Origin of the sequence: Nocardioides sp. BE266 (genome assembly GCF_031457855.1) — a bacterium.
In the GTDB taxonomy this organism is placed as follows: Bacteria; Actinomycetota; Actinomycetes; order Propionibacteriales; family Nocardioidaceae; genus Nocardioides.
Genome location: NZ_JAURTI010000002.1, coordinates 842,599 through 883,831 on the forward strand (window position 1 = coordinate 842,599; position 41,233 = coordinate 883,831).

Below are 41,233 nucleotides of genomic sequence, written 5' to 3' on the forward strand. Positions count from 1 at the left end.
CCGAACGACCGGCCTGCCGATCGTCGCGCGCTTCGCCACCGGCATCACCGTCGCGATGGAGCGCGGCACCCCGCTCGCCGACGTGCTGCACGCCCAGGCTGCCGACGTACGGGAAGCAGGGCGGCGGCTGCTCATCGAGACGGCCGCGCGCAAGGAGATCGCGATGATGGCGCCCGTCGTGTTCTTCGTGCTCCCCGTGACGATCCTCTTCGCCTTCTACCCCGGCGTGCTCGGCCTGCGGCTGACCACGCCCTGACGCGCTTCCACACGAAAGGACACACCCATGCAGCACTTCCTCCTCACCCACCTCCCGGCGGCCGGCCGCGAACGCGACGAGCGCGGCGACGTGCCCGGCTGGGTCATGGTCACGCTGATGACCGCGATCGTGGTCGCGGCGCTCACCCCGTTCGTCGGCGACGAGCTGCGCGGCCTGCTCGAGCGGGCCTTCGCGATGGTCAGCGGCTGAGGCAGCCGCGTGTCGCGTCGCTCGCGCGGTGAGCGCGGAGCCGCAGTCGTGGACTTCGTCATGGTCCTGCTGGTCCTGCTCCCACTCGTGGTCGGCATCCTCCAGCTCGCCCTCGTGCTCCACGTCCGCAACACCCTCGCCTCGGCTGCCGCGGAAGGTGCCCGCCACGCGGCCGTCGCCGGTTCCTCGGCGGGTGCCGGGCAGGCGAAGGTGCAGGAGCTCGTCGACGGCGCGCTCTCCGAGGAGTTCGTCCGGTCGGTGACGGTGCGCCCGGCGCTGGTCGGAGGCGCGCCCGGCTACGAGGCCGTCGTCGAGGCCGACGTCGGCGTGCTGGGGCTGGGCGGACCGGGCGTGCACGTGCGCGTGGCTGGACACGCCGTGGCCGAGACCAGCGAGGCGCAGCCGTGAGGCGGCGTGACGAGTCGGGCTCGGCGCTCGTGGAGTTCAGCTGGCTGGCGATCATCCTGCTCGTCCCGCTGATCTGGGTCGTGATGTCGGTGTTCGAGGTGCAGCGCGGCGCGTTCGCGACGACCGCCGCTGCACGTGCCGCCGGCCGGGCGTACGCACTCGCCCCCGACGACGCGACGGGCGAGCGGCGGGCGCGGGCCGTCGTCGAGCAGGTGCTGGCCGACCAGGGCACGCCGGGGCAGCAGGCGCGGGTCGACATCTCGTGCGAGTCGCCGGAGGGCAGCTGCCACGTCGGCACCGCCGTCATCACCGTGCGCGTCGACTCCGGCGTCGACCTGCCGTTCTTCCCGGCCATCGTGGGCAAGGGAGCCGCGACCTTCTCCCTCGACGCGACCCACACGGTGCCCATCGGGCAGTACGTCGAGAGCACATCCGATGACGACGACCAGGACACCGACCCGGAGCCGGAGCGATGAGGCGCCGCGACGAGGGCGGACAGGTCACGCTGCTGATCATCGGGTTCGCCGGCATCCTGCTGATGGCGATCGTCGCCGTCATCGACGCGTCCGCGGCGTACCTCCAGCGGCAGGGGCTCGACAACCTCGCCGACGGGGCCGCCCTCTACGGCGCCGACCTCGGCTCGTCCGGGATCTACGAGGAGGGGCTGGGGGAGGGCCGCCTCTCCCAGCGCGACGAGGCGGTGCGGGCCGCGGTGCAGGACTACCTCGCCCGGGCGGGCGCCGCGCGGAGGTTCCCCGGCGTCGACGTCGGCGTGCGCGTGGACCCGGCCGGCCGGTCGGTGACGGTCCGCCTCGAGGCGCCGCTCGACCTCCCGCTCACCGTTCCCGGGTCACCGAGCAGCCCGCGGGTGGCGGCCAGCAGCACGGCCGCGGTCACCGTGGAGCCGGGTGAGTAGACCGACTTTCGAGTGATTCTGCCAAGGTTGCCTTTACAGCGTCTCGCGTGGCCTAGCATCCGCCCATGACCACGGGGAAGCCCTTCACCAGCCATGTCCGAACGAGCCTGCGGCGCGGCCGCGGACCTGCACTTGCGGCCGGAGCCGCCCTCGCGCTCAGCATCCTCGCGCCGGTCCCGGCGGCCTCCGCGGCCGACCCGGGAAGCATCACCGGCGTCGTCACCGACGACACGGACGCACCTCTGGCGGGCATCGAGGTCACGGTCTACGACCTGAACCCCTCCACCGGCGACGTCGTCGTGGACACTGACACGACCGGCGCTGACGGCACCTACCTGCTGGAGGGCATCGACGCCGACCCCTACTACAAGGTCGGGTTCCGCGATCCCGACGGCGTCTGGGCGACGGAGTACTACGACGACAGCATCACCCCGGTGGCCGGCGCGCCGGGCGCGCAGTGGGTCCCGGTCACCGACGGCGGCGTGACCGAGGACATCGACGCATCCCTCGAGCCCGGCGCAGAGGTCAGCGGCGGCGTCACGGTCGGCGCCATCACCCCCGTGCAAGACGGTCGCGTCGACTTGTGGTGGCGCTACGCCCAGGCCTCCTGGATGAGGGTCGGCAGCTACGACATCGTGGACGGCGCCTACTCGATCCCCGGTGTTCGAGAGGCGTCCTACCGCCTCGACTTCACCGACTACGGCACCGGCGCCACGCGATCCGTGCCCATCGCGGTGTTCTCGGGAACCGATGCGCACATCGACGCGCACCTCGGCGGCGTGGTGGCGAATGCCAGCGTGCCGACGATCTCAGGCACGCCGCAGGTCGGCCAGACGCTGACCGCCGCCTCCGGCTGGACGCCGGCGGACACGACCGTGACCTACCGGTGGGTCGTCGGCGACGACACCTCGCCTGCGGACGACCCCACCGGCCCGACGTACGTCCCGACGGCTGCCGACCTCGGCAAGGCCATCCGGGTGCAGGCCACCGGCACCCACGGTGCCGGCTGGATCTCCGCGACTGCGTGGTCTGCTGCGACCCCGGCCATCACGCTGGCGCCGCTGCCGGTCATCGCCAACACCACCCTGCCCACCGTCAAGGGCAAGCTGCGGGTCGGCAAGGTCGTCCGGGTCACCAAGGGCGCCTTCACGCCGTACCCGCAGGATCTCGACTACGTCTGGTACGCCAACGGCAAGGTCATCAAGAACGCCCACCGCCAGTGGTTCAAGCTGACGAAGAAGCAGAAGGGCAAGCGCCTGACCGTGGAGGTCACGGCCTCCGCGCCGTCCTACCAGCCGGTCACGGTGCGCACCCCGCGCACGGAGAAGGTCCGCCGCTGACCTGGTCCGGCGGGGTGAAGGTCGTCACTCACTCCACCCCGCCGGATGGACGCGATCGGGGGCTACCCGCGAGTCGCCAGTAGCGTCGAAGCATGACGGAGACCTGGCCCGGATCGGCCTATCCCCTCGGTGCCACCTATGACGGCAGCGGGACGAACTTCGCGATCTTCAGCGAGGTCGCCGAACGCGTCGAGCTGTGCCTGGTCGACGACCACCCGCGCAACAAGAAGAAGCGCAAGGAGACCCGGGTCGAGCTGACCGAGGTCGACGCGTTCGTGTGGCACGCCTACCTGCCCGGCGTACAACCCGGGCAGCGCTACGGCTACCGCGTGCACGGGCCGTGGGACCCCGACAACGGCCTGCGCTGCAACCCGAACAAGCTGCTGCTCGATCCCTACGCCAAGGCGACGGTCGGGGAGTACGACTGGGACCCCTCGGTCTTCTCCTACCAGTTCGACGAGCCCGAGACGACCAACGACGACGACTCGCTCGACCACGTGATGCTCGGCGTGGTGATCAACCCGTTCTTCGACTGGGAGGGCGAGCGCCGCCCGCGCACGCCCTACCACGAGACGCTGATCTACGAGGCGCACGTCAAGGGCCTCACCCAGCTCCACCCCGACGTGCCGGACGAGCTGCGCGGGACGTACGCCGGCATCGCCCACCCCGCCGTGGTCGAGCACCTGACCCGGCTGGGCGTCACCGCGATCGAGCTGATGCCGGTGCACCAGTTCGTCCAGGACGACGCGCTCGTGCAGAAGGAGCTGCGCAACTACTGGGGCTACAACACGATCGGCTTCTTCGCCCCGCAGGAGTCCTACGCCGCGACGAAGGGCCTGGGCCAGCAGGTCCAGGAGTTCAAGGCGATGGTCAAGGCGATGCATGCGGCCGGCATCGAGGTCATCCTGGACGTGGTCTACAACCACACCGCCGAGGGCAACCACCTCGGGCCGACGCTGAGCATGAAGGGCATCGACAACGCGGCCTACTACCGCCTCGTCGAGGACGACCTGCAGTACTACATGGACTACACCGGCACCGGGAACTCCCTCAACGTCCGGCACCCGCACTCGCTCCAGCTGATCATGGACTCGCTGCGCTACTGGGTGACCGAGATGCACGTCGACGGCTTCCGCTTCGACCTCGCCGCGACGCTGGCCCGCGAGTTCTACGACGTCGACAAGCTCTCGACCTTCTTCGAGCTCGTGCAGCAGGACCCGGTCGTGAGTCAGGTCAAGCTGATCGCGGAGCCGTGGGACATCGGGCCCGGCGGCTACCAGGTCGGCGGCTTCCCGCCGCAGTGGACGGAGTGGAACGGCGCCTACCGCGACACGGTCCGCGACTTCTGGCGCGGCGAGCCGGCGCTGGGCGAGTTCGCCTCGCGCGTCGCCGGGTCCTCGGACCTCTACGAGAACTCCGGCCGACGCCCCTTCGCGAGCATCAACTTCGTCACGGCCCACGACGGCTTCACGCTGCGCGACCTGGTGTCCTACGACGAGAAGCACAACGAGGCCAACGGCGAGGACAACAACGACGGCGAGAGCCACAACCGCTCGTGGAACCACGGCGTCGAGGGCCCGACCGACGACCCGCACGTCAACGCGCTCCGCTCCCGCGAGCAGCGCAACTTCATCACCACCCTGCTGCTCAGCCAGGGCGTGCCGATGCTCCTGCACGGCGACGAGCTCGGCCGCACCCAGCAGGGCAACAACAACGGCTACGCCCAGGACAACGAGCTGACGTGGGTGCACTGGGACCAGGCCGACGCCGGCCTCGTCGAGTTCACCGCCGCTGTCTCCCGGCTGCGCCGCGAGCACCGCACCTTCCGGCGCCGCCAGTTCTTCACCGGTCAGGCCGACGAGTCGGGCCTCGACGACATCGTCTGGCTGCACCCCGACGGCCGCGCGATGGCCGACGGCGATTGGGAGTCGGGCCAGAAGTCGCTCGGGATGTACCTCAACGGCGACGCCATCAACACCCGCGACTCCCGCGGCAAGCCGGTCACCGACGACCACTTCCTGCTCTTCTTCAACGCCGACGGGCCGTGCGAGGTGACCCTGCCCCCGGCTGAGTACGCCGACGCGTGGGACGTGCTGATCGACACCGGCGGGGTCGCCGACGACCGGGGCACGTGCGCCGCCGGGACGACCCTCCCGATGGGGGAGCGGTCCACGCTGGTCCTGCGCCAGCACGTCGAGGCCGAGCCCGAGGAGACCGACCGCTCGGTGGCCGCATCACTGAGCACCCCGGCGGGAACAGAGGCGCCGTGAAGCGCGGCCCGCACAGCACCTACCGCCTCCAGGTCAGCCCCGACTTCACCCTCCACGACGCCGCGGCGGTGCTGCCGTACCTCCACGACCTCGGCGTCGACTGGGTCTACCTCTCGCCGCTGCTGGCCTCGGAGCCCGGCAGCACGCACGGCTACGACGTGGTCGCCTTCGACCACGTCGACCCCGAGCGGGGAGGCGAGGAGGGGCTGGCCGCGCTGTCCGCGGAGGCGCGGCGTCTCGGCATGGGCGTGCTCGTCGACATCGTGCCCAACCACGTCGGCGTCGCGACGCCGGAGGAGGACCCGTGGTGGTGGGACGTCCTCAAGCTCGGCCGCGAGTCCGAGCACGCGAACGCCTTCGACGTCGACTGGGCCGCGGGTGACGGGAAGATCGTGATCCCGGTGGTCGGCGACGACGACGAGGGCTCGATCCGGGTCACGAAGAACGAGGTGCGCTACCACGACCAGCGCTTCCCGCTCGCGCCCGGCACGACCACCCTCGAGGAGCAGCACTACGAGCTCGTCCACTGGAAGGCGGCCGACGAGGAGCTCAACTACCGCCGCTTCTTCGCGGTCAACACGCTCGCCGCGGTGCGCGTCGAGGACCCCGAGGTCTTCGCCGAGACCCACGTGGAGATCAAGCGGTGGTTCGACGAGGGCCTCGTCGACGGCCTGCGGGTCGACCACCCCGACGGCCTGCGCGACCCGCGGCGCTACCTCGACGACCTCGCCGCCCTCACCGGTGGCGCCTACGTCCTGGTCGAGAAGATCCTCGAGCCGGGCGAGGACCTTCCGACCGACTGGGCGACGTCGGGGACGACCGGCTACGACGCCCTCGCGCTGGTCGACCGGGTGCTCACCGATCCCGCGGGCGAGGCGCCCCTCACTGCGCTCGAGGACCGGCTGCGCGGCACCACGGTCGACTGGGAGCGGATGGTCCACGACAACAAGCGCGCCGTCGCCGACGGCATCCTGCACTCCGAGGTCCTGCGCATCACCCGCGAGGTGGCAGCTCACCTGGCTGGTCGAGTAGCCGCCGAGGAACGAGGCGGCGTATCGAGACCCACCGACGACCAGGTCGCCGACGCCCTCGGCGAGCTGCTGGCCGCCTTCCCGGTCTACCGCTCCTACCTCCCCGAGGGCCGCGACCACCTCGACCAGGCCTTCGCCCGCGCGCGTGCGGAGCGCCCCGATCTCGCAGCGACGTACGACGTCCTCGAGCCGGTGCTGCACGACGAGTGGGGCCAGCCGGCCCGGCGCTTCCAGCAGACCTCCGGCATGGTGATGGCCAAGGGCGTCGAGGACTGCTCCTTCTACCGCTGGTCGCGGCTGACGTCGCTCAACGAGGTCGGCGGCGACCCGTCGATCTTCGCCATCGGCGTCGAGGCCTTCCACGAGGCGATGGCCGCGCGGCAGCGCGACTGGCCGGACGCGATGGTCACCCTCTCCACCCACGACACCAAGCGCGGCGAGGACGTCCGCGCCCGCATCACCGTGCTCGCGGAGGAGCCCGGCCACTGGGAGCGGGCGCTCGACGAGCTGCTCCGCCTCGCACCGGTCCCCGACCCGGGCTTCGGCTCGCTGCTCTGGCAGGCAGTCCTCGGCGCGTGGACGCCCGAGCACCTGCCCGACCTGCGCGAGCGGCTGCACGGCTACGCCGAGAAGGCGATGCGCGAGGCCGGCGACCGTACGACGTGGACCGAGCCCGACGAGACGTACGAGGCGGCGGTGCACGCCGCGGTCGACGCACTCTTCGACTCCGACGAGGTGCGCGCCGTGCTGGCCGACCTCGCCGCCCGGGTCGAGGAGCCCGGCCGCTCCAACGCGATCGCCGCGAAGCTCGTCGCGCTCACCATGCCGGGAGTGCCGGACGTCTACCAGGGCAGCGAGCTCTGGGAGACCTCGCTCGTCGACCCCGACAACCGCCGGCCGGTCGACTTCGATCACCGCACCGCGGTGCTGGCGGGTGAGGCGACGGACGACGCGGTCGACAAGCTCCACGTCACCTGCTCCGCGCTCACCCTGCGCCGCGAGCGGCCGGACCTGTTCAGCGGCTACGCGCCGGTCAGCGCAACGGGCGCGGCCGCCGGCCACGTCATCGCCTTCGACCGCGGTGGCTCGATCACCGTCGCGACCCGGCTCCCGGTCGGGCTCGCAGCCGCGGGCGGCTGGCGCGACACCCGGCTCGACCTGCCGCCGGGTCGCTGGCACGACGTGCTCACCGGGGTCGACACCGACGGCCACCTCGCCGACCTGCTCGCCACGCACCCCGTCGCCCTCCTGGTGAGGAAGGACTGATGCGCGGCCCGTACGACGTCTGGGCGCCGCGGCCCGAGCGGGTACGGCTCACCCTGGCCGGCGAGGTCGTCGAGATGACCCGCGCCGCGGATGGATGGTGGGCGCCGGCCGAGCCCGTGCCCACCACCGACGCGGCGGTCGACTACGGCTACCTCCTCGACGACGACCCCGACCCGCGCCCCGACCCGCGGTCGCGGCGGCAGCCCGACGGCGTGCACGGGCTCTCGCGCCACGAGCCGGTGACGTACGAGTGGGGCGACGCCTCCTGGACAGGCCGCCAGCTCGCGGGGTCCGTGCTCTACGAGCTGCACGTCGGCACGTTCACCCCGGGCGGCACGCTCGACTCCGCGATCGAGCGACTCGACCACCTCGTCGACCTCGGCGTCGACCTCGTCGAGCTGATGCCGGTCAACGCCTTCAACGGCACCCACAACTGGGGCTACGACGGCGTCGGCTGGTACGCCGTCCACGAGGGCTACGGCGGCCCGGACGCCTACCGGCGGTTCGTCGACGCGTGCCACTCTGCCGGGCTGGGTGTCGTCCAGGACGTGGTGCACAACCACCTCGGCCCGTCGGGCAACTACCTCCCGCTGTTCGGGCCCTACCTCAAGGAGGGCCGCAACACTTGGGGCGACCTGGTCAACCTCGACGGCGAGGGCTCGGCCGAGGTGCGGCGCTACGTCCTCGACAACGTGCGGATGTGGTTCGAGGACTTCCACGTCGACGCGCTGCGGCTCGACGCCGTGCACGCGCTCAGCGACACCTCCGAGGTCCACCTCCTCGAGCAGATGGCGATCGAGACGGCGACCCTGTCGGCCCAGCTGCGCCGGCCGCTGACCCTGATCGCGGAGTCCGACCTCAACGACACGCTGCTCGTGAAGCCTCGGGAGGCCGGCGGCTACGGGCTCGACGCCCAGTGGAGCGACGACTTCCACCACGCGGTCCACGTCGCGCTGAGCGGCGAGACGACCGGCTACTACGCCGACTTCGAGCCGCTGGACGCGCTGGCCAAGGTCTGCGAGCGCGGCTTCTTCCACGACGGCACGTTCTCGTCGTTCCGCGATCGCGACCACGGCCAGCCGGTCGACACCGCGCGGATGCCGGCCTGGCGGCTGGTCGTGACGGACCAGAACCACGACCAGATCGGCAACCGGGCGAGGGGCGACCGGCTCGCCGAGCACCTCGACGACGACCAGCTGGCCTGCGCCGCGCTCCTGCTGCTCACGGCGCCGTTCACCCCGATGCTGTTCATGGGCGAGGAGTGGGCGGCCTCGACGCCGTTCCAGTTCTTCACCTCCCACCCCGAGCCCGACCTGGGCCGGGCGACCGCCGAGGGGCGGATCGCTGAGTTCGAGAAGATGGGCTGGGACCCCGACGTCGTCCCCGACCCGCAGGACCCCGGGACGTTCGAGCGGTCGAAGCTGGACTGGGACGAGCGCACGACCGGTCGCCATGCGGTGGTGCTCGACTGCTACCGCCGGCTACTGCGGCTGCGGCGCGACCTCGAGCAGCTCACCGACCCCGACTTCGCCGCCACGTCCTGCACCGTCGAGGGCCGGCTGTTCACGATGCGCCGCGGCGACCTGCTCGTCGTGGTCAACGCGGGCGAGGAGCCCGCGGCCACGGAGGTGGGGGACCGGACGGTCCTGTTCGAGACGCCCTCGGGAGTGACGACGGAGGGCGGCACGCTGCGCGTGCCGCCCGACGGTGGTGCCCTGCTGGGCTGAGGCGCGTCAGACGCCTTCCTGCACCTGGAAGATGCGGTCGGCGACCAGGCCGTGCGCCTCGCGGTGCACGGTGTTGGCGGCCTCGGCGTTCGGGGCCTCGACGAGGCAGAAGATCTGGCCCTTCTCCTCGTCGACCCAGTAACGCTGGTAGCTGACGTCGTGCGGGCCCTGGGTGGCCAGGTCGGCCTGGTGGGCCTTGGCGACGTCGTCCATCGTCACACCGTCGCCGAGCGAGTGGACGTCCATGAAGAGAGGCATTGCAGTTCCTTTTCGTTGGGTGTCGTGCTGACTCCCCCAGTGGACCGCGCAGACCCCCTCCGGCTCATCGGTAGTCGCTACCCAGAAGAGCCGTCGGCACTACCTGTCTCCAGCTCACGCCGGCTACGTACGCCGACCTTGCCGAGGATCGCGGCCACGTGGTGCTCGGCGGTGCGCCGCGAGATGACGAGGGTCTCGGCGATCGCGGCGTCGCCCAGTCCGCGCGCCACCAGCGCGAGCACCTCCTGCTCGCGCGGGGTCAGGCCGTGCGGGTGGCTGCTCGCTTGGGTCGCGCGCGGGACCGGCGCGCCCAGCGCCTGCAACGTCGTACGGGCACGGGTGGCTGCGGCGCTCGCGCCCATCCGGTCGAAGATCCGCACCGCCTCGGTGACCAGCTCCGCGTCGCCGCTGCGGGCCAGCGCGAGCGCCTGCTCGAAGGGCGACTCCAGCGACTCCCACAGGTCCGCGGCCTCGGCCCAGCGACCCTCCCGCTCCAGGACGTAGGGCGGTGCGATCGGCAGGCCGGCGTCCACCTCGGCGGGCAACCACGTCGCCACCTCACCACGGTGCCACGGGCAGTCGACGTCCTCGACGTAGGACCAGGCGTGGGTGGCGACGTCGGCGATGGTCGCCTCGTCGCCCGCGATCCACGCCGCCTCGCACCGGGCTGCCGCGGTGGGCCCGATGCGTTGCGCCTCGGCCATCGCCTCCGACATCTCGACCGCCTGCGCGAAGGCCTCGTCCGGAGAACCGGTGCCGGCACGTACGTCGAGCTGGGCCAGCACCAGCAGCGGCTCGAGCGACCCGACCGCGCTGGAGCCGCCGCGCATCACCGCGGTGGCGTCGGCGCGGGCCTCGGCCTCCTCGCCGCGGTCGAGGTGCAGCCGCGAGCGCCAGCCGCGCAGGTAGCCCGTCCACGAGTCGAGGTCGCGGTCGATGCAGTAGGTGAGTCCCTCGTCGAGCCAGCGGAACGCGTCGGCGTGGCGCCGCTGCGCGACCGCGGTGGAGGAGAGGTTGCAGTAGGCGCGCGCCGCGTGCTCCTGGAGGTTGGCGGCGCGGGCACCCTCGAGCGACTGCTCCAGCATCCGCTTGCCCTCCGTGAGGTCGCCTGCGGTGATCTCGATGGTGCCGAGGTTGTTGAGCGCGTGCACCCGGACCTCCTGGCCGGTGCCGTCCGGCAGCACGTCGAGGACGGCCAGGGTGCGCTCGCCCCAGTCGCGGGTGGGCGCGAGCTGGGTCTTCAGCATGGACAGCCCGGCGCGGTTGCTGAGCGCCATCGCCTGCTCGACCGAGTCGGTGCCCTCGAGCAGCTCGACGGCACGGTCGGCGCACTCGCGGGCCTCCTCGTTGTGGCCGGCGAACCACTGGAGCCGCGACTGGCAGCGCCACGCGTCACCGACGCGAAGGTCGTCACCGAGGGAGTCCCACAGGTCGCGCGCGCGACCGACCGTCTCGATCGACTCCTGGATCCGGTTGGTCAGGTAGTACTCGTAGCCGAGGTCCCACAGCAGCTGGGCGCGGTCGCCCGTCGGCAGGTCGTCGCCGTGGCGCAGCGCGCGCTCGTACTGTCGCGACGCCTCGCGGTGCGCCCCCAGCTCGGCCGCCCCGGCCGCCGCGTCGCGGGCGTGCACGAGGACCGCGGCGCCGTCACCGGCGGCCTCGGCGTGGTGGGCCAGCCGGGCGGGATCGGCGCCGCGCCCGGCGAGGGCGGCGTACAGCCGGCGGTGCAGGTGGACCGCCCGCCCGGCCGGCACCTCCTCGAGCACCGCGAGCCGGGCCAGCTCGTGGCGGAAGAGCACGTCGTCGCCCGAGCGCCGCAGCAGCCCGCGCGTGAGCGGCTCGTCGAGGGTGGCGAGGCCGTCGTGGAGCAGCGGACCGAGCACGTCGGCCTCGGCGCGCGAGCCGGCGAGCGCCACCAGCTCGAGGGCCCGCTGGCTGCCCTCGTCGAGGCGGGCGACCCTCGCGAGGACCGCGTCGCGCACGGTCTGCGGCAGCTCGCCCCGCGAGGCGAGCGCCTCGGTGACGAAGAACGGGTTGCCGCCGGTCACCGCGTGCAGCTCGGCTGTCGCACCCGCCGCGAAGGCGCCGTGCTCGGCGGCCAGCTTGGCGACGCCGTCGACGGTGAGCGGGGAGAGGTCGATGCGCCGCGTGCCGGTGGCCGACGCCGTGTCGCCCAGCAGGACCCGCAGCCCGTCGCCGACGGTCGTGTCCTCGGGGCGGTAGCTCACCATCACCAGCGCGCGGCACGCGTGGATGCGTCGCGCGAGGTGGCGCACCAGGTCGAGCGTCGCCTCGTCCGCCCAGTGCGCGTCCTCCACCACCAACAGGTACGGCGTACCGCCGGGCGGGTCGCGCAGCGCGGCCAGCACGTTGGCGAACAGCTGCGAGCGCGAGGCGCCGTCGGGCCACACGCCGTCCGGGAGGTCGGGCAGCATGTCGACGAGCGGGCCCAGCGGCGGCGGCGTCGCCGAGCCGTCGCACCAGCCCACCGCAACCTGCGCCTCGGCCATGCTGGCGACCCCCTCCAGGAAGGACGTCTTGCCGACTCCGGCCTCGCCGCCGACGTACACCAGACGCCCGTGCCCAGCGGCCGCGTCGGCCAGGTAGCCGGCGGCGGCCTGCAGGTGCTCGTCGCGCTCGAGGAGCGTCATGGAGCCGATGCTAGATCGGTGGCAACTTTTCCGGGAGTGCGAGAGTCTCCACCGTGCAAGGGCCTTCAGGGCCGCAACCCACACCCACGGGGACCACTCATGAACCGCTTCACCGCCTTCACCGCGGCCGCCGCCCTGGCCATCGCACCGCTCGCCCTCGCGACGCCGTCGACGGCCGCGCCCGCCAAGGCCGGCTCGTACACCGTGACCGCCAAGGTCAACAAGACGATGGCGATCGGCAAGGAGACCACCATCAAGGTCAAGGGCCGGGTCACCCCGAAGGCCGCCGGCCAGAAGGTGATCCTGCAGCAGCGCGTCGGCAACAAGAAGTCGTGGAAGGCCACCGGCGACGCCAAGATCAAGTCCAACGGCACCTACAAGCTCACCGACGTGCCCTCGACGGCCGGCAAGCGCCAGTACCGCGTGGTCAAGCCGGCCTCCAACGGCATCCGCAAGGGCGTGAGCAAGGCGCTCGACGTGGAGGTCTACAGCTGGAGCCCCCTGACCGCTCGCCCGGTCGGCCCGCTCCAGAACGTCGAGTTCAACGGCGCCACCATCGCCACCGACTACTACAGCGCCAGCATCGTGACTGTGACGCCCAACGTGAACGGGTCCATCGAGTACACGCTCGGCCGCAAGTGCCTGCAGCTGCGCGCGACGTACGCCCTGACCGACCAGTCCGCGAGCACCGCCAGCGGTGCCGTGGCGGTCTCCGCCGACGGCGTCGTCCTCGCCAACCCCTCGCTGAACGTGGGCACGGTCGTCCAGCAGACGCTCGACATCGAGGACGCCTTCCGGATCCGGTTCGACCTGGCCACCGCGGTCACCTCTCCGTCGGTCGCCTACACGGCCATCGGCTCGCCCGAGGTGCTCTGCACCGCCTGACGCAGGTCCGCACACCAGTCCGCAGCGGCGGGCACGCCCGGGGTCACAGGCCCGGGGGTGCCCGCCGCTGCTCGTCCGGGCAGATGGCCCGGGGACGCAGGGACCTGCGCCTCTGGTGAGCCGCTGCGTGCGGAGCGAACCTGAGAGCACGATCTGTCGACAGGAGGAGCGTGCGCCATGTCAGCTCGGGTGTGGGTCGCCGTTGCGGCCCTGGTCACGGGAGCGATGCCCGTCCTGGCCCCTTCGGCATCGACCGAGGGGTCACCGCCGTCGACGTACGCCGTCTTCGCCCACCCCTCCGCCTCCTACGTCGAGGTCGGGGACACCTTCAGGGTCGCCGGCCACGTCAGGCCGCGTGCGCCCGGCGCCACGGTGTGGCTGCTGCAGCGGCTCGACGGCAGCCGACGGTGGACCCGCACGGACAGCGACCGGCTCGACCGCAGGGGTCATTTCGACCTGACGGACCGGCCGTCCGTGCCGGGGGTGCGCTCGTACCGCGTCCTCATGCCCCCGGCGAACGGGCTCCGGGGCCACCGCAGCTGGTCGATGAAGGTCGCCGTGCTCCGGTGGGAGCGGCTGGCCGACCAGCAGCCCTGGGCGAGCTGCGGCGTGACCCTCGGCTCCACCGTGCAGATCGGCGGAGTGACCTATCCCGCGAGCCTGGTGGTCACGGGTTTCGCGGGCTGCATGCCCTCCGTGACGTACGACCTCGGCTCGCGCTGCCAGACCGTGCGCGCGACCTACGGGTTCGTGGACGGCACGGTGCTGCCGGGCGCCCAGGGCCAGGTCTCGCTGTCCGCCGGATCCGGGACGCTCGAGAGCTACCCGCTCGCGCCCGGCGGGCGGACCTTCGTGGACCAGGCCTTCGAGATCCCCGGTGTGCAACGGCTCACGATCAACCTGACCACGTTCAACAACGACACGACGGCCCCGCTGAGCCACGTGGCGGCGGGCACCCCGGAGGTGCTCTGCCTCCCGTGAGCGCACCCGGCACCCGTGATCAGGCCCCGGCTGGCGTTTGGCCGTAGTGTTGCCTCTCGTGGCAGGCATCGACTTCGACGTAGAGATCAAGCAGCTCCAGGCGACCATGAGGACCGTCGGTCAGGTCCTCAACCTCGACCGGATGCGCGGTGAGATCGCCGACCTCAGCGAGCAGGTCGCGGCCCCCGACCTGTGGGACGACGTCGAGAGCGCCACCCGGATCACCGGGCGCCTGTCCGCGCTCCAGGGCGAGATGGACCGCTTCACCGGCCTCGAGTCCCGCATCGACGACCTCGCCCTGATGGTCGAGATGGCCAAGGAGGAGGGCGACGCCGACACGCTCGCGGACTCCGAGGCCGAGCTCGGCCGGATCAAGAAGTCGGTCGAGTCGCTCGAGATCCGCACCCTGCTCTCCGGTGAGTACGACGAGCGCGAGGCGATCGTGACGATCCGCTCGGGCGCCGGTGGCGTCGACGCCGCCGACTTCGCCGAGATGCTGATGCGGATGTACACGCGCTGGGCCGAGCAGCACAAGTACGGCGTCGAGGTCTACGACGTGTCCTACGCCGAGGAGGCGGGCATCAAGTCCGCCGAGTTCGCCATCCACGCGCCCTACGCCTACGGCACCCTCTCGGTCGAGGCCGGCACCCACCGCCTGGTGCGGATCAGCCCCTTCGACAACCAGGGCCGCCGCCAGACCTCCTTCGCCGCGGTCGAGGTCGTGCCCGTGCTCGAGCAGACCGACGAGGTCGAGGTCGACGAGAACGACATCCGCGTCGACGTCTTCCGCTCCGGCGGCCCCGGCGGCCAGTCGGTCAACACCACCGACTCCGCGGTCCGCCTCACGCACATCCCGACCGGCATCGTCGTGTCCTGCCAGAACGAGAAGTCGCAGCTGCAGAACAAGGCCTCCGCGATGGTCGTCCTCAAGGCCAAGCTGCTCGCCAAGCAGAAGGCCGAGGAGGCCGCGCTCAAGAAGGAGCTCAAGGGCGACGTCGCGGCGAGCTGGGGCGACCAGATGCGCAACTACGTCCTCAACCCCTACCAGATCGTCAAGGACCTGCGGACCGGCCACGAGTCCGGCAACCCGTCCTCGGTCTTCGACGGCGACCTCGACGACTTCATGGAGGCCGGCATCCGCTGGCGCCGGGGTGCGGAGAAGGTCGACGCCTGACGTCAGCGGGCCGTCACTCCCACGGCTTGTGCAGGATCTCGTAGAGAGCGTCGGCCACGTCCTGGCGGGCGCTCGCCGGCATCGGCCGGTCGGCCCGCTCGACCGCGACCATCCCGGCCCGGTCGCCGTTGGCGGCGACCCAGATCGCGTTCTCGGGCTCGGCACCTCCGGTGTCGTACGTCGCCAGGTGGACGCCGTTGGGCAGGGTCTCGAGCGTCACCTCGGTCGACGAGCAGGCGCGCAGCTGGTCGAGCACGAGCTCGACGTTCGCCTCGCCGCCGGTGGGGTCGTCGTAGCCCGCGACGACGTAGGACAGGCCGTGCTGCGAGCCGCCCCCGCCGGTGACCGACGTGGTCACGCCGTTCAACCGGTCGTGGAGGCACAGCAGGTTCGGCGAGGTCGTCGCAGCGCGCTTCGTCGGTGACTCCCAGCCGGCGAGGGCCCCCTCGAGGTCGACGTCGGGCCACTCGGGGAGCATCGATGCGCGGAGCGGGCGCGGCGCCGTCTGCTGGGTGCCGGACTCGGTCCAGCCGTCCCGCACGCCGGCCACGAGTGCCTGCGCCACGCCGCGCACGGAGTCGGCGGGTGCTGCCTGCTCCGGCGTCACGACCTCGACCAGTCCCGTGCGGAGGCCGTCCTTGGCGAGCCAGACGTCGGTGGTCCTCGCGCCGGTGTCGTCGGGGCTGGCGACGCGCCAGTGGAGGACGCTCGTCCCGTCGACCGCCACCTCGTCCGGAGTGCCGAGACCGTCGCACGCGGAGAGCTCACCGACGCTGTAGTCCCAGGACCGCCCGAGGTCCGCGGCGTCGGGGAACCCGGAGATCCGCACCGTGGCGCTGGAGTCGTCTATGAAGAGCACGGTGTCCCCGCGCTCGGTCGACAGGGGAGTGGCGTCGAGGGCATCGCACCCGGGCCGGGTGAAGCTGCCGCTCATCCTGGCCTCCAGGTCCCAGCCGTCGAGCCAGCCCTCGGTGGCGCGCTCGAGGGCTGCTGCGTCGAGGGGCGCGGACCCGCCGCCGGACGCCACCCCGTCCTGGGGGAGCAGCAGCTGCGGCACGGTCAGCCCGCCGCCCACGACGACGAGCGTGGCGAGCGCGACGGCGCCCACCTTCGTACGACGACGGGTGCGGGCGGTGGACATGGCCGCGGCGGCGCCGGGGCCGGGGGAGTGCGCGAGGTCGCGGGTGAGGGCCTCGAAGGCGCGGTCGAGGGCCGGGTCGAGGTGGTCGAGGTCAGGCATGGGTGTGGGCTCCGTTCGGCTCGTCGGCCGGGTCGTCGGCCAGGAGTGCTGCGAGGGCGGTGCGACCGCGGGAGAGCCGGGCCTTGATGGTGCCGACGGGGGAGTGCTCGATGCGGGCGACCTCGTCGACCGGGAGGTCGGCGAGGTGGTGCAGGACGACGGCGCGCCGCTGGGGCTCGGGGATCTGGAGCAGCGCCTGGACGAGCGCGGTGCTCGTCTCGTCAGGTGGGGCGGCGACCGCCTCGCGGCGGTTGCGGGCCAGCCAGGACGCGGCGACCTTGCTGCGCCGCCAGCGGCTGACCGACAACCGGGTCGCCACCTGGCGTACCCAGGCCGCGGGCTGGTCGTAGTGCGACACCTTGCCCCAGTTCGACCACGCCTTGACGTAAGCCTCCTGGGCGAGCTCCTCGGCCACGCCGCGGTCTCCCGTGAGGGCGTACGTCACCGCGAGCGTGCGCGGCCACGTGGCCTCGTAGAACTCGGCGAAGTCCGCCTCGGCGCTCTCGCGCATGCACAATCCCCCGTCGATCCGGCTGTCAGGGCGCCCTTGTCCGGCGCCTCCACCCACCCAACACGCCCTGCCCGCCGCCGGGGTTGCACCGCGGCGCGGGTTTCGGGACTTCGTGCACCCCTCACGTAGCCTCGACGCGTGATTCGCTTCGAGAAGGTCACCAAGACCTACGTCGGCCACCCCCAGCCCGCGCTCGACAACATCTCCGTCGACGTCGAGAAGGGGGAGTTCGTCTTCCTCGTCGGATCCTCGGGCTCCGGGAAGTCGACCTTCCTCCGCCTGGTGCTGCGCGAGTACCGCCCCACCACGGGTCGCGTGTACGTCGCCGGCAAGGAGATCAACCGCCTCGCGAGCTGGAAGGTGCCGCGGCTGCGCCGTGACATCGGCACCGTCTTCCAGGACTTCCGCCTGCTGCCCAACAAGACCGTCACCGAGAACGTCGCCTTCGCGCTCCAGGTGATCGGCAAGTCCCGCAAGGAGATCAAGGACGTCGTCCCCGAGACGCTGGAGCTGGTCGGCCTCAGCGGCAAGGGCGACCGGATGCCCGACGAGCTCTCCGGCGGCGAGCAGCAGCGCGTCGCGGTGGCGCGCGCCTTCGTCAACCGCCCGATGATCCTGATCGCCGACGAGCCGACCGGAAACCTCGACCCGACGACGTCGGTCGGCATCATGAAGCTGCTCGACCGGATCAACCGCACGGGCACGACGGTCGTGATGGCCACCCACGACGCCGGCATCGTCGACCAGATGCGCAAGCGCGTCATCGAGCTCGAGAACGGCCACGTCGTGCGCGACCAGGCGCAGGGCGTCTACGGCCACCAGAACTGACTCAGCTCACCCCCACAGATCGAGAGCCTCCCCTCCATGCAGCTTCGCTACGTCTACTCCGAGCTCGGCCAGGGCCTGCGCCGCAACCTGTCGATGCACCTCGCGGTGGTGCTCACCCTGTTCGTCTCGCTGACGCTGGTCGGCATCGGCGTGCTGTTCAACCAGCAGGCCGCGAAGGCCGCCGACCACTGGGGCAACCAGCTCCAGATCACCGTCTACCTCTGCCGGGTCAACGACAGCAGCGCGGTCTGCCCCAACGCGGTCACCGACGCGCAGAAGACCGAGATCTCGCAGGTCGTGGAGGACAACCCCGAGGTCGACGACTTCCACTTCGAGTCCAGCGAGCAGGCCCTCGACAAGGCCCGTGAGCTCTACGGCGACGAGCTGTTCAGCGGCGACAACCCGGCGATCACCGCCGAGGACATGCCGCAGACGATCTGGATCACGCTGCACGACCCGGAGAAGTACGAAGGCATCACCAGCGCCGTCCAAGGGCTCGACGGCGTCTCCAAGGTCCGCGACATGCGCGAGCAGGTGGCCCCGATCCTGGAGTCGATCAACATGCTCCAGTGGGTGGCCCTCGGCACGGCCGGCTTCCTGGTCTTCGCCGCCCTGCTGCTGGTCGCCAACACGATCCGCCTCGCGGCCTTCGCGCGCCGCAAGGAGATCGGCATCATGCGGCTGGTGGGCGCCTCCACTCTCTACATCGCGCTGCCCTTCCTCCTCGAGGCTCTGGTCACCGCGCTCATCGGTGTCGCGCTCGCCGGAGCAGCGCTGTGGGGCTTCATGTACTTCGGCATCGACGAGCTCTCGAAGAACCGCCTGAAGTTCGTCCCGTGGATCGGCTGGGACGAGTTCTGGCTCGCCGCGGGAGCCGTCGCGATCCTCGGACCGCTGCTCACGTTGCTCCCGACACTCGTGTTGACGCGGAAATACCTCAAAGTCTGATCCGCGGAGGTTAGCGTCTAGGCGTCGACCCGGCCTCGGCCCGGGAAGGCGACCTTCCCCGCTTCCCCAACGCAAAGGCTTCCCCCGGTGCGTACCTTCCCCCGTACCGCTCATCGCCGCATGGCCGCACTCGCTGTGGTCATGGCCCTGGGCGTCTCCACGGTCCCCTCAGCGCAGGCCGACGACCTCAAGGACAAGAAGCACAAGGTCGAGCGCCAGCTCAAGGGCGCCCACAAGGACCTCGACGAGTCCAGCTCCCAGCTGCGCAAGGCCAGCGCGCGCCTCGAGGCCGCGCACGAGCAGCTCACCGTCGCCAAGACCCGGCTCGCCACCGCGCGCGGCAAGGTCGAGGTCGCGCGTGAGAAGGACGCCGAGATGCAGGCCGAGCTCGCGCAGGCCGAGGCCGACCTCGCCGCTGCCGAGGCCGCGCTCGAGCAGGGCGCGGCCGACCGCGAGAAGCAGCGCCAGCGCGTGGCGACCACCGTCGCCGACATGTACTCCGAGGGCGACCCCGAGCTGATCGCCTTCTCCTCCCTCCTCGACGCCGAGTCGACCGAGGAGCTCACCCGCCGCGACGGCGTACGTGACGTCGTCGTGGGCCAGGAGGCCAGGGCGTACGACCAGCTGAAGGCCGCCGAGGTGCTCCTCGAGGTGCAGGAGGAGCAGGTCTCCGACGCCCGCGACGACGTGGCCGCCAAGCGCGAGGCCGCCGCGGAGCACCTCGAGCTGATGCAGACGCTCGAGACCGAGCAGCAGTCCGCCAAGGACGAGGTCGTGTCGCTCGTCATCGAGCGCCGTGACGCCCGGGGCGACGCGCGCAAGGCTCGTGCCCGGGACCTCGCCAAGCTCCGCAAGTACGAAGCCCAGCAGAACAAGATCGAGGAGATGCTCCGCAAGCGGGCCCTCGCCGCGCTGCGCCGCAAGCGCGCCAACGCCCGGGGCGCGGCCAGCGGCCCCTCCGCCGGCCTGCTCGCCCACCCGGTCGACGGCTACGTCACCTCGCCCTTCGGGTACCGAGAGCACCCGATCTACCACTACTGGGGCCTGCACGACGGCGTCGACTTCGGCGGCGGCTGCGGCACCCCGCTCAAGGCCGCGGCACCGGGCCGGGTCGTGGCGTCGTACTGGAGCGACGTCTACGGCCACCGCCTGGTCATCGACCACGGCGTGATGGCCGGTCGCGGCGTCGCCACCATCTACAACCACGCCAGCAGCTACAACGTCGGCGTCGGCGCCCAGGTCGCCGAGGGCCAGGTCATCGGCTACGAGGGCTCGACCGGCTGGTCCACCGGCTGCCACCTGCACTTCACCGTGATGGTCAACGGCCAGGCCGTCGACCCGATGAACTGGTTCTGACCGCCGCCACACCCGGTGGTCGAGGTGCGACGGAGCGAGCCTCGAAACCTCCGTGCACGCGGCTGGAGCCCTCTGGGAGAATGGGTGCATGGCGAAGGAGCAGGGCCAGAAGCTGGTCGCGCAGAACAAGAAGGCGCGCCACGACTACCACATCGAGGACACGTGGGAGGCCGGCCTCGTCCTCATGGGGACCGAGGTGAAGTCGCTGCGGCAGGGGCGCGCGTCGCTCGTCGACGGGTTCGCCGAGATCGACAACGGCGAGGCGTGGCTCCTCGGTGTGCACATCCCGGAGTACAGCCAGGGCACCTGGACCAACCACTCCGCCCGCCGCCGTCGCAAGCTGCTGCTCAACCGCTCGGAGATCGACAAGATCGAGCGCAAGATCACCGACAAGGGCTACACGATCGTGCCGCTGTCGCTGTACTTCAAGGACGGCCGGGCCAAGGTCGAGATCGCGCTGGCCAAGGGCAAGAAGTCCTACGACAAGCGCCACACCCTCGCCGAGCGCACGGCCAACCGCGAGAAGGTCGAGGCCGTCCAGCGGCGCCTCAAGGGGCACCGGGACTGAGCGGGTGACCGACCCGCGCGTGTTCGCCGAGGAGCTCGGGATCCCCGGCCTCCAGGACCTGCACACCCACTTCCTGCCGCCGCGCGTGATGGCCAAGGTCCGCGCCCAGTTCGACTCCGCCGGCCCGCTCATCGGCCGGCCGTGGCCGCTGCGCTACCGCGACGACGACGACGTCCTGGTCGAGACGCTGCGCTCGTTCGGCGTGCGCCGCTTCACCGCGCTGCCCTACGCCCACAGGCCCGACATGGCCGAGTTCCTCAACGACTGGGCCGCCGGCTTCGCGGAGCGGGTGCCCGAGGCGGCGGTGTGCGGCACCTTCTTCCCCGAGCCCGGCGTGACGTCGTACGTCACCGCGCGCAGCGAGACGGTTCAGGTCTGGAAGGTGCACGTGCAGGTGGGTGCGTTCACGGTGACCGACCCGCTGCTCGACGAGGCGTGGGGGGTGATCGCCGAGACGGGCACGCCCGTGGTGCTGCACGCGGGCAGCGGCCCGGTGCCCACGGAGCACACCGGCCCCGCACCGGTGGCCGCGCTGCTGGCCCGCCACCCGCGGCTGCGGCTGGTGATCGCCCACGCCGGCGCGCCTGAGTACGACGACTTCCTGGCGCTCGCCGAGACCCACGAGCGGGTCGCCCTCGACACGACGATGGCCTTCACGCGGTTCTTCGACGAGATGGGCGGGGCCTACCCGCCCGCGCTGCTGCCGCGGCTGCGCGACCTCGGCCTGGCGGGGAATGTGCACCTGGGCAGCGACTTCCCGAACATCCCCTACGCCTATGGCGAGCAGCTCGACGCCCTGGCGCGCCTCGACCTGGGGGAGGAGTGGCTGCGGGCCGTCTGCTGGGACAACACGGCCGCGCTGCTGGACTGATCCGCTGGAATTTCTCGCGAGTCACCCTTGACGCGGGATAAGTAAGTGCGGTGAACTAACTAATGTGAGCCCGAACACACCGGTGGGTCGCCCACTGCGACCGCAAGGCAAGCTCCTCCAGGAGGACGCCCGTCGCCACCACCGCTCCCTGCTGCTCCAGCAGCTCTTCCGCGAGGGTCCGGCCAGCCGCGCCGACCTCGCCCGCGCCAGCGGCCTGACCCGCGTCACGGTGTCGGACCTGGTCGGGGAGATGCTGTCCGAAGGGTTCGTCTCCGAGCTCGGAGCCCCCGCCGAGAGCCGGGTCGGCAAGCCCCCCACACTTGTCGGCCTGGCGGCGGACTCCCACCACATCATCGCCCTCGACCTGTCGGAGACCGACCGGATGTCGGGTGCCGTGGTCAACCTGGCCGGCACCGTCCTGTCCCGCCACGAGGTGCACGTCGACGGCGCCGAGGGGGAGCAGGCGGTCGAGCTGGTCCAGCAGCTCGCGGCCGAGCTGATGGACATGACCGAGCGCCCGGTGCTGGGCATGGGCGTCGGCAGCCCCGGTGTCGTCGACACCGCCGGCACCGTGATCGACGCCCCCAACCTGGCCTGGACCGACACCCCGCTCGCCGCCCGGCTGGCCGAGGTCTTCGACGTCCCGGTCTTCGTCGCCAACGACGCCAACACCGCCGTGCTCGGCGAGCACACGTTCGGCGAGTCCGGCGACGGCGGCCTGATGGTGATCCGGGTCGGCACCGGTGTCGGCGCGGGCCTCGTGCTCGGCGGCTCGCTGCTGCACGGCCACCTCGGTGCCTCGGGCGAGATCGGCCACGTCGTGGTCGACCCCGACGGCGAGCGCTGCGCGTGCTCGCGCACGGGCTGCCTGGAGACCGTCCTGTCGGCGCCCCGGCTGCGACGTCGTACGGCCGAGCCGGGGGTCGACGCGCCCGCCGTGCTGACCGAGGTCGGCACCCAGCTGGGGGAGGTGCTGGCGCCCATCGTCGCCGCGCTCAACCTCCACGAGATCGTGCTCAGCGGCCCCGCTGAGCTTCTCGGCGGTCCGCTGCTCGACGCAGCGGACCGGACCATCCGCGAACGGACGATGCCGGTCAGCTCGGCCGGCCTCACCGTCCGCACCTCCAAGCTCGGTGATGACGTCGTGGTCGTTGGTGCGGCCGTCCTCGTCCTCGCCGGCGAGCTGGGCGTCTCGTGAGCCCCGCGACCCCCAACAGGTACCCGACGAGGTACACCGATGAGAGGAACACTGTGGTGCGCATCAAGAAGTCACTGACCGGGGTGGCGGTCGCAGCTCTCGCGCTGACGACGCTCGCCGCGTGCGGAAGCGATGACGAAGGGTCGTCCAGCGACAGCGGCGGCCCGGAGTCGGCGGACATCCGCGTCTGGCTCAACGGCACGGACACCCCGCAGGAGGCCCGTGACTGGCTGAAGAAGACCTTCGAGGACCAGAACCCCGGCTCCACGCTGACCATCGAGCAGCAGGAGTGGGACGGCCTCGTCGAGAAGCTCACCACCTCCCTCTCGAGCGAGTCCGAGACGCCCGACGTCGTCGAGATCGGCAACACCCAGGCCCCGACCTTCACCTCGGCCGGCGCCTTCGCCGACCTCACCGGTGAGCTCGGCGACCTCGGTGGCGACGACCTGCTGCCGGGCTTCGTCGACGGCGCGACCGTCGACGGCAAGACCTACGCCGTGCCCTACTACGCCGGCTCGAAGTACATCTTCTACCGCAAGGACCTCTTCAAGAAGTCCGGCCTCGAGGTCCCGACCACGCTCGACGAGTTCGTCCAGGCGGCCATCACGCTGAAGAAGGACAACCCGAAGCCCGCGAACTTCTCCGGCTTCTGGTTCCCCGGCCAGGACTGGCGCAACGGCGCCGCCTTCGTGTGGGCGGCCGGTGGCGACCTCGCCACCGAGGACGGCGGCGAGTGGAGCCCGGCGCTCAGCTCCGACGCCTCCATCGCCGGTCTGGAGACCGCGCAGGAGCTGTTCATGCAGGCCTCCGGCGCCCCCAAGGACGGCAACGAGGCCGACCCGTGGACGCCGTACTGCGCCGGTGAGGTCGGCATGATGTCGACCCCCGGCTGGGTCAAGGGCCTGATCGAGGCCGACGACACCGGGTGCCCCGACACCTTCGCCAAGCAGATGGGCGTCTTCGCGCTCCCCGGCGATGACGGCTCGCCCGCGCCGGTGCTGCTCGGCGGCTCCGACATCGCCATCGCCGCGAAGTCGGCCAACCAGGACCTCGCCCAGAAGGCCGTGGCCCTGATGCTCAGCGACGACTACCAGACGATCATGGCCGAGAACGGCCTGACGCCTGCGAAGAACTCGCTCGCCTCGCTGCTCGGTGACGACGAGTACGCCGCCGCCACCATCGAGGCCGCGTCCAACGCCAAGCTCACCCCGGCGGCCCCGGGCTGGGCCAACGTCGAGGGCTCGCGCGTCCTGGAGGACCTCTTCAGCGCCCTCGCCCAGGGCGGTGACGTGACCGAGCTCGCCGGCAAGGCCGACGAGCAGATGAGCGGCCAGCTGAACGGCTGACCCCCGAACGGCACGGCGGGGGCGGCGCGAGCCGCTGCCCCCGCCGTCGCCTGCCCAGGATCGGACGAGAGCCAGCATGATGAGCACCCGAACCGCCGTAGGAGAGGAGGCCGCGATGACCCAGCGTCAGACCGTCCTCCGCCCCGTACGCCGCCAGCGTCCGGACCGCCCGGCCCGGCCCGTTCGCCGCGGCACCCCGTTGCCGTACCTCCTGGTCGCCCCGGCCGTGCTGGCCCTGGGCCTGGCGCTCGGCTACCCGCTGGTGCGCCAGGTGATCCTGTCCTTCCAGGAGTTCGGGCTGGCGCAGCAGTTCGGCCGGCCGCCGGAGTGGGTCGGGCTCGACAACTACCGCGAGCTCTTCACCGACGCCTACCTGTGGCGCGTGACGCTGCGCACCGTCGTCTTCTGCCTGGTCAACGCCGCCGTCACGATGCTGTTCGGCGTCGGCCTCGCGCTGGTGATGCGGGCGATGTCGAAGCCGGTGCGGCTGCTCGCGCAGACGGGGCTGCTGCTCGCGTGGGCGATGCCGGTGGTCGCCTCGCTGACCGTGTGGCAGTGGCTCTTCGACACCCAGTACGGCGTCGTCAACTACCTCCTCACCAGCCTCGGCGGCGACTTCCAGGGCCACGGCTGGCTGCTCCGGCCGCTGTCGTTCTACTTCGTCGCGACGGTCATCGTGGTGTGGATGAGCGTCCCGTTCGTCGCCTTCACGGTGTACGCCGCCCTGACGCAGGTCTCCGAGGAGCTCGTCGAGGCTGCCGAGATCGACGGCGCCGGGCCGTGGCACCGGCTGCGCCACGTGGTGCTGCCGAGCATCCGCCCCGTGCTGATGGTGGTCGGGCTGCTCCAGGTGATCTGGGACCTGCGCGTCTTCGCGCAGATCTACATCCTCCAGAAGGCCGGCGGCAGTGCCACCGACACGAACCTGCTCGGCACCTACATCTACCGGCTCGGCATCGGCGGTGGTGACTTCGGCACGTCCGCGGCCGTCGCGATCTTCATGCTCGGCCTCACCGTCCTGCTGACCGCCCCCTACGTCCGGTCGATGATCCGCCAGGAGAGGACCGAAGACTGATGGCCCGCCCCACGCCCCGCCCCGTCCGCGCGCTCGCCGACGTGCTCGGCCTGCTGACCTTCGTCGTGGCGGCCTTCCCGGTCTACTGGATGGTCAACAGCTCGTTCCTCGACCGCAACGAGATCCGCAACCCGGTGCCGACCTGGGTGCCGTTCGGCGGCGACCTCGACAACTTCCGCACCGTCTTCGAGACCGACCAGTTCGTCAACGCGCTGAAGGTCAGCCTGATGGTCACCGGGCTGACGATCGTGGTCGCGCTGGCCTTCGCGTTCGTGGCCGCGGTCGCGGTCTCGCGCTTCCGGTTCAGGGGCCGGATGTCGTTCGTCGTCACGCTGCTGGTGATCCAGATGATCCCCGTCGAGGGCCTCTTCATCTCCCAGTACAAGATGCTCGAGAGCATGGAGCTGCTCAACACCGTCATCGGCCTGACGATCGTCTACGTCGCCGGCGTGCTCCCCTTCACGATCTGGACCCTCCGCGGCTTCGTCGCGGGCGTCCCCTACGAGCTCGAGGAGGCCGCGATGATGGACGGCTGCACCCGCATGCAGGCCTTCCTCCGCGTCACCTTCCCGCTGCTCGCACCGGGCCTGGTCGCCACGGGCGTCTTCGGCTTCATCCAGGCCTGGAACGAGTTCACCCTCGCGTTGGTCGTGATGACCCGCGAGGACCAGCGCACCCTGCCGCTCTGGCTCTCGACCTTCACCGACGTCAACAGCGGCACCGACTGGGGCGGGATCATGGCGGGCTCCACGCTCATCGCCGTGCCCGTGATCATCTTCTTCCTCGTCGTCCAGGGCCGGATGGTCAGCGGCCTCACCGCAGGCGCGGTCAAGGGATGAGCCCCGACGTCCGCACCCTTGCCCTGCAGGTGCTGCTGCCCGGCTTCAGCGGTACGACGCTGCCCGAGGACTACCGCGCCCTGCTCGAGGAGGGCCTCGGCGGGATCTGCTACTTCGGCAGCAACACCGCCGGTGGCGCCGAGACCACGGCCGCCCTGAGCGCCGCGATCCGCGCGGCCAACCCGCGCGCGGTGATCGCCGTCGACGAGGAGGGCGGCGACGTGAGCCGGCTCCACACGCGCGAGCCGAGCACCGTGCTGGGCGCCGCGGCCCTCGGCGCGATCGACGACCCGGACCTCACCGAGGCGGTCGGGCGCTGGGTCGGCACGGAGCTCGCCGCGGTCGGCGTCACGCTCGACCTCGCGCCCGACGCCGACGTCAACAGCGACCCCGACAACCCCGTCATCGGCACCCGCAGCTTCGGCACCGAACCCGAGGCCGTCGCCGCGCACGTGGCAGCGTGGACCAGGGGCCTGCAGTCGACCGGCGTCGCGGCCTGCGCCAAGCACTTCCCCGGCCACGGCGACACCGCCACCGACAGCCACCTCGACCTCCCGCGGATCGACGTCGACGCCGACACCCTCGCGGCCCGCGAGCTCGTGCCGTTCGACGCCGCCGTCGAGGCCGGGACCGCCGCGGTGATGACCTCGCACATCGTGGTGCCGGCGCTCGACCCCGACCGCCCGGCGACCCTGAGCCCGGTCGTGCTGGCCATGCTCCGCGAGGTGCTCGACTTCGACGGGGTCATCGTCAGCGACGCGCTCGACATGGCCGGTGCCTCGGCGTCACGGGGCATCCCGGAGGCGTCGGTGCTGGCGCTCGTCGCCGGCTGCGACCTGCTCTGCATCGGTCCGGACAAGCCGGCATCGCTGGTCGAGGAGATCTGCGACGCGGTAGTCGCAGCGGTGGCTGAAGGCCGGCTCGACCACGCGCGGCTCGCTGACGCGGCCGAACGGGTGGCGGCGATGGCGGTGCCCGTCGCGGGCGGGGGAGGGGAGCCCGACCGCCTGCGCCAGACCGCGGCCGCGGTCGACGCGCTGCTGGTGGAGGGCTCGCTGCCCGACCTGGCCGGCGCGACGGTCGTCAGCGTCGAGACCACCGCCAACATCGCCGTCGGCGAGGTCGCCTGGGGCCTCGGGCCCGACGTCCGGGTCGATCCGTCGGGCGACGGCATCCCCGACGTCGTACCCCTCGTGGTGCAGGTGCGCGATGCCCACCGGCGCCCCGACGTGCTCGCGCTGCTGGACGGGTTGGAGCGCGCCGGCCGGACGGTCGTGGTCGTCGAGTGGGGCTGGCCGGGGCCGTACGACGGTGGGCTTGCCAGAATCTGTACGCGTGGCTCGTCCGGTCCGGGCGTCGCCGCAGTGGTCGAGGTGTTGCGAGAGGCAGGGTGGACGCGGTGAGTGCCGCACTGGCAGGGACGCGAGCGGTCGGGCTCGACATCGGCGGGACCAAGACCCACGGGGTGGTTCTCGAGTCGGACGGCACGATCCTCGCCGAGGTGCGCGAGTCGACCGTGCCCGGCGCCGACGGCGTCACGGCCACCGCTGCCCGCGTCTTCGACGCGCTGCGCAGCCAGACCGGCCTCCCGCTCGACGGCCGCGTCGGCGTCGGCGTCCCGGGGCTGGTCGACGGCGAGCGCGGCATCCTGCGCCACGCGGTCAACCTCGACGTCAACGGCGACGACCTGCCGTTGCGCGACCTGCTGGCCGACCGGCTCGGCGTGCCGGTCGTGATCGAGAACGACGTCAACGCCGCCGCGCTGGCCGCCCGCGCACTGGCCGCGGCCGACGACGTCGTCTACCTCAGCGTCGGCACCGGCCTCGCGGCCGGGCTCGTGATGCGGGGCAGCCTGCGGCGCGGCGAGCACAGCGCCGCGGGGGAGATCGGGCACATCCCCGTCGATCCGGAGGGCGCGCGGTGCGGCTGCGGCCAGCGCGGCTGCCTCGAGACCATCGCCTCCGGAGCCGCGCTGTCGCAGGCCTGGCCGACAACGGAGCAGTGGCCGGCGGCGGCGCTCTTCGTGGCGGCAGAGTCCGGCGACGCGGCCGCGGTGGCCGTGCGCGACCGCTTCTGCTGGGGCGTGGCGAGCGCCATCCGGATGCTCGGCCTCACCATCGACCCGGAGCGGATCGTGCTCGGCGGCGGCGTGACCGAGGTCGGCGAGCCGCTGCGGCTCGCGGTCGTCGAGCAGCTCAAGCGGCTGGGGGAGGGCTCACCGTTCCTCGCCTCGCTCGGCCTGGCCGACCGGCTGAGCATGGTGCCACCCGGCTATCCCGTGGCGGCGGTGGGCGCGGCGATCCTCGGTCGTTGAGCTCGGCCCGCTCGCTACCGTGTGGGCGTGGAAGCCGGTACCTGGATCGACGTCCTGCTCGTCCTCGCCTTCGTGCTCATGGGCGGTGTCTTCGCCGCGACCGAGCTCGCGCTGGTGTCACTGCGCTCGGCCCAGGTCGACAAGCTCGAGGCCGATGGTGGTCGCGGCCACGCCGTCGCGTCCCTGGCCCGCGACCCCAACCGGTTCCTCTCCGCGGTCCAGATCGGCGTCACCGTCGCCGGCTTCTTCTCCGCCGCGTTCGGCGCCTCGACGCTCGCACCGTCCTTCGCGCCCGCCTTCGAGAGCCTCGGCGTGCCTGGCCCGGAGACCGTCTCGCTCGTGGTCGTCACGCTCGTCGTGTCGTACCTCTCCCTCGTGCTCGGCGAGCTGGTGCCCAAGCGCCTCGCGCTGCAGCGGTCCGTGCAGGTCTCGCGCCTCTTCGCGCCGCCGCTGGGCCGGTTCGCGCAGGTGATGACGCCGGTGATCTGGCTGCTCTCGATCTCGACCAACGCGCTGGTCCGGCTGCTCGGCGGCAACCCCGACGCGGCGGGCGACGAGGTCGACGAGGAGGAGCTGCGGATGATGATCTCGGGCCACGAGGACATCCCCGAGGACGAGCGCAAGATCGTCGACGACGTCTTCGAGGCCGGCGACCGGTCGCTGAGCGAGGTGATGAAGCCGCGCGGCGACGTGGTCTTCCTGCGCGGCGACCTCCCGCTCGCCAGCGCCGTCGCGGTGATCGCGGCCCAGCCCTACACGCGCTACCCGGTCACCGGGCAGTCCTTCGACGAGGTGCTCGGCTACCTCCACCTGCGCGACGTCCTCGGCCACGTCGACGAGCGCAACCTCACCGTCGCCGACATCGTGCGCGAGCTGCCGGTGCTGCCGCGCACCAACCGCGTGCTGCCCTCGATCGACCAGCTCCGCCGCCTCGGCGCGCACATCGCCCTCGTCGTCGACGAGTACGGCGGCACCGACGGCATCGTCACCCTCGAGGACCTGATGGAGGAGCTCGTCGGCGAGATCGAGGACGAGTACGACCGCGACGCGGAGGTCGCCTCGTCCGCCGATCCCGAGACGGTCGACGCCGGCATCACCATCGAGGAGTTCGGCGAGCGGACCGGTGTCGAGCTCGCGGACGGGCCCTACGAGACCGTGGCGGGCTACGTCCTGCAGGGGCTCGCCCGGATTGCCCAGGTCGGCGACCGGGTCCCGGTCGGCGACCACCTGCTCGAGGTCGCGGAGGTCGACGGGCACCGCATCACGCGCGTCCGGGTCCACCGCGTGCCCACCGATCCGTCCTCCGTCGACTCGTCCTCCGTCGAGGCGTGAGGGCGGTGCGCCCACTGCTGGTGGCGCTCGTCGGCGCGCTCCTCCTCGCGGGGTGCGGCGGAGGCGACGACGCCGACGAGGTCGACGTACACCCTGCGGAGCTCACGCCCGACGGCATCGCCGGGGTGGTCGCCGACCACGTGGACAGGACGCCGGACAAGGTCGAGGCCTGGGACGTGATGACCCGCGAGCTCGAGGTCGACGCCCCGGGTGCGGCGCTGACCTTCGGACGCGAGGACTTCCTGGGCGTCGCGGTCGCGCCGACCACCGACAGTCCCTTGGTCTGCGCCGACCGGTCGTTCTTCGACGAGTGCGTCGACCTCGAGCACGACGGCGAGCAGCTCGTCCTCGCCTGGCAGGAGCTCGAGCAGGAGGAGGACCCCGGGGTCGTGTACGTCATCGACCGCCGCGACGGTGAGGACGTCATCGCCCACTACTCCGGCACCTCCATCGAGGGCGATCCCCGCGACCTGGACCTCGGGATCACCGTCGACGAGATGGCCGGGATCGTCACCGACCAGCGCCTGACCCTCGGGTGATCACTGGGCTGATCCATTCGGCTCAGGGGAATGCGCGCGACGCCTGTCGGCGTTGACACGTATGATCGACACACAACTCAAGAGGGGCTGATCGGTTTCGACTTGGGACGTTAGTTCCAGGGGAAGCGGGTCGAGAAGCCAGCGTCATCTCGTAAACGATCGCTGGAAATCCATAGTTGCCAACTCCAAGCGCAACGACTTCGCTCTCGCTGCCTGAGCAGTGATCGAAGGGTCTGACCGGGCATCCGTCTCCGTCCCGGACCCAGGCCTCATCTAGGAGACTTGCTGGTCGCTCTCTGTCAGGAGGGGTGACCGGGACTCAATCCTGACTGAGCCTGTCGGCGACGTGTCTGTGCGAGCGCCGGGGCCGAGAAAACGACAGCACAGACTGCACCCGGAGAAGACCTGGTTCGGCGCTCGAGGACCGGGGTTCGATTCCCCGCAGCTCCACTCGACTCGAGGCGAGGTGTGCCCGCAAACCGCGCGGGCCACCTCGCCTCGTTGTTTGTGCGCGGCTCCGCCGCGCGAGGCGGGGGCTTCGCCACCCGCACCCCCTTGCTCCGAAGGTCTAACTCTGGTGGTTGAGGTGCGAGTGGAGCGAGCCTCGAAACCGCATCGACGTGGCGCACGTTCGCTTGGGGAACGATCCGCACCCCGCACGGGCCGACAGACATGCGCCTGGTTCCCCAGCCGCTGCTGGAGCGCTCCGCCCGCGTCTCGTGGGTCGGCACTGGCCCTTGAGTCCCTCAGAGACTCAAGGCCGAGTTCTCGCGCGTGTCGCGAGGGTGGCGCCCCCGCCGGACGCCGGGTCAGCGAGGGCCGGTGGCCGTCCAGGGGGTGCTCGCGGCCATGTCGAGGGCGCGGCTGAGGACGAACGGGTCGGCCTGGTTGAAGAGCCAGGGCCGGCCGAACCAGACGAATCCGTCGACCGAGCGGGCGGCGATCGCGCGCTGCTCCTCCGGGAGGCCCCACTGCGGGTCAGCCGGGCGCGGCGTCGGCGGGATGCCGAGCGTGACGCACCGCTTCATCGTGGAGCTGGTGCAGGTGCGGGCGTTGTTGCGCAGGCCGCCCTTCTTCGAGGGGACCATGTCGGGCCACGCCGTGGGCCGACCGGACTTCGCGGTGTCGACGATGAAGTGCTTCTCCCCGTAGCCGGCGGCGGCCAGCTCGGCGAGGATCTCCGCGCCCTTGTCGATGTTCTCCACCGGACCCATGTAGTGGGTGGAGTCCAGCGCGAAGCCGCGGGCGTACTCGATGCCGCTCAGCTCGAGGATCTTCGCGCAGCGGAAGGCCTCCTGCTTGGTGCCGCTCTCGCACCAGTCGGCGGCGCCGGCGTCGATGTAGACGCTGGTGTTCGGCAGGGCGCTGAGCGTCTGGGTGGCCCAGGTCAGGAGCTCGGACTTGACGTCGCGGTCGGGCGCGCAGAGCAGGAACGGGCCATCGGGCTGCATCACGACCAGCATGTGTGCGTCGCCGATGCCGGCGGCGAGCTCCTGGACCCAGGTGCGATAGCTCGCGGCCTCGGCGGGCCGGGTCGGGCGCTTGCAGGCCTCGCCCTCCCACGGTTTCATCCGGAAGACCGCCACCTGCGAGAGGGCCTCCGGGTCGCCGGCCTGCGAGGCCGCGACGTAGTCGGTCACCGTCCTGCGGATGCGGGAATCGGCGACGAAGGATCCGTACCACTTGGTCCGCGGGCGCTCGGCAATGGTGGCGAGGGCCATCTTCTTCTCGCCCCGGGCCCGCACGTAGGGCCGGTACACCTGGTCCTGCGGGCCCAGGTAGACGCCCCAGCGACGGTTCGCCAGAGGGTTCGTCGGGTTCTCGTCGTGCGGGGCAACGGGCGCCGTCCACACGGGGATCGCCTCGGCCCGCTCGAGTCGGGGGCGCTCCGCGGGCACTGCCGACGCCGTACCGAGCGAGGGCGCGGCAGCAGCCGCCGCGATCAGGACGACCGGGACGAGGGCGCGGGTGAGGGTCAGGAATGGCATGGCGTCGTCCATGGTGGGCGAGCCCGGCGCGGCGCGTGACCGTTTTGGCGAGATCCGTGGGGCCGGCACCGGCAGGATGCAGGGGTGACCACCGAGTCGTTCGAGACGCTGACCCGCCTGCTGGACGAGCGGTGGACGTGCCGCCAGTTCCTGCCGGACGAGGTGCCGCGGGAGGAGATCGAGCGGTTGCTCGCCCTGGCGCAGCGCACGCCGTCGTGGTGCAACACCCAGCCGTGGCAGGTCGTGGTCACGAGCGGCGAGGGCACCGCCCGGCTCCGCGCCGGCCTGGCCGAGCACGTGATGTCGCAGCCCCAGGCACCCGACTTCGCGTTCCCAGCGGCGTACACCGGGATCTACCGCGACCGCCGACGCGCGTGCGGGTTCCAGCTCTACGAATCCGTCGGGATCAGCAAGGACGACACGGACCGGCGCCTCGAGCAGATGCTGCGCAACTTCGAGCTCTTCGACGCACCGCACGTCGCGATCCTCACGACCGAGGCCGACCTCGGCGTCTACGGCGCGATCGACTGCGGGCTCTGGATCGACACCTTCCTGCTCGGCGCGCAGGCGCTCGGGCTCGCCGCGGCACCGCAGGCCGCGCTGGCCGGGTGCTCCGACTTCCTGCGCGCGCACTTCGACCTCCCGGACACCCGCCGGGTCGTGGTCGGCATCTCCTTCGGGTACGCCGACACCGACCACCCGGTCAACGGCTTCCGCACGTCGCGGGCCGGCCTCGACGACGTGGTCAGGTGGGAGTCGAGCTAGTCGCCGGGTGGAGGATCGCGGCGAGCACCTCGACGCCGTCGACGAGCCGCGGCCCCGGGCGGGCGAAGAGCCCGTCGGCGTCCACAGGCACCACGGGCACGCCGGGGAAGCGGTGGCGTACGTCCTCGGCGAGCGCCGTGCTGCCCACGAGGTCGTAGCCGCACGGGGCACAGATGACGAGGTCCGGCGCGGAGGCGACGGCGTCCTCCCAGGTGATCCGGCTGGACTTCGTGCCAGCCTCGCCGAGGCTGGGCACGCCCCCGGCGAGCTCGACCATCTCGGGGATCCAGTGGCCGGGTGCGAAGGGCGGGTCGGTCCACTCCAGCACGAGGACCCGCGGGCGCTCGCGGCCCGCCACGCGCTCGACGACGGCCGCGAGCCGGGCACGTAGCGTCGCGACGAGGTCCTCCGCCTGCGCGACGCGACCGGTGCGCGCGGCGATCTCGGTGATCGAGGCCAGCACCTCGTCGAGGGTGTGCGGGTCGACGGTCGCGACCTCGGCCCGGCAGCCGAGGTGGCGGAGGGCGTCGTCGACGGTCGTCACGTCGATCGCGCACACGGCGCACAGGTCCTGGGTCACGACGAGGTCGGCGTCGAGGTCGGCGAGCGCTCCCGCGTCGAGGTGGTAGAGGTCCATGCCGCTCGACACGGCCGTGCCGACGAAGTCGTCGATCTCCTTCGGGGTGAGCCCCTCGGGCATCGCCGACGTCGAGACGATACGTCGCTCGCGCGCCGCCGGCGGGTGGTCGCACTCGAAGGTCACGCCCACCACGTCGCCGCCGGCACCGATCGCGAAGAGGATCTCGGTTGCCGACGGGATGAGCGAGACGATGCGCACCCCCCGAACGTAGGCCAGACGTCGAGGGGTGCGCAGCAGCGGGCGCCGTCAGGGAGTGGTCGTGGTCCGCAGCCGGACACTGAGGGAGCCCGTCGCGCCAGGTGCGGGGGCGACCACGGCAACCGCGTCGTTCGCCAGCGGTAGCAAGTTCCAGCTGTTGGCCGACGTCAGGTCGTAGCTCAGGTTGATGGCGGGGTACTCCCCACACCCGAGCGAATCGGCGGAGTCGGGGGAGCAGGTGGTGATGTGGCGGGGGCCCATGCCGAGGGTCCAGTACTCGCTGGGGCCGAGATCGCTCGGCGTGGCCTCGAGCCGAATCCCCGCGCCGGTCGCGAGCGAGTAGAGGTGCGACCCGCTGCCGTCGAGGGCGAAGGTGGTCGGGGCGCCGTCAGGCACCAGGTCGCCCAGCCGTACGCCGAGCCGCAACCGCAGCGTGGCCGGATCAGCCGCACTGATCTCCTCGGTCACCAGCGAGAGCTCGTAGGTGCCGTCGGCGGGGAGGAGGAAGTCCTGGCTTCCGTGGGTGGGCTGGACCTCGGCGCCGAAGCGGTTGAGCACCTGGTAGTAGCTCGGCAGCGCGGAGCCGTCGGTCTGCTCGAGGTAGACGAGCTGGCCGGCCGTGCCGGTGAAGGTGAAGGCGTACTCGCGGGCGAGGGCGTGCGCGGGTGTGAGCGAGACCGCCGCACCGTCCGGGGTGGTCGCGATCTTGGTGGCCGCGGCCACGCTGACCCGGTAGCCCGAGCGGACCCGGACGAGGACGGTGCCCGGCCGGACCTTGGCGCGCCCGGTGTAGCCGCCGTCGTTGGTGCGCGCCGCATGGCCCGTGCGCACCAGGAGCAGGTTGCCCCGGAAGGCGTCGGACGTGCCGTTGCGGTAGTAGATCCGCTTGTCGAAGCGACCGTCGTCGACCGTCACGCGGTCGCCGCGGTCGAGGTCGAACGCGGCGAGGTCGATGTAGCCGCGGCGGGCCCTGGGCGTGCGCACGCGACGTCCGTCGACCGCCACCTCGTGCACCCGCGCCTTGAGCAGACCGACCCTCCGGTCAGCGGAGTACGTCGGCGCGCGGAAGGTGAACCGGCCGGTCCGGGGCAGCTTCCAGAGCCCGCCCGCGCCCCACGTCTTCGGCACCTTGTGGCCGGCCCGGTAGAGCCGCGCGGGCAGTGCGGCGTTGTCGTCCAGCGAGACGAGGTCGCCCTTGCGACCCTCGAAGGAGATGGCCGCCCGCCGTCCGGCGGGCACCTTCACGCTCCCGTCGCCGTAGGCGACGCTCCGGCGCACCGGGTCCGATGGTGGCGCTGCGACCGACTCCGTCGCTGCGAGCGGCAGCAGCAGGCCGGTGAGCAGCGCGAGGCTGGTGACGAGCGATCTGGTGCGAAGCATCGATTCCCCCTGGTGACGACACGGTGTCCTGCTCCTATGACACGATCCGACCGTGTCGGGTTGCATCTTCTGCCAGATCATCTCGGGCGAGCTCCCGGCCGAGGTCGTGCTCGAGACCGACGACCTCGTGGCGTTCCTCGACACCCGGCCGCTCTTCAAGGGGCACGTCCTGCTCGTGCCGCGCGAGCACGTCGAGACGCTGCCCGACCTGCCGGCCGCGCTCCGCGACCCGTTCCTCGCCGCGTCGCAGCGCCTCGCCACGGCGGTGCTGTCCGGCCTGGGCGCGCAGGGGTCGTTCGTGGCGATGAACAACACCGTCAGCCAGTCGGTCCCGCACCTCCACCTGCACGTCGTGCCCCGCACCAAGGGCGACGGGCTGCGCGGCTTCTTCTGGCCCCGCACGAAGTACGCCGACGGCGAGGCGGCGGCGTACGGCGACCGGCTGCGCGCCGCCCTCGCCGAGGACTGACAACCAAACCCTCCGCGCCGGCGTCACAGCGGCGTGAAGAGAGTCCTCGCGCTCGTCGCCCTCGCCCTGGTCGCGTCCGGCTGCACGACGCCGCACCAGCCCGAGCCGGCAGCCGGCGCGACGTCGACGACCCCGACGCCGGTCGCGGGCACCGGGACGCCTCGGCTCCCCGCCCTCGAGCCGCACCTCACCGTCCGCCACGACGTGCCCTGGCAGCGGGTCGGGCCGGACTGGCACCTGCTCATGACCCTCGCCGGCCCGCACCTCCGCCAGCCGGACCACCGCGAGGCCGACGAGGCCCGGCTCCAGCTGCTCAGCCCGAGCGGTGTCCGCACCGACCTCGTCGTGATGGATCACGACGTCGTCGCCGAGAGCCAAGCGAGCAAGCGAGCGTGGCCCTTCCCGTCGGTGGAGGACTTCTCGCCCGAGGACCGGACCGTGCTGCTCCTCTTCCACGACGCCTCGCGCGACGCCACTGCGGTCCTCCTCGACCTCGCGAGCGGCGAGCAACGGCAGGTGCGCGTCCCGATGGGGACGGCGGGACTGATGCTGCGCGACGGTGGATTCGCCTACCTCGACGTGCGCGGCCGACTGGTCGCTGCAGACTGGGACGGCGCGACCCGGGTCGTCTCCCGCACCACCGGCGTCGTGCTGCCGCGCGCCGACCGGAGCGGCGTGGTCGCCGCGCACCCGTTGCGTGTCGTGAGCCTGTATGGATCCGTCCGCCGGCTGCCCGACCGCCGATCGACCGGCGGCTGCAACCCGAGGGCCTGGTGGGACGCCGGCACCGTCCTCCTGACCTGCGGTGGGTCGCTGTGGTCGGCGCGCCTCGCCGGCGGTCCGCTGCGGCTCGTCGCCCGAGCGACCGCGGAGGTCGGCGTCGACGACGCCGTGCGGCTCGGCGACGACACCTACCTCCAGATCCTGGAGGGCTGCGGGGGAGCCTGGCTGGCGCGTGCCGAGCCCGACGGCTCGACGGCCGACCTCAGCGGTACGCACGGGCAGCGGCTGGTCGGGGTCGTCGGCGATCGGCTCCTCGTCCAGCCCGCCACCCCGTGCGGGACGCCGGGCGTCCACGTCGGGCTGGCACTCCTCGACCCCGCCGGCGGGGAGAGCGAGCCGTTCCTCGAGGTGCAGCGGGACGAGGTGGTGTCCTCCGTGCATGCCTGGGGCGGGCTGCCTCGTCGGCTCGGCTGACCCGTCGTCGGAAGGGCGCAACCAAACGCCGCGCCACCGCGTCTCCCGGTCAGACAAAGGGGGACACATGCTCATCCGACAGATCATTCGCGCCGGCCTCGCCGCCGCACTGCTCACCGCGACCTTCGCCGCCGCTTCGAGCGGTGCCGGCGTCGACGACGCCCGCGTCACGCTGCCCGTGCCGACCACCGCCACCGTCACCGCGGCCCAGCTCGGGGCCGACTCCGTGGTCGCGGTGGTGACCCACGGACGCATCGAGCAGCGCAACGCCACCGGCCTCGCGCGCTCGCTGGAGGTGATCACGCCCGACGGCGCGCGGCACCCGGTCTACAGCGTCGACCTCCAGGAGGGGCCCGCCGACTGGTTCCCCGGCGACTTCTTCCTCGCCGACTGGCGCCCGGAGCTGCACACCGCGCTGCTGCGCGTCTCGCGCGGTCCCGACGGCGACACCCTGGTGTCGTACGACGTCACGACCGGGGCCACCCACCAGGTCGACGCCCCACGACGCGGAGCCTTCTTCGCGCTCGACCCCGACGGCTCGGGCGTGCTGATGACGACGTACGCCACCGAGCAACGCCCCGGCCGGGTGGCCACCGTCGACTGGGACGGCACGAAGACCTGGCTCCCCGCCCGCTCGGACGGCCCGTCGATCACCAGCCCCGACGGCCGCACGCTGGTCACGACGGTCGGGCCGCAGTGGTGGGTCACCGACCTCACGACCCGCACCAGCGGCGACGTCGACGCCAGGTGGAACTGCGTGCCGCACCGGTGGCTCGACGCCGACTCGGTCGTCGCGACGTGCAGCACGGTGAGGTGGAGCCAGCTGCGACTCGTGGACCTCGACGGCACCTCGTCGCCCCTTGGCGTCCGACACTCCGAGAAGACCCGCGCCGTCGGTCCGCCCGTCTTCGACGACGGTGACGTCCGCGTCGTGCAGGGCCGCTCCTGGTTCGAGTCCTACGGTGGCTGCGGCGGCGGGTTCCTCAGCCGCCAGACCACCGCCGGCAAGGTGCGGCTGGTGCGGATCCCCGGCAGCAGCGGTGCGCTCACCCTCGTCGCCGCCCGCGGCGACCGCCTGGTCATCGCCCGCCAGAAGGACGACTGCGACTCGACCCGCACCCGCGCGACGCTCACGCTCCTCGACCCGGTCGGCCGCCACGAGCAGCTCCTCACCCGGCTCGGCCGCGACGAGGCATGGCGCGAGGTGATCGCCGCGACCGAGGTGCGTGCCTGGATCTGGTGAGGCGTCAGCGGCGACCGGCGAGCGGGTCCGGCTCCTCGGCCGCGGGCACCTCGAGCGCCGCGCGGAACGTCCACGGCTCGGCGCGGCGCCGCAACGGGTTGCCCGTCGCTCGCGCAGCCAGCACGAAGGCCGCCGTCCCGACGCCGAGCCCGGCCAGCACGTCGACGAAGAAGTGCCAGCCGAGGTAGACCGTCGCCACCATCGTCAGGGCGAGGAAGGTCCAGCTCGCCGCCCGGATCACCAGGGGGAGCCGCATCACGGTGACCGTGAGGCAGATGGTCAGCATCACCGCGACGTGCAGCGACGCGAACGCGGCGATGGTCTGCACGGCGCCGGTGTCCCACGGCCCGGCGAGCACCTTGATGCGGTCGCTGAGCAGCGCGTCGCGCACCGCGCTGTTGGGGGTGCGGGGGAGCGAGGAGAACCAGCCCGGCGAGGTGTAGGTCGGACCCATCGACGGCACGGCGTAGTAGAAGATCACGCCGAGGAGCCAGTCGATCGAGACCGCCGTGACGTACCACGCCCCGTAGGACGAGCGCCGCGTCCAGACCAGTGCGATCGCCAGGCTCGCCGGGACCAGGCCGATCCAGATCAGGTAGACCGCCGCCGTCACCCAGTTGGCCCACGTCGTGCCGAGCGTCTCGTGCAGCACGACCGCCGGGTCGTGGCCGATCCACAGCAGCCGGTCGAGGCGGGCCAGCTCGGGGTCGGCCAGCCGGTCGGTGACGAACGGGACGTAGCTCTTGAGGTTGCGGAACGCGACGTAGGCGACGTACCAGGTCACCAGGCCGGTCAGGGTGAACCAGATCTGGTCGCGGTTCCACCGCTCCACCAGGATGCCGCGCAGCGAGGTGCCGACCATGGTGCGGTTGCGCCGCACGACCAGCGCCCAGCGCGCGAGCACGTCGAGGACCACGGCTGACGCGACGATCACCGGCAACCGGAACCAGGTCGGTAGGGAGGCCCCGTCGGGGTCGCGCAGGGGCAGGTGCTGCGTCCACGCCACGAGGGCAGCCGTCATCGCCATCACGACCGCCACGACCGCAGCGGCCCTGAAATCCCTCCGGCCCATCCCCACACCGTAGCGATTCCGGCGCCTCGATAGCCTCGCCCGTAAGGACCTACACCGTTTTTCCACCTTTCACGCAGGAGTTCCTCATGGGCCGTTTCGACCAGCGCGTCGCCGTCATCACCGGAGCAGCACGAGGCATCGGCTTCGGGATCGCGCAGCGGTTCGCCAGCGAGGGTGCCTCGATCGCCATCCTCGACCTCGACGAGTCCGCGGCGCAGGAGGCGGCCGGGCGCCTCGAGCTCGTGGACGGCGCGAAGGCCGTCGGCATCGGCTGCGACGTCGTCGACGCGGCGGCTGCCGAGGCCGCCGTGCAGCGCGTGGTCGACGAGCTGGGCGGCATCCACGTCCTGGTCAACAACGCCGGCGTCACCCGCGACAACCTGCTCTTCAAGATGACCGAGGAGGACTGGGACGTCGTCATGGGCGTGCACCTCAAGGGCGTCTTCAACATGACCAAGGCCGCGCAGTCGCGCTTCGTGGAGCAGAAGTACGGCAAGATCCTCAACCTCTCCAGCGTCTCCGCGCTGGGCAACCGCGGCCAGGCCAACTACTCCGCGGCCAAGATGGGCATCCAGGGCCTCACCCGCACCCTCGGCATCGAGCTCGGTCCCTTCGGCATCACCGCCAACGCCATCGCCCCCGGCTTCATCGTCACCGAGATGACCGACGCCACCGCGCGGCGCCTGAAGATGGAGCCCGAGGACCTGCAGCGCGTCAACGCAGAGGCGACCCCCGTGCGGCGCGTCGGCCAGCCCGAGGACATCGCGGCGGCCGCGGCCTTCCTCTGCAGCGACGATGCGTCCTTCATCACAGGCCAGACGCTCTACGTCGACGGCGGCCGCAAGCTCGGCTGAGCGTGAAGTAGACCGGTTCGCTCGACTTCGGCGAGAGCCACGTCACGGCCCTGACCTGCAGGTATGCGGGTCGGGGCCGTGCTCGGTTTGCCCCTCGGCGGGAGCCTGCCTACGTTGGTGGGCGGTCGAGAGACCCATCCGTCCCGGACAACGCCGAGTCCTGCCCGGCCGGGACGTCCCCCGAGAGAACTCGAGGGCAGGAGTGGGGGACCCACAGGTTCCACTGCCGGCTCGTGCCGGCTCGGGGTGAAGCCACCACGCGGTGGCGGGGCACTTTCCGCCCTAATCCGACAGCTCACCTCACAGGCGTGGGAAAGGAAACACTCATGCCTGCGATTTCTCGTACGGCGCGAGCGTGCGCGCTCGCCCTCGCCGGACTCGGCGTCACCGCATCGACGATGACCGCCCTGCCGGCACCCGCCACCGCCGCGTCCAGCGACGCCTCCGGTACCACCCAGTCCAGCGCCCGCAAGCCCAGCGCCCAGCAGCGCGCCGAGAAGCGCGTCAGCCGCCGGGTGATCGGCGCGAAGGACGTCGCGATGCGTCAGCGCGGCGACGCCTACGCGTACGGCGCTGCCGGCCCCGGTGCGTTCGACTGCTCCGGCCTGGTGTTCTACAGCTACCGCCGTGCCGGCTTCCACGTGCCGCGCACCTCGGGCGCCCAGGCGGGCTTCACCCGGCGGATCGCCAAGAAGGACATGCGCTCCGGCGACCTGATGTTCTTCTACGGCAGCGGCGGCGTCTACCACGCCGCGATCTTCCTGAAGTGGTCGCACGGGCACGCCGTGATGGTGCACGCCCCGGGCTCCGGCCAGCGCGTCCGCGTCGCCGTGCCGTGGACATCCCAGTGGTTCGGCGGCACGCTGCGCCGCCGGTGAGAGGCTCGGATTGGTAGGCACATCCTGCTGATCTACCCTGTGGCGGGGGGGGGGCGGGCGGGGGGGGGGGGGGCCCCCCCCCCCCCCCCCCCCCACCCCCACCCCACCCCCACCCCCCCCCCCCCCCCCCCCCCCCCCACCCCCCCCGGTTTTAAACCCCACCCGGGGGGTAACCCCCCCCCCGGCGCCCCCCGCTACCCCCCACCCCCCG

At 71.9% G+C, this 41,233-nt stretch carries 39 protein-coding genes, 1 other RNA gene and 1 riboswitch (1 of these 41 cut by a window edge); of the genes, 32 read left to right on the plus strand and 8 right to left on the minus strand.

Annotated features, from left to right (window positions below; genetic code table 11):
- From J2X46_RS08400 to treZ, 9 genes are all read left to right on the plus strand, one after another.
- A protein-coding gene (locus J2X46_RS08400; RefSeq protein WP_310249099.1) for a type II secretion system F family protein crosses the window boundary here: on the plus strand, window positions 1–256 show its 3' end. Its footprint begins 686 nt before the window's first position; only the last 256 of its 942 coding nucleotides appear in the window; the start codon falls outside the window, past its left edge; its stop codon occupies window positions 254–256.
- Between the two features lie 27 nt (window positions 257–283).
- A complete protein-coding gene (locus tag J2X46_RS08405) occupies window positions 284–466 on the plus strand; it encodes a hypothetical protein (RefSeq protein ID WP_310249101.1) in 183 nt (60 codons plus the stop codon).
- 9 nt (window positions 467–475) lie between these two features.
- Window positions 476–874: a TadE/TadG family type IV pilus assembly protein gene (locus J2X46_RS08410; RefSeq protein ID WP_310249102.1), complete on the plus strand. Its 399-nt coding sequence runs from the start codon at window positions 476–478 to the stop codon at window positions 872–874.
- Window positions 871–1,350, plus strand: coding sequence for a hypothetical protein (locus J2X46_RS08415; RefSeq protein ID WP_310249104.1), 480 nt, complete (start codon window positions 871–873; stop codon window positions 1,348–1,350). The genes J2X46_RS08410 and J2X46_RS08415 overlap by 4 nt, the downstream gene beginning before the upstream one ends.
- Window positions 1,347–1,790, plus strand: a complete 444-nt coding sequence (locus J2X46_RS08420; RefSeq protein ID WP_310249106.1) for a Tad domain-containing protein — start codon at window positions 1,347–1,349, stop codon at window positions 1,788–1,790. Before J2X46_RS08415 ends, J2X46_RS08420 begins: the two co-directional genes overlap by 4 nt.
- A 65-nt stretch (window positions 1,791–1,855) precedes the next feature.
- Entirely contained in the window at window positions 1,856–3,130 is a 1,275-nt protein-coding gene (locus J2X46_RS08425; RefSeq protein WP_310249107.1) for a hypothetical protein, read from the plus strand.
- 92 nt (window positions 3,131–3,222) lie between these two features.
- The gene (gene glgX / locus J2X46_RS08430; protein ID WP_310249109.1) at window positions 3,223–5,400 is read left to right on the plus strand and encodes a glycogen debranching protein GlgX; all 2,178 of its coding nucleotides are present in this window, start codon (window positions 3,223–3,225) and stop codon (window positions 5,398–5,400) included.
- Complete coding sequence (gene treY, locus J2X46_RS08435) at window positions 5,397–7,697, plus strand: malto-oligosyltrehalose synthase (RefSeq protein ID WP_310249110.1); 2,301 nt, start codon at window positions 5,397–5,399, stop codon at window positions 7,695–7,697. Before glgX ends, treY begins: the two co-directional genes overlap by 4 nt.
- Window positions 7,697–9,424: a malto-oligosyltrehalose trehalohydrolase gene (treZ, locus tag J2X46_RS08440; protein WP_310249111.1), complete on the plus strand. Its 1,728-nt coding sequence runs from the start codon at window positions 7,697–7,699 to the stop codon at window positions 9,422–9,424. The genes treY and treZ overlap by 1 nt, the downstream gene beginning before the upstream one ends.
- 6 nt (window positions 9,425–9,430) lie before the next feature.
- On the opposite strand, the gene J2X46_RS08445 is transcribed toward treZ, so the two are convergent.
- Together J2X46_RS08445 and J2X46_RS08450 are read right to left on the minus strand one after the other, a co-directional pair.
- On the minus strand, window positions 9,431–9,682 hold the full coding sequence (locus J2X46_RS08445; RefSeq protein WP_310249112.1) for a DUF4242 domain-containing protein: 252 nt from the start codon (window positions 9,680–9,682) through the stop codon (window positions 9,431–9,433).
- 77 nt (window positions 9,683–9,759) lie between these two features.
- Window positions 9,760–12,333, minus strand: a complete 2,574-nt coding sequence (locus tag J2X46_RS08450) for an AAA family ATPase (RefSeq protein ID WP_310249113.1) — start codon at window positions 12,331–12,333, stop codon at window positions 9,760–9,762.
- Between the two features lie 99 nt (window positions 12,334–12,432).
- Between J2X46_RS08450 and J2X46_RS08455 the strand changes: the two genes are divergently transcribed.
- From J2X46_RS08455 to prfB, 3 genes are all read left to right on the plus strand, one after another.
- Window positions 12,433–13,218, plus strand: coding sequence for a hypothetical protein (locus J2X46_RS08455; RefSeq protein ID WP_310249114.1), 786 nt, complete (start codon window positions 12,433–12,435; stop codon window positions 13,216–13,218).
- Between the two features lie 177 nt (window positions 13,219–13,395).
- Complete coding sequence (locus J2X46_RS08460; RefSeq protein WP_310249116.1) at window positions 13,396–14,199, plus strand: hypothetical protein; 804 nt, start codon at window positions 13,396–13,398, stop codon at window positions 14,197–14,199.
- 58 nt (window positions 14,200–14,257) lie between these two features.
- Entirely contained in the window at window positions 14,258–15,373 is a 1,116-nt protein-coding gene (gene prfB, locus J2X46_RS08465; protein ID WP_310249118.1) for a peptide chain release factor 2, read from the plus strand.
- A 13-nt stretch (window positions 15,374–15,386) separates the two neighbouring features.
- On the opposite strand, the gene J2X46_RS08470 is transcribed toward prfB, so the two are convergent.
- Together J2X46_RS08470 and J2X46_RS08475 are read right to left on the minus strand one after the other, a co-directional pair.
- Entirely contained in the window at window positions 15,387–16,613 is a 1,227-nt protein-coding gene (locus J2X46_RS08470) for a hypothetical protein (protein ID WP_310249120.1), read from the minus strand.
- Window positions 16,606–17,124, minus strand: a complete 519-nt coding sequence (locus J2X46_RS08475; protein WP_310249122.1) for a SigE family RNA polymerase sigma factor — start codon at window positions 17,122–17,124, stop codon at window positions 16,606–16,608. The genes J2X46_RS08470 and J2X46_RS08475 overlap by 8 nt, the downstream gene beginning before the upstream one ends.
- A gap of 138 nt (window positions 17,125–17,262) precedes the next feature.
- Here J2X46_RS08475 and ftsE point away from each other — a divergent pair, with 138 nt between their 5' ends.
- From ftsE to ssrA, 14 genes are all read left to right on the plus strand, one after another.
- Window positions 17,263–17,952, plus strand: coding sequence for a cell division ATP-binding protein FtsE (ftsE, locus tag J2X46_RS08480; protein ID WP_310249124.1), 690 nt, complete (start codon window positions 17,263–17,265; stop codon window positions 17,950–17,952).
- A 36-nt stretch (window positions 17,953–17,988) separates the two neighbouring features.
- Window positions 17,989–18,900: a permease-like cell division protein FtsX gene (ftsX, locus tag J2X46_RS08485; RefSeq protein ID WP_310249126.1), complete on the plus strand. Its 912-nt coding sequence runs from the start codon at window positions 17,989–17,991 to the stop codon at window positions 18,898–18,900.
- 120 nt (window positions 18,901–19,020) lie between these two features.
- Window positions 19,021–20,256, plus strand: a complete 1,236-nt coding sequence (locus tag J2X46_RS08490; protein WP_310249128.1) for a peptidoglycan DD-metalloendopeptidase family protein — start codon at window positions 19,021–19,023, stop codon at window positions 20,254–20,256.
- An 88-nt stretch (window positions 20,257–20,344) separates the two neighbouring features.
- The gene (gene smpB / locus J2X46_RS08495) at window positions 20,345–20,824 is read left to right on the plus strand and encodes an SsrA-binding protein SmpB (protein WP_310249130.1); all 480 of its coding nucleotides are present in this window, start codon (window positions 20,345–20,347) and stop codon (window positions 20,822–20,824) included.
- A 4-nt stretch (window positions 20,825–20,828) separates the two neighbouring features.
- Entirely contained in the window at window positions 20,829–21,695 is an 867-nt protein-coding gene (locus J2X46_RS08500) for an amidohydrolase family protein (RefSeq protein WP_310249132.1), read from the plus strand.
- A gap of 64 nt (window positions 21,696–21,759) precedes the next feature.
- A complete protein-coding gene (locus J2X46_RS08505) occupies window positions 21,760–22,893 on the plus strand; it encodes an ROK family transcriptional regulator (RefSeq protein WP_310249133.1) in 1,134 nt (377 codons plus the stop codon).
- Window positions 22,894–22,949: 56 nt separating this feature from the next.
- Window positions 22,950–24,239 carry an extracellular solute-binding protein gene (locus J2X46_RS08510; protein WP_310249135.1) on the plus strand — a complete coding sequence of 430 codons (1,290 nt, stop codon included), beginning with the start codon at window positions 22,950–22,952 and terminating at the stop codon, window positions 24,237–24,239.
- A 115-nt stretch (window positions 24,240–24,354) separates the two neighbouring features.
- The gene (locus J2X46_RS08515) at window positions 24,355–25,314 is read left to right on the plus strand and encodes a sugar ABC transporter permease (protein WP_310249137.1); all 960 of its coding nucleotides are present in this window, start codon (window positions 24,355–24,357) and stop codon (window positions 25,312–25,314) included.
- The gene (locus tag J2X46_RS08520) at window positions 25,314–26,153 is read left to right on the plus strand and encodes a carbohydrate ABC transporter permease (RefSeq protein ID WP_310249139.1); all 840 of its coding nucleotides are present in this window, start codon (window positions 25,314–25,316) and stop codon (window positions 26,151–26,153) included. Before J2X46_RS08515 ends, J2X46_RS08520 begins: the two co-directional genes overlap by 1 nt.
- The gene (locus J2X46_RS08525) at window positions 26,150–27,556 is read left to right on the plus strand and encodes a glycoside hydrolase family 3 N-terminal domain-containing protein (RefSeq protein WP_310249140.1); all 1,407 of its coding nucleotides are present in this window, start codon (window positions 26,150–26,152) and stop codon (window positions 27,554–27,556) included. The genes J2X46_RS08520 and J2X46_RS08525 overlap by 4 nt, the downstream gene beginning before the upstream one ends.
- Entirely contained in the window at window positions 27,553–28,467 is a 915-nt protein-coding gene (locus tag J2X46_RS08530) for an ROK family protein (RefSeq protein ID WP_310249142.1), read from the plus strand. Before J2X46_RS08525 ends, J2X46_RS08530 begins: the two co-directional genes overlap by 4 nt.
- 27 nt (window positions 28,468–28,494) lie before the next feature.
- The gene (locus J2X46_RS08535; RefSeq protein ID WP_310249144.1) at window positions 28,495–29,799 is read left to right on the plus strand and encodes a hemolysin family protein; all 1,305 of its coding nucleotides are present in this window, start codon (window positions 28,495–28,497) and stop codon (window positions 29,797–29,799) included.
- A 5-nt stretch (window positions 29,800–29,804) separates the two neighbouring features.
- The gene (locus J2X46_RS08540; protein ID WP_310249146.1) at window positions 29,805–30,338 is read left to right on the plus strand and encodes a hypothetical protein; all 534 of its coding nucleotides are present in this window, start codon (window positions 29,805–29,807) and stop codon (window positions 30,336–30,338) included.
- An 83-nt stretch (window positions 30,339–30,421) separates the two neighbouring features.
- Window positions 30,422–30,791: a transfer-messenger RNA gene (ssrA, locus tag J2X46_RS08545) on the plus strand.
- 356 nt (window positions 30,792–31,147) lie between these two features.
- On the opposite strand, the gene J2X46_RS08550 is transcribed toward ssrA, so the two are convergent.
- The gene (locus J2X46_RS08550; protein ID WP_310249148.1) at window positions 31,148–32,326 is read right to left on the minus strand and encodes a glycoside hydrolase family 6 protein; all 1,179 of its coding nucleotides are present in this window, start codon (window positions 32,324–32,326) and stop codon (window positions 31,148–31,150) included.
- An 84-nt stretch (window positions 32,327–32,410) separates the two neighbouring features.
- Here J2X46_RS08550 and J2X46_RS08555 point away from each other — a divergent pair, with 84 nt between their 5' ends.
- Window positions 32,411–33,091: a nitroreductase family protein gene (locus J2X46_RS08555; protein WP_310249150.1), complete on the plus strand. Its 681-nt coding sequence runs from the start codon at window positions 32,411–32,413 to the stop codon at window positions 33,089–33,091.
- On the opposite strand, the gene J2X46_RS08560 is transcribed toward J2X46_RS08555, so the two are convergent.
- Both J2X46_RS08560 and J2X46_RS08565 read right to left on the minus strand, forming a co-directional pair.
- Entirely contained in the window at window positions 33,072–33,929 is an 858-nt protein-coding gene (locus J2X46_RS08560; RefSeq protein ID WP_310249151.1) for a cobalamin-binding protein, read from the minus strand. The genes J2X46_RS08555 and J2X46_RS08560 overlap by 20 nt on opposite strands.
- Window positions 33,930–33,977: 48 nt before the next feature.
- On the minus strand, window positions 33,978–35,309 hold the full coding sequence (locus tag J2X46_RS08565) for a hypothetical protein (protein ID WP_310249153.1): 1,332 nt from the start codon (window positions 35,307–35,309) through the stop codon (window positions 33,978–33,980).
- A 52-nt stretch (window positions 35,310–35,361) separates the two neighbouring features.
- Here J2X46_RS08565 and J2X46_RS08570 point away from each other — a divergent pair, with 52 nt between their 5' ends.
- The 3 genes from J2X46_RS08570 (at window position 35,362) to J2X46_RS08580 (ending at window position 38,218) form a co-directional block, all read left to right on the plus strand.
- On the plus strand, window positions 35,362–35,778 hold the full coding sequence (locus tag J2X46_RS08570; RefSeq protein ID WP_310249154.1) for an HIT family protein: 417 nt from the start codon (window positions 35,362–35,364) through the stop codon (window positions 35,776–35,778).
- A gap of 33 nt (window positions 35,779–35,811) precedes the next feature.
- Window positions 35,812–36,975, plus strand: coding sequence for a hypothetical protein (locus J2X46_RS08575; RefSeq protein ID WP_310249156.1), 1,164 nt, complete (start codon window positions 35,812–35,814; stop codon window positions 36,973–36,975).
- Between the two features lie 67 nt (window positions 36,976–37,042).
- Window positions 37,043–38,218 (plus strand): hypothetical protein, encoded by a 1,176-nt coding sequence (locus tag J2X46_RS08580; protein ID WP_310249158.1) that lies wholly within the window; start codon window positions 37,043–37,045, stop codon window positions 38,216–38,218.
- Window positions 38,219–38,222: 4 nt separating this feature from the next.
- Here J2X46_RS08580 and J2X46_RS08585 read toward each other — a convergent pair whose 3' ends face one another.
- The gene (locus J2X46_RS08585; protein WP_310249159.1) at window positions 38,223–39,290 is read right to left on the minus strand and encodes a phosphatase PAP2 family protein; all 1,068 of its coding nucleotides are present in this window, start codon (window positions 39,288–39,290) and stop codon (window positions 38,223–38,225) included.
- A gap of 86 nt (window positions 39,291–39,376) precedes the next feature.
- Between J2X46_RS08585 and J2X46_RS08590 the strand changes: the two genes are divergently transcribed.
- The gene (locus tag J2X46_RS08590; protein ID WP_310249162.1) at window positions 39,377–40,144 is read left to right on the plus strand and encodes a 3-oxoacyl-ACP reductase FabG; all 768 of its coding nucleotides are present in this window, start codon (window positions 39,377–39,379) and stop codon (window positions 40,142–40,144) included.
- 141 nt (window positions 40,145–40,285) lie between these two features.
- A riboswitch (cyclic di-AMP (ydaO/yuaA leader) is annotated at window positions 40,286–40,468 on the plus strand.
- Window positions 40,469–40,470: 2 nt separating this feature from the next.
- The gene (locus J2X46_RS08595) at window positions 40,471–41,022 is read left to right on the plus strand and encodes a C40 family peptidase (RefSeq protein WP_310249164.1); all 552 of its coding nucleotides are present in this window, start codon (window positions 40,471–40,473) and stop codon (window positions 41,020–41,022) included.
- Window positions 41,023–41,233 lie beyond the last annotated feature (211 nt).

Bases quoted from the DNA above. Each gene is read 5' to 3' on its own strand.
- J2X46_RS08405 (WP_310249101.1), top strand. From the start codon at position 284: ATGCAGCACTTCCTCCTCACCCACCTCCCGGCGGCCGGCCGCGAACGC.
- J2X46_RS08420 (WP_310249106.1), top strand. From the start codon at position 1,347: ATGAGGCGCCGCGACGAGGGCGGACAGGTCACGCTGCTGATCATCGGG.
- J2X46_RS08425 (WP_310249107.1), top strand. From the start codon at position 1,856: ATGACCACGGGGAAGCCCTTCACCAGCCATGTCCGAACGAGCCTGCGG.
- glgX (WP_310249109.1), top strand. From the start codon at position 3,223: ATGACGGAGACCTGGCCCGGATCGGCCTATCCCCTCGGTGCCACCTAT.
- treZ (WP_310249111.1), top strand. From the start codon at position 7,697: ATGCGCGGCCCGTACGACGTCTGGGCGCCGCGGCCCGAGCGGGTACGG.
- J2X46_RS08445 (WP_310249112.1), bottom strand. From the start codon at position 9,682: ATGCCTCTCTTCATGGACGTCCACTCGCTCGGCGACGGTGTGACGATG.
- J2X46_RS08450 (WP_310249113.1), bottom strand. From the start codon at position 12,333: ATGACGCTCCTCGAGCGCGACGAGCACCTGCAGGCCGCCGCCGGCTAC.
- J2X46_RS08455 (WP_310249114.1), top strand. From the start codon at position 12,433: ATGAACCGCTTCACCGCCTTCACCGCGGCCGCCGCCCTGGCCATCGCA.
- J2X46_RS08460 (WP_310249116.1), top strand. From the start codon at position 13,396: ATGTCAGCTCGGGTGTGGGTCGCCGTTGCGGCCCTGGTCACGGGAGCG.
- J2X46_RS08470 (WP_310249120.1), bottom strand. From the start codon at position 16,613: ATGCCTGACCTCGACCACCTCGACCCGGCCCTCGACCGCGCCTTCGAG.
- J2X46_RS08475 (WP_310249122.1), bottom strand. From the start codon at position 17,124: ATGCGCGAGAGCGCCGAGGCGGACTTCGCCGAGTTCTACGAGGCCACG.
- ftsX (WP_310249126.1), top strand. From the start codon at position 17,989: ATGCAGCTTCGCTACGTCTACTCCGAGCTCGGCCAGGGCCTGCGCCGC.
- J2X46_RS08490 (WP_310249128.1), top strand. From the start codon at position 19,021: ATGGCCGCACTCGCTGTGGTCATGGCCCTGGGCGTCTCCACGGTCCCC.
- smpB (WP_310249130.1), top strand. From the start codon at position 20,345: ATGGCGAAGGAGCAGGGCCAGAAGCTGGTCGCGCAGAACAAGAAGGCG.
- J2X46_RS08515 (WP_310249137.1), top strand. From the start codon at position 24,355: ATGACCCAGCGTCAGACCGTCCTCCGCCCCGTACGCCGCCAGCGTCCG.
- J2X46_RS08520 (WP_310249139.1), top strand. From the start codon at position 25,314: ATGGCCCGCCCCACGCCCCGCCCCGTCCGCGCGCTCGCCGACGTGCTC.
- J2X46_RS08525 (WP_310249140.1), top strand. From the start codon at position 26,150: ATGAGCCCCGACGTCCGCACCCTTGCCCTGCAGGTGCTGCTGCCCGGC.
- J2X46_RS08550 (WP_310249148.1), bottom strand. From the start codon at position 32,326: ATGCCATTCCTGACCCTCACCCGCGCCCTCGTCCCGGTCGTCCTGATC.
- J2X46_RS08565 (WP_310249153.1), bottom strand. From the start codon at position 35,309: ATGCTTCGCACCAGATCGCTCGTCACCAGCCTCGCGCTGCTCACCGGC.
- J2X46_RS08580 (WP_310249158.1), top strand. From the start codon at position 37,043: ATGCTCATCCGACAGATCATTCGCGCCGGCCTCGCCGCCGCACTGCTC.
- J2X46_RS08585 (WP_310249159.1), bottom strand. From the start codon at position 39,290: ATGGGCCGGAGGGATTTCAGGGCCGCTGCGGTCGTGGCGGTCGTGATG.
- J2X46_RS08590 (WP_310249162.1), top strand. From the start codon at position 39,377: ATGGGCCGTTTCGACCAGCGCGTCGCCGTCATCACCGGAGCAGCACGA.
- J2X46_RS08595 (WP_310249164.1), top strand. From the start codon at position 40,471: ATGCCTGCGATTTCTCGTACGGCGCGAGCGTGCGCGCTCGCCCTCGCC.